The sequence below is a fragment of the Streptomyces turgidiscabies Car8 genome (genome assembly GCF_000331005.1).
Taxonomy (GTDB): domain Bacteria; phylum Actinomycetota; class Actinomycetes; order Streptomycetales; family Streptomycetaceae; genus Streptomyces; species Streptomyces turgidiscabies.
On record NZ_AEJB01000481.1, the window covers coordinates 1 to 57,671 of the forward strand.

Annotated in this window: 35 protein-coding genes and 1 pseudogene (1 of these 36 running past the window's edge); 17 read left to right on the plus strand and 19 right to left on the minus strand. The window is 71.5% G+C overall.

Annotated features, from left to right (window positions below):
- The 5 genes and pseudogenes from STRTUCAR8_RS34670 to STRTUCAR8_RS34690 all read right to left on the minus strand — a co-directional run.
- Nucleotides 1-616 (minus strand): annotated as a pseudogene (locus STRTUCAR8_RS34670) (PKD domain-containing protein); the annotation flags it as partial.
- Between the two features lie 20 nt (nt 617-636).
- Nucleotides 637-1,698, minus strand: a complete 1,062-nt coding sequence (locus STRTUCAR8_RS34675) for an iron-siderophore ABC transporter substrate-binding protein (protein ID WP_006380912.1) — start codon at nt 1,696-1,698, stop codon at nt 637-639.
- A complete protein-coding gene (locus STRTUCAR8_RS34680) occupies nt 1,698-3,527 on the minus strand; it encodes an ABC transporter ATP-binding protein (protein WP_006380915.1) in 1,830 nt (609 codons plus the stop codon). The genes STRTUCAR8_RS34675 and STRTUCAR8_RS34680 overlap by 1 nt, the downstream gene beginning before the upstream one ends.
- The gene (locus tag STRTUCAR8_RS34685; protein WP_006380938.1) at nt 3,524-5,221 is read right to left on the minus strand and encodes an ABC transporter ATP-binding protein; all 1,698 of its coding nucleotides are present in this window, start codon (nt 5,219-5,221) and stop codon (nt 3,524-3,526) included. Before STRTUCAR8_RS34685 ends, STRTUCAR8_RS34680 begins: the two co-directional genes overlap by 4 nt.
- Nucleotides 5,222-5,344: 123 nt before the next feature.
- On the minus strand, nt 5,345-6,691 hold the full coding sequence (locus STRTUCAR8_RS34690; RefSeq protein WP_006380906.1) for a lysine N(6)-hydroxylase/L-ornithine N(5)-oxygenase family protein: 1,347 nt from the start codon (nt 6,689-6,691) through the stop codon (nt 5,345-5,347).
- An 85-nt stretch (nt 6,692-6,776) separates the two neighbouring features.
- On the opposite strand from STRTUCAR8_RS34690, the gene STRTUCAR8_RS34695 reads away from it, so the two are divergent.
- Nucleotides 6,777-7,724, plus strand: coding sequence for a methionyl-tRNA formyltransferase (locus STRTUCAR8_RS34695; protein WP_006380928.1), 948 nt, complete (start codon nt 6,777-6,779; stop codon nt 7,722-7,724).
- 97 nt (nt 7,725-7,821) lie between these two features.
- Nucleotides 7,822-8,367: a GNAT family N-acetyltransferase gene (locus tag STRTUCAR8_RS34700; RefSeq protein ID WP_006380924.1), complete on the plus strand. Its 546-nt coding sequence runs from the start codon at nt 7,822-7,824 to the stop codon at nt 8,365-8,367.
- A 24-nt stretch (nt 8,368-8,391) separates the two neighbouring features.
- Here the strand turns inward: STRTUCAR8_RS34700 and STRTUCAR8_RS34705 are convergent, their stop codons facing one another.
- From STRTUCAR8_RS34705 to STRTUCAR8_RS34720, 4 genes are read right to left on the minus strand one after another with little or no spacing between them, the layout of a single operon-like run.
- Nucleotides 8,392-9,129 carry a hypothetical protein gene (locus tag STRTUCAR8_RS34705; protein ID WP_006380913.1) on the minus strand — a complete coding sequence of 246 codons (738 nt, stop codon included), beginning with the start codon at nt 9,127-9,129 and terminating at the stop codon, nt 8,392-8,394.
- Complete coding sequence (locus STRTUCAR8_RS34710) at nt 9,126-9,980, minus strand: ABC transporter ATP-binding protein (RefSeq protein ID WP_044473419.1); 855 nt, start codon at nt 9,978-9,980, stop codon at nt 9,126-9,128. The genes STRTUCAR8_RS34705 and STRTUCAR8_RS34710 overlap by 4 nt, the downstream gene beginning before the upstream one ends.
- Before the next feature lie 45 nt (nt 9,981-10,025).
- Nucleotides 10,026-11,126 carry a FecCD family ABC transporter permease gene (locus tag STRTUCAR8_RS34715; RefSeq protein WP_006380939.1) on the minus strand — a complete coding sequence of 367 codons (1,101 nt, stop codon included), beginning with the start codon at nt 11,124-11,126 and terminating at the stop codon, nt 10,026-10,028.
- A gap of 2 nt (nt 11,127-11,128) precedes the next feature.
- Nucleotides 11,129-12,154, minus strand: a complete 1,026-nt coding sequence (locus STRTUCAR8_RS34720) for a FecCD family ABC transporter permease (RefSeq protein ID WP_006380904.1) — start codon at nt 12,152-12,154, stop codon at nt 11,129-11,131.
- Between the two features lie 167 nt (nt 12,155-12,321).
- Here STRTUCAR8_RS34720 and STRTUCAR8_RS34725 point away from each other — a divergent pair, with 167 nt between their 5' ends.
- The 4 genes from STRTUCAR8_RS34725 (at nt 12,322) to STRTUCAR8_RS34740 (ending at nt 33,268) form a co-directional block, all read left to right on the plus strand.
- Nucleotides 12,322-31,086, plus strand: coding sequence for a non-ribosomal peptide synthetase (locus STRTUCAR8_RS34725; protein WP_006380937.1), 18,765 nt, complete (start codon nt 12,322-12,324; stop codon nt 31,084-31,086).
- A gap of 71 nt (nt 31,087-31,157) precedes the next feature.
- Nucleotides 31,158-31,385 (plus strand): MbtH family protein, encoded by a 228-nt coding sequence (locus tag STRTUCAR8_RS34730; protein ID WP_006380914.1) that lies wholly within the window; start codon nt 31,158-31,160, stop codon nt 31,383-31,385.
- A 75-nt stretch (nt 31,386-31,460) separates the two neighbouring features.
- The gene (locus STRTUCAR8_RS34735; RefSeq protein ID WP_006380920.1) at nt 31,461-33,035 is read left to right on the plus strand and encodes an amidohydrolase; all 1,575 of its coding nucleotides are present in this window, start codon (nt 31,461-31,463) and stop codon (nt 33,033-33,035) included.
- Nucleotides 33,032-33,268 (plus strand): hypothetical protein, encoded by a 237-nt coding sequence (locus STRTUCAR8_RS34740; protein ID WP_006380911.1) that lies wholly within the window; start codon nt 33,032-33,034, stop codon nt 33,266-33,268. The genes STRTUCAR8_RS34735 and STRTUCAR8_RS34740 overlap by 4 nt, the downstream gene beginning before the upstream one ends.
- A 46-nt stretch (nt 33,269-33,314) precedes the next feature.
- Here the strand turns inward: STRTUCAR8_RS34740 and STRTUCAR8_RS34745 are convergent, their stop codons facing one another.
- The 5 genes from STRTUCAR8_RS34745 to iolC form a co-directional block, all read right to left on the minus strand.
- Nucleotides 33,315-34,100, minus strand: coding sequence for a GntR family transcriptional regulator (locus STRTUCAR8_RS34745; RefSeq protein ID WP_006380909.1), 786 nt, complete (start codon nt 34,098-34,100; stop codon nt 33,315-33,317).
- Between the two features lie 80 nt (nt 34,101-34,180).
- A complete protein-coding gene (iolD, locus tag STRTUCAR8_RS34750) occupies nt 34,181-36,058 on the minus strand; it encodes a 3D-(3,5/4)-trihydroxycyclohexane-1,2-dione acylhydrolase (decyclizing) (protein ID WP_006380919.1) in 1,878 nt (625 codons plus the stop codon).
- Nucleotides 36,058-36,954 (minus strand): 5-deoxy-glucuronate isomerase, encoded by an 897-nt coding sequence (iolB, locus tag STRTUCAR8_RS34755; RefSeq protein WP_006380907.1) that lies wholly within the window; start codon nt 36,952-36,954, stop codon nt 36,058-36,060. The genes iolD and iolB overlap by 1 nt, the downstream gene beginning before the upstream one ends.
- Before the next feature lie 70 nt (nt 36,955-37,024).
- Nucleotides 37,025-37,912, minus strand: a complete 888-nt coding sequence (locus STRTUCAR8_RS34760; protein ID WP_006380940.1) for a Cgl0159 family (beta/alpha)8-fold protein — start codon at nt 37,910-37,912, stop codon at nt 37,025-37,027.
- Nucleotides 37,913-37,982: 70 nt separating this feature from the next.
- Nucleotides 37,983-38,963 (minus strand): 5-dehydro-2-deoxygluconokinase, encoded by a 981-nt coding sequence (gene iolC, locus STRTUCAR8_RS34765; RefSeq protein ID WP_006380936.1) that lies wholly within the window; start codon nt 38,961-38,963, stop codon nt 37,983-37,985.
- 284 nt (nt 38,964-39,247) lie between these two features.
- Here iolC and STRTUCAR8_RS34770 point away from each other — a divergent pair, with 284 nt between their 5' ends.
- The 4 genes from STRTUCAR8_RS34770 (at nt 39,248) to STRTUCAR8_RS34785 (ending at nt 43,429) form a co-directional block, all read left to right on the plus strand.
- Nucleotides 39,248-40,261: a substrate-binding domain-containing protein gene (locus STRTUCAR8_RS34770; protein WP_006380929.1), complete on the plus strand. Its 1,014-nt coding sequence runs from the start codon at nt 39,248-39,250 to the stop codon at nt 40,259-40,261.
- A gap of 5 nt (nt 40,262-40,266) precedes the next feature.
- Nucleotides 40,267-41,340, plus strand: a complete 1,074-nt coding sequence (locus STRTUCAR8_RS34775; RefSeq protein ID WP_044473421.1) for an ABC transporter permease — start codon at nt 40,267-40,269, stop codon at nt 41,338-41,340.
- 4 nt (nt 41,341-41,344) lie between these two features.
- The gene (locus tag STRTUCAR8_RS34780; RefSeq protein WP_006380925.1) at nt 41,345-42,289 is read left to right on the plus strand and encodes an ATP-binding cassette domain-containing protein; all 945 of its coding nucleotides are present in this window, start codon (nt 41,345-41,347) and stop codon (nt 42,287-42,289) included.
- A 120-nt stretch (nt 42,290-42,409) separates the two neighbouring features.
- Nucleotides 42,410-43,429, plus strand: coding sequence for a Gfo/Idh/MocA family protein (locus STRTUCAR8_RS34785; RefSeq protein ID WP_044473416.1), 1,020 nt, complete (start codon nt 42,410-42,412; stop codon nt 43,427-43,429).
- Between the two features lie 34 nt (nt 43,430-43,463).
- On the opposite strand, the gene STRTUCAR8_RS34790 is transcribed toward STRTUCAR8_RS34785, so the two are convergent.
- The 3 genes from STRTUCAR8_RS34790 to STRTUCAR8_RS34800 form a co-directional block, all read right to left on the minus strand.
- Entirely contained in the window at nt 43,464-44,468 is a 1,005-nt protein-coding gene (locus STRTUCAR8_RS34790) for a Gfo/Idh/MocA family protein (protein WP_006380934.1), read from the minus strand.
- A gap of 62 nt (nt 44,469-44,530) precedes the next feature.
- The gene (locus tag STRTUCAR8_RS34795; protein ID WP_006380926.1) at nt 44,531-45,307 is read right to left on the minus strand and encodes an SDR family oxidoreductase; all 777 of its coding nucleotides are present in this window, start codon (nt 45,305-45,307) and stop codon (nt 44,531-44,533) included.
- A 14-nt stretch (nt 45,308-45,321) separates the two neighbouring features.
- Nucleotides 45,322-46,500, minus strand: a complete 1,179-nt coding sequence (locus tag STRTUCAR8_RS34800; protein ID WP_006380918.1) for a phytanoyl-CoA dioxygenase family protein — start codon at nt 46,498-46,500, stop codon at nt 45,322-45,324.
- A gap of 114 nt (nt 46,501-46,614) precedes the next feature.
- Here STRTUCAR8_RS34800 and STRTUCAR8_RS34805 point away from each other — a divergent pair, with 114 nt between their 5' ends.
- Nucleotides 46,615-47,637, plus strand: coding sequence for a LacI family DNA-binding transcriptional regulator (locus STRTUCAR8_RS34805; RefSeq protein ID WP_006380908.1), 1,023 nt, complete (start codon nt 46,615-46,617; stop codon nt 47,635-47,637).
- A 539-nt stretch (nt 47,638-48,176) separates the two neighbouring features.
- Here STRTUCAR8_RS34805 and STRTUCAR8_RS34810 read toward each other — a convergent pair.
- Nucleotides 48,177-49,334, minus strand: coding sequence for a Gfo/Idh/MocA family protein (locus STRTUCAR8_RS34810; RefSeq protein ID WP_006380921.1), 1,158 nt, complete (start codon nt 49,332-49,334; stop codon nt 48,177-48,179).
- A gap of 132 nt (nt 49,335-49,466) precedes the next feature.
- Here STRTUCAR8_RS34810 and STRTUCAR8_RS34815 point away from each other — a divergent pair, with 132 nt between their 5' ends.
- Nucleotides 49,467-50,477, plus strand: a complete 1,011-nt coding sequence (locus tag STRTUCAR8_RS34815; protein ID WP_006380927.1) for a LacI family DNA-binding transcriptional regulator — start codon at nt 49,467-49,469, stop codon at nt 50,475-50,477.
- Between the two features lie 6 nt (nt 50,478-50,483).
- On the opposite strand, the gene STRTUCAR8_RS34820 is transcribed toward STRTUCAR8_RS34815, so the two are convergent.
- Nucleotides 50,484-52,253 (minus strand): helix-turn-helix domain-containing protein, encoded by a 1,770-nt coding sequence (locus tag STRTUCAR8_RS34820; protein WP_006380931.1) that lies wholly within the window; start codon nt 52,251-52,253, stop codon nt 50,484-50,486.
- 177 nt (nt 52,254-52,430) lie between these two features.
- Between STRTUCAR8_RS34820 and STRTUCAR8_RS34825 the strand changes: the two genes are divergently transcribed.
- From STRTUCAR8_RS34825 to STRTUCAR8_RS34845, 5 genes are all read left to right on the plus strand, one after another.
- Nucleotides 52,431-54,170, plus strand: coding sequence for an FAD-dependent oxidoreductase (locus STRTUCAR8_RS34825; RefSeq protein ID WP_044473417.1), 1,740 nt, complete (start codon nt 52,431-52,433; stop codon nt 54,168-54,170).
- Between the two features lie 44 nt (nt 54,171-54,214).
- The gene (locus tag STRTUCAR8_RS34830) at nt 54,215-55,132 is read left to right on the plus strand and encodes an intradiol ring-cleavage dioxygenase (protein WP_006380935.1); all 918 of its coding nucleotides are present in this window, start codon (nt 54,215-54,217) and stop codon (nt 55,130-55,132) included.
- Nucleotides 55,129-56,214 (plus strand): maleylacetate reductase, encoded by a 1,086-nt coding sequence (locus STRTUCAR8_RS34835; RefSeq protein WP_179200548.1) that lies wholly within the window; start codon nt 55,129-55,131, stop codon nt 56,212-56,214. Before STRTUCAR8_RS34830 ends, STRTUCAR8_RS34835 begins: the two co-directional genes overlap by 4 nt.
- Nucleotides 56,215-56,296: 82 nt before the next feature.
- Nucleotides 56,297-57,208, plus strand: a complete 912-nt coding sequence (locus tag STRTUCAR8_RS34840; protein ID WP_006380923.1) for a YceI family protein — start codon at nt 56,297-56,299, stop codon at nt 57,206-57,208.
- 122 nt (nt 57,209-57,330) lie between these two features.
- Nucleotides 57,331-57,671 carry the 5' portion of an NPP1 family protein gene (locus STRTUCAR8_RS34845; RefSeq protein ID WP_006380930.1) on the plus strand. 427 nt of this gene lie beyond the right edge of the window, so 341 of the gene's 768 nt are visible here — the first part of the coding sequence; the start codon lies at nt 57,331-57,333; its stop codon lies beyond the right edge, outside the window.

Genomic DNA, 57,671 nt, shown 5'->3' on the forward strand with positions numbered 1-57,671 from the left:
GGGTCGTACACGATCAGCTCGGGAAGCTGGCTGGTGGCCGAGGCTCGTCGTCGTCCGTCACCGTGACCGTCGGGCGGAGGATTCCCGCCTTCAGGTAGGCGTGGCTCGCCTCGCAGACGCCGCCCGTTACCTTGCCGGCCGTCGGGGTGGTGCCGTCCTTCCAGTCGATCCTGCAGGTGTGGGTGTCGGCGCTGCCCGGGTCGGTGAACTTCGCCGAGATGCGGGCCGGGGTCTGCTTGCCCGCAGCGACCGGGGTCTTCGGACCCTGGACCGAGGTGATCGCCGGAGGCGCGTTCGAGACGGTCACCGTCAGGGTGTCCTTGCTGCGACCGCCCGTCAGTGTGACCTCGTACGTGCCGTTGTCCCGGCAGGTGATGGTGGTCGGGACCGTGGTCCGGCTGGAGAACGTGCAGGGCGTTGCCGCGTCCACGCTCCAACTCGGCTTTCCTGCCCCGGAGATGCTGCCCGTGAGCGGGATCGCGCTGCCTTCCTGGCCCGTTGTGTCCGCACCGGCGTGGACGATGGTCACCGGGTCGATGCTCGACAGGGTCGGGACGACCTTCTTGATCGATCCGTCGGCGTCGAACTCCAGCTTGTCGATGGTCGTTTCGCGGTGCACCACCATGTGACGAATCGTCAGCTCGCGGGCTCGGTCACCTTCGTGGCCGTCTTGCCGTCGACGGCCGCCGACAGCTGCGGGACGAGCCGCTCCAGCATGTACGGAAGGCTCAGCACCGACACGAACGACACGGAGTTGCCGTAGTCGCTGGTCTCCTTGACGAAGACCTCGCGGTCCTCCTTGGCCACCTTCAGGTCCGCGTAGAGGGCGTTCTTGCGCAGCGCCGCCTTGTCCTTGGTGGTGTCGGAGACGATCCACACGATCGCGTCCGTGTCGAGGAGATCGGTGCGCTCCTTGCTGATGTTGGCCCCGAACTCGTCACCGATGACCTTGTCCAGGTCGGTGGGCAGCTTGAAACCGAGGTTCGTGAGGACGCGCGAGCGCGGGTCCTGGCTGCCGAAGACGAAGGTGCCCTCGTACGGGGTCGCCATCACGGCGCTGGCACCGGCGAACTCGGGGTGGTCGGCCGCCGCCTTCTTGAAGTCGGCCTCGACCCCGGTGACCAGCTCCTGCGCCTTGGCCTCCTGACCGAGGGCCTTACCGATGATCTCGGTCTGGTTCTGCCACGGCACGCCGTAGTCGTTGTACTCCTTCGGCTGGGCGACCACCGGGGCGAACTTCGACAGGGTGTCGTACTGAGCCTTCGTCAGACCGCCGTAGACGGCGAGGATCAGGTCCGGCCGGAGCGCGGCGATCTTCTCGGTCTGCGGGCCCGTGCCGGTGTCCTTCAGGACGGTCGGCGCCGCCGCGCTGCCGAGCTTGTCGGCCGCCCACGGGCCGATCGCGCCCTTGTAGCCGCCCAGCCACTCGGTCGTACCGACCGGCACCTTGCCCAGCGCGAGCACGGCGTCCTGGTCGGTCAGGCCGACCGTGACGATCCGCTCGGGCTCGGACTTGATCGTGGTGCTGCCGTATTTGTGCGAAAGGGTCACCGGGAAGGCGGAGCCCGCGGACGCGTCGGCGGCGGGGCCGGCCGCGCCGGAGTCGTCGTCGGAGCCGCAGGCGGCGGCGGTGCCGAAGAGGAGCAGTACGGAGGTGAGCGCCGCGGCGAGCCGAGTGCCTCTGGGAGAGCCGAGCATCAGTGGTCCTTCACGGTGGTGGTCGTATCGGTGCTGGGACGCGTGGGGGGCTTCTCGGCCGGCGAACGGGTGCCGGACCAGGCCTGCCAGAGCAGGGCATAGGTTCCGGCCGCCGCGCACAGCTCGTCATGGGTGCCGCTCTCCACGATCCGGCCGCCGTCCATGACGACGATCCGGTCCGCGTCGGCGGCCTGGGTGAGACGGTGGGCGACCACGAGCGCGGTGCGGTCCTCGATCGCCCGGTCGGCCGCCTTCTCCAGCAGGCGTGCGCCGGAACTGCCTGCCTCGGCCGTCGCCTCGTCCAGCACGGCGACCGGCGGATCCGCCAGCACCAGCCGGGCCAGGGCGAGTTGCTGCACCTGGGCGGCGGTGAGCCGGTGCCCGCCCTCGCCGACGACGGTGGCCAGCCCCTCGGGCAGCGCCGACACCCAGTCCAGCGCGTCCACTTCGGTCAGGGCCGCGCGCAGGGCCTCGTCCGTCGCGTCGGCGCGCGCGAGACGCAGGTCGTCGGCGAGCGGGCCGGCGAAGACATGCGTCTCCTGGGTGACGAGGGCGACCGGCAGACCGCCGGGGGACGTCGAGGCGCCGGTGAGCCGGACCGTGCCGGAGGTCGGCTCGTGCACACCCGCGATGAGCTTGGCGAGCGTCGTCTTGCCCGCGCCGCTCGACCCGACCAGCGCGACCCGCTCCCCGGCGGCCAGCGTGAGATGCACGTCCCGAAGGACGGGACGCCCGGACACGTACTCGTGGTGGACGCCGGTCACGGTGACCGTGCCGGGCTCGCGGTGCTGTGCCGTGGCCGCCGGGGGAGCGGACTCGGGGGAAGGTATGTCCGTCACGCCGACCAGCCGGGCCAGTGCCGCTGTCGCCGACTGGGCGTCGTCGAGCAGCGCGAGGGCCTGGTTGACCGGGCCGAAGAGGCTGTGGAAGTAGAGCGCGGCGGCCGTGGCGGTACCGATGGACACGGAGTCGGCGCGCACCAGCAGGAACCCGGTGACCAGGACCGCCGTGAGCCCGGTGTACTCGGCGATGTGCAGCCGGTTGTAGAAGTTCAGCACCAGCCGCACGCCCCGCATCGTCAACGCGACCGCGGCGGACGAGCGTCGGGTGACGGCCTCGGTGTGCGGCTCCTCCAGCCGGAACGCCCGTACGGTGCCGGCGCCCGCGATGGTGTCCAGCAGCTGCTGCTGCTGGGCGCCCGTGGCGATGCGCTGCTCGGCGTACAGGGGGACGGCGTTGCGGACGTACCAGCGTGCGGTTCCCGCCTGGATGGGCACCGCGAGCAGCGCGGCCAGCAGGAAGCGCCAGTCCAGGACGGCCATGGCGGCGAAGGTCAGCACGATGGCCAGCAGGGAGCGGGCCAGCTCGGGCAGCGCACCCCGGACCGCCTCACCGACCACCGAGACGTCCCTGGTGACACGGGCGTTGAGGTCGCCGGAGCCGGCCTTCTCCACCTGCTCCAGGGGCAGCCGCAGCGCCCGCTCGACGAACCGCTCGCGCAACTGGGCCAGCACGGTCTCCCCGAGCCGGGACACCAGGGACAGGCCGAGCGCGGTGGCGGCGCCCTGGGTGACGGCCACCAGGATCAGGAGGACGGCGGGGAAGGTGAGGTCGTCGGGCGGGCGGTGCTCGGCGACCAGGTCCACCATGCGGCCGAGCAGCGGCTGGACGAGCAGCCCGACCGCGGTCGCCGCGACCAGCACGGCGAAGGCGCCGACGGCCAGCCGCCGGTGCGGGCGGACCAGTTCACGGACCGCCGCACGGGTGCGGGCAGTGGTCGCGGTAGGCAACAACTCCCGCGATCCTCCGCTGTGTTCGCTGTCGCTCATGCCAGCACCGCCGCTCTGTAGGACTCATGACGGTGGATCAGGTCCGCGTGCGAGGCGGTGTCGGTGACCCGTCCGTCCTCCAGCAGTACGACCCGGTCGGTGACCGACAGCAGCGCGGGGCTGTTGGTCACCAGGACCGTCGTACGGCCCTTGCGGAGGTCCCGGACGCCGGTGGCGATGCCCGCCTCGGTGACCGCGTCGACGGCGGTGGTCGGATCGTGGACCACCAGGACCGGCCGCTCGGCCGCCAGCGCCCGTGCCAGTGCGACGCGTTGACGCTGCCCACCGGAGAGGGAGCGGCCCCGCTCACTGACCGCCGTGTCCTCGCCGCCCGGGAGGGTCTGCGCGACCTGGGTCACCCCGGCCGCGGACATCGCCTGTTCGGGGTCGGCGGAGTCGGAGGCGGCCGCCATGACGTTGCCTCGGACGGTGCCCTCGAAGAGGTCGGCGTCGTGCTCGGCCACCAGCAGGGCGGTGCGCAGTTCGGCGGGATCCAGGTCCCGCAGGGGTATGCCGTCCAGTTCGACGGTGCCCGCCTCCGGGTCGCACTGCCGGGCCAGGCAGCGCAGCAGGTCGGTGGCGTGCGCCGGGTCGGTCGCGACCACGCCGAGCAGCTCACCCGGTGCGATGTCGAGGTCGATGCCCCGGAGGCCGCCGTGGCTGACCCCGGCGAGGCGGACCGCGCCGCGCACCGGCCGGGCCAGGGTGGCGTCGCCCGGGGTGACGGCGTGCGGGGCGGCCAGTACTTCGGCGATCCGGGTCGCGGAGGCCCGGCCCTGGGCGAGCTCGGCGTTGACCCACGCGAGCACCTCCAGCGGGCCGAGGAGGAAGAGGGCGAGCCCGACCGAGGACACCAACTGGCCCAGACTGATGTCCCCTTGGGCGGCGAGCCGGCCGCCGACCAGAGCGACGGCGGCGATCAGGGCGCCGGTGAGGCCGAGCACCATGCCGCTCTGGAAGGCCTGCGCGCGGGCGGCCTTCAGGGTGGCCTGGAGGGAGTCGCGGCTGGTGGCGCGGTAGCGGGCCAGCGCGGTGGACTCGCCCCCGATGCCCTTGAGGACGCGCAGGCCGGCCACCAGGTCGGCGGCGACGGCCGAGGCGTGCGCGGCCTGTTCCTGCTCGGCCTCGCTGCGCGACTCCAGCGGCTTGCTGAGCAGATGGCCCAGCCACAGCAGCACGGGTGTGCCGAGCAGGACGACCAGGCCGAGGGTGACGGACATGCGCAACAGGACGACCGCGCCCACCAGGATGCCCACGAGGGCCGAAATCCCGCCCATGGCCGCCGTGTTGACGGCGCCGACCCGTTTGGCGTCCTCGGTGGCGATGTTGGCGAGGGCGCCGGGCAGCCTGCCCTCCTCGGCGCCGCCCCCGGGTGCCAGGATCCGGCGGACGAGGGCGATGCGGAGGGTGTGTTCGGCCTGGGCGGCGGCCCGTTCGGCCGACCAGGCGCCGAAACGCCAGCTGAGCGCGAGGCCGACGTAGATGACGGCGAGGGCGGCGAGCCAGCTCAGCAGGGCGCCGGTGTCGGAGCCGGTGACGGCGCGGTCGATGACCAGGCCGATCACCACCGGCACCAGCACCTCACCCAGTTGGTGGCCGGAGCCGAGGAGCGCGCCGAGCGCGACGTCACGCCGCTGCCCTCGGACCGATCGGCGCAGGACGTCCCGCCCCGACAGCTGTGAAGGACTACTCACCCGTACCCCTCCGGGATCGGACGACAGTGGAGGCCGGGAAGGCCCGAGTTGGGGGCTGAGGCCTGCCCGAGTGCGTGAACGTGCACACGGGCGGGCCAAAACGTAGGTGAGGCTACCCTAAGTTCACGAGGGTTGCCCAGCGCCGGTGGCGACGTCACCCGTGCGACGCGTGAGCAGGGAGTCGAGGATCTCTCCCGAACGCACGGCGGTCGTCGACAGCAGCGTCGAGGTGAGACCGTGCGTGTGCTCGGTCGCCCCCTGGAGATAGATGCCCGCCGTGACCTCCGGCGAGACCTCGACCCGGTGGTCGCGGCCCACCCGTACGGCGTCGTTGTCGTCCCGCAGGCAGAGTTTGGCCGCTCTGCCCAGCAGGGTGTCGAGGTCCCGGGGGCGGTAGCCGGTGGCGTGCACGAGCACGTCGCAGGAGAGCACCTCCCGTTCTCCGGTGGGGAGATACTCGACGGTGACGTCCAGCCGGTCGTCCAGCTGCTCGACGTCCCGGATACGGGAGATGTTGCGCATCCGGAGCCGCTCGGTGCCCTGGACCTTCTCGCGGTACATGGTGGCGTACAGCGTCTCGATCAGGTCCATGTCGACCACCGAGTAGTTGGTGCTGCGGTGGTAGTCGTGCAGGGACTGTTTCACCTCCGGCCGCGACCGGAAGTAGACGTCCACCGCCTCCGGGTCGAAGATCCGGTTGGCGAACGGGCTGTCGTCGGCGGGCGTGTAGCCGTACTTGGCGAACACCGCGCAGACCTCGGTGCCGGGGAGGGAGCGGTGCAGATAGTCGACCGCCTCGGCACCGCTCTGTCCCGCGCCGAGCACGAGAACGCGGTCCACTGAGGCGCCCTTGCTGGTCAACTCGCGGGTGCGGGGGACCAGTTCGCTGTTGTGCCAGATGCGGTCCGACAGGGCGGTGCCCGGCGGGACGTGCGGTTCGAGACCGACGGCCACCGAGATGTTGCGGGCCCGGCGGACCACCGTACGCCCCGGATCGCCCGGCACGCGGGTGGCGACGTCGAACCAGCGGACCTCGCCGTCCTCGGTCAGCACGGGCTCCACGGAGATGACCTCGGCGTCGTAAGTCACCTGGTCCGCGACCCGGGCCGCCGCCCACTCGAAGTACTCGTGGAACTCGATCCGCAGCGGGAAGAGCGTCTTCGCGTTGAGGAAGTCCACCAGTCGGCCGCGGTCCCGCAGGAAGCACAGGAAGCTGAAATCGCTGGTCGGGTTGCGCATGGTGACCAGGTCCTTGAGAAAGGACACCTGCATGGTCGCGTCGTCGATGAGCATGCCCCGGTGCCAGCCGAACCGCGGCTGGCGTTCCAGGAACTCGGCGCGAATCCGCTCCCCGGGCGCGGCTTGTGCGTTGTGTTCCGCGATGGCTATGGCCAGCGCCAGATTTGACGGGCCGAAGCCGATACCGAGGACGTCATGTATGGCGTCCGGTTCATCGTGCAGTGCGTTCACCGCAACTTCCCTTCCCCTAGGCGCCACTGATATTAAATAAGGTTAGCCTTACCTTGCAATGGTGTGTCCTACGGAAGGATCGACTATGCGGGTCGTCATGTTCGGCTATCAGACCTGGGGGCATCGCACCCTCCAGGCGCTGCTGGACTCCGATCACGAGGTGGTCATGGCGGTCACCCACCCCAAGAGCGACCACGTGTACGAGAAGATCTGGGACGACTCGGTGGCCGAACTCGCCGAGAAGCACGGCATTCCGGTGCTGCTGCGGAACCGTCCGGACGATCCCGAACTCACGGACAGGCTGCGGGAGTTGGCGCCGGATCTGATCGTCGCCAACAACTGGCGCACGGTCCTGCCCCCCGAGGTCTTCGACCTTCCGGCGCACGGCACGCTCAACATCCACGACTCGCTGCTCCCGGCGTACGCGGGCTTCTCCCCGCTGATCTGGGCGCTCATCAACGGCGAACGGGAGGTAGGGGTCACCGCTCACCGGATGAACGCCGAGCTGGACGCCGGTGACGTGCTGCTTCAGCGGGCGGTGCCGGTGGGTGCGCGCGACACGGTGACCGACCTGTTCCATCGCACTGTGGACTTGATCACACCAGTGGTCCACGAGTCCCTCGGGCTCATCGCCTCAGGGCGTGCGGAGTGGATCCCGCAGGACCGCGGCCGGGCGAGTTTCTTCCACAAGCGGTCCCTGGAGGACAGCCGTATCGACTGGACCTGGCCGGCCGAGGACCTGGAACGCCTGGTCCGCGCCCAGTCGGACCCGTATCCCAACGCGTTCACGCATCACAAGGGCCAGCGGATACGGATCGTCGAGGCCGAGGTGTCCGAGGGCTGCTACGGCGGCACACCGGGCCGGATCTTCATCCGCGAGGGCGACGGGATCGTGGTGGTCGCGGGTACGGAGGCCCGGAACGGGCGGCTGCGGGGGCTGTTGGTGAAGCGGGTGCGGACGGAGGACGGGTCGGAGTTCGCGGCGACGGAGTACTTCCGGACGATGGGCGGGTATCTGACGGCGCGGCCCTGACCGAGGGCGGCCTGGACGGTCGGGGCGTACGGGGAGGTCGGAGCGGGCGGGCTGATTTCCGTTCGACGCGGGTGCGTGATCACGTCAGGATGGCGCCATGCCGGATCTGCGAACCCAACGCCTCGTCCTCCGCTCCTGGAGCGACTCCGATCTCGCCCCCTGGGCTGCCATGAACGCCGACCCCGAGGTCCGCGAGTACCTCGGGGGCATCCTCACCCGTGAGCAGAGCGAGGCCTCCGTCGCCCGCTTCCAGGCAGGCCTCGACGAACGGGGCTGGGGCTGGTGGGCGGTGGAGGTCACCGGCACCGGGGAGTTCGTCGGCTTCGCCGGACTGGACCCGGTGGAGGACGACATGGCGTTCGACGGCGTCGAGGCGGGGTGGCGGCTCGCCCGGCGCGCGTGGGGGCACGGATACGCCACCGAGGCCGCCCGCGCGGTGATCGCTCACGCCTTCGACGAGAAGGGCCTGGGCCTCGAAGAGGTCCTGGCGATCACGACGGCCACCAACCTCCGTTCGCAGGCGGTGATGCGCCGCCTCGGCATGACCCACGACCAGGACAAGGACTTCGACGACCCGACCGTCCCGGAGGGACCGCTGCGGCGGAACGTGGTCTACAAGATCCGGGCCGGCGCCTGGCTCTGACCGGCCGGTGCTCCGGAGGTCGGGTCAGACGTGCCGCATCCAGACGTTGGGCTCCTCGTACACGCCCTCGTCGGCGTCGATGTCGACACGCAGCAGCCCAAGACCGTCCGGGACGACGTACTCACCCGACTCGGGAAGCGCGAGGCCGGTCCACTTCTCCCATTCGGCGACCGTGCCGGTCATCGTCTGGGAGACCGGGGCCGCCGCCAGGATCTCTGCGCCGAGGCGCTCATGCGTACGGATCCACGGGTCGAGGGCCGACCCGTCGGCGCGGCGCCAGCGCATGAAGGTCTCGACGGGCGTCAGCGGGTAGCGCGCCTTGGTCGTCGGGCGGACGGGCGCGACGACTCGGACCAGCCCGGACTCCAGGGCGGCCCCGCGCAGCGCCATCAGCGTCTCGCCGGCCAGCCCACGCCCCGTCAGCGCAGGTGTGACGACCGCCCCGCAGATCACCAGCGTGTCCGGTGCCACGCCCCGCTCGCGCCCTTCGACGGCTCGCACCAGCGAGTCCGTGTATCCGGACGGCAGGTCCTCGACCGATCCGTCCCAGCGGACCGGCACGCCCCAGCCCGCCGCCACCGGCACTTCACGCTCGTCCACCAGCGTGAGATTCCAGGTGGGGAACCACTCCCGGACCCGGCCGATGTACTCCGACACCAGCCGGTCGGCCGTGATGAACTCCGGGAAGCTCTCGCTGAAAAGCTCCTTCAGCTGCTCAACCGGCCAGGTGTGCGCGTCGGTTCGTTCGGTCCTCAAGGTCATGATGCCGTCTTAGCACGTACGTCCTGGTGGTGGCGGCCCATGGGGATCACCATGGGGGTGTCGCTGACCGGGTCGAGGGTGATGCGGCACGTCAGGTCGAAGACGTCCTGCACGGTCTCCGCCGTGATGACCTCCGCCGGCGGACCCTCCGCGACGATCCGGCCGGACTTCATGGCGACGATGTGATCGGCGTACCTGCAGGCCTGGTTGAGGTCGTGCAGGACCATCACGACGGTGCGGTTCTCGCGGCGGTTGAGGTCCGTGATCAGGTCCAGTACGTCGATCTGGTGGGCCAGGTCGAGATACGTCGTCGGTTCGTCGAGGAGGAGTACGGGGGTGCCCTGGGCGACCGCCATCGCGATCCACGCCCGCTGCCGCTGGCCGCCGGACAGTTCGTCCACCGGGCGGTCGGCGAGGTCGGTCATGTCGGTCGCGGCGAGCGCCTCGTGCACGGCCTGTTCGTCGGCCTTCGACCACTGACGCCACCATGTCTGGTGCGGTGACCGGCCCCGGTTGACGAGGTCGAGGACCGTCAACCCCTCGGGGGTGACCGGGCCTTGGGGCAGGATGCCCAGGCGCTGCGCCAACTCCCGCGTGGGGATCGACTGGAGGGTGCGGCCGTCCAGGTGGACGGTGCCCTCGCGGGGGGCGAGCAGCCGGGCCAGGGCACGCAACAGAGTCGACTTTCCACAGGCGTTGGCGCCGACGATGGCGGTGATCCGGCCCGGCGGCACGGCCAGGTCGAGGCCGTCCACGACCACCCGGTTGTCGTATGACAGCCGCAGTCCCGTCGCCCTCAGGTCCGGGTCCGCGGCCGGTTCCGTGGTGGTGGGCAGGGGATCGACCGGCATGGCGTCCTCGGTGGTCGTGGTGGCCTTGGGGTCCGTCGACATGGGTCAGCCTCCTGAACCCGCGCGGTTGGCGCGGACGAGCAGCCAGAGAAGGACGGGCGCGCCGAGCACGCCGGTGACGATTCCGACCGGCAGTTCCGTGCCGGAGATGACCGTACGGGCGATCAGGTCGCTGCCCAGGACCATCAGTGCCCCGGTCAGTCCCGAGGCGAGCGTGGGCGGCCAGGCGGTGCGTGCGAGGCGCTGGGCGATCTGCGGGGCGGCCAGCGCCACGAAGGCGACCGGTCCGGCGGCGGCGGTCGCGAAGGCGATCAGGCCCACACCGGAGAGCAGGACGGCGAGGCGCACGGGCTGTACGCGGGTGCCGAGGCCGGTCGCCACGTCGTCACCGAGCTGCAGCGTGCGCAGCAGCCGGCCGAGCAGAAGTGCCGTCGGCAGCAGGACCGCCAGGGCGATCGCGAGCGGGCCGACCTGCGACCACGTACGGCCGTTGAGGTTGCCGACCAGCCAGCCCAGCGCTGCCTGCGCCTGGAACCGGCCGCCCCTGGCGACCAGGTAGTCGGTGGCGCTGGTACAGATCCAGGCGACGCCGATGCCGACGAGGATGATCCGGTAGCCGGTGGTGCCGCGCCGCCAGGCCAGTGCGTACACGACGAGAGCCGTGGTCAGCGCGCCGAGCAGACCGAGCGCCTGGGTGCCGAGACCGCCGTCCCAGCCCAGGACGATGCCGGCGACGACGAAGGTGCCCGCGCCCTGGGTGAGGCCGATCATGTCGGGGCTGGCCAGCGGATTGCGGGTCATGGTCTGGAACAGTCCGCCGGACACGCCGAACGCGACCCCGGCCAGCAGCCCCACCAGGGAGCGCGGCAGCCGCAGTTCCTGGACGACGAGCACGGTTCCGGGGTCGCCGGAGCCGGCCAATGCGCGTACGACGTCGGTGAACGCGATCGGGTAGTCGCCGAGCGTCAGACTCCAGCAGAAGAGGAGGAACGTGCCCACGGCGAGCAGCGCGGCGACCGTCACCAGACGGGGCCGGAGGATCCCTGAGACCGGGAGGACGGCCAGCCGGTAGGTGCGCCGGGCGCGGAGGGAAGGGGGAGCGGGCGTCAACGTGGCCGTGTCAGCGGTGGACTCGGGGTTCGTCATCCTCACACCTCCGCCAGTTTCCGGCGCCGCACCAGGGCGATGAAGAAGGGCCCGCCGATGAAGGCGACGATCACGCCGGCCTGGACCTCGACGGGTCTGGCGACCAGGCGGCCGATGATGTCGGCGGCGAGCAGCAGGCTCGGCGCGAGGACGGCGGACATCGGCAGCAGCCACCGCTGGTCGGGGCCGATGCCCGCCAACTGGGCCAGTACGCGCGCGACATGGGGCACGACGAGTCCGATGAAGACGACCGGGCCGATGACCGCGACGGCGGCTCCGGTCAGCAGGGTGACGGCGGTGACGCCCTGGAGCCTGACCAGACCGAGCCGCCGGCCGAGGGAGGCCGCCACGTCGTCGCCCAGGGCCATGCTGTTGAGGGCGGGCGCACTGGCGAACGCCAGCAGCGCGCCCACGACGAGGAAGGGCAGGATCCTGAAAACGGTCTCGCCGTCCTGGTCGGCCATCGAACCGGCCGACCAGAAGCGGTAGCGGTTGAGTGCGTCGGCGTCGGTCAGGGCGATCGCGCTGGTCAGGGAGGACAGCAGGGAGGTCACCGCGATGCCGGAGAGTGCCAGTTTGACCGGGGTGAGCCCGGAGCGCCCGAGCCTGCCCAGGAGGTACACCAGGATGCTGGCCGCCATCGCACCCGCGAACGCGAACCACACGTATCCGTAGAACGACCCGATGCCGAGCACTCCGACAGCCAGCACGATCGCGAACGAGGCACCGGCGCTCACCCCGAGGATTCCGGGGTCCGCGAGCGGATTGCGCGTCAGTGCCTGCATCAGCGCGCCCGACAGCCCGAGCGCCGCTCCGGCCGACAGTCCGAGCGCCGTACGGGGTACCCGTGCCGACCAGATGACGTTGTCCACGAACCGGCTGGGCGCGTCACCCAGCAGGGCTCGCACCACCTGATCGGGTGGAATGCTGGCCGCGCCCAGGGCTAGTGACGCAAGACACAGTCCGAGCAGGACGGCCCCGAGTACTGCCACGAGAAGAACGGGGCGAACGCTTCTGCCCCGCGTCACCGTGCGGTCTCCAACGGATAACTCCCTTAGGTTAGGCAGGCCTTAATAGTAGGGGTGGGAAGCTGGTCTGTCGGGACTGGGGTCTTTTGGTTAGGTAATGCTTACCTTAGTATTGCGCCCGGTCCTCCGGCTGAGCCGGTCCGTACACCATGGAGGCACGGTCGCCTGTGTCCGGTTTCGAAGTACGTGTGCCCGGTATCGACGACGACGCGGAAGGCGCGCTCGCGGCCTTCTGGCTGCGGCGCCTCGACCCGCTCCCGCAGGAGACCGCTCTCCCGGTCGACTCCCCGTACCCACTGCGCCCCACCGGTGAACGGCACACCCTCCGCCGCCCGTTGACGGCGACAGCCGACGACCCGGCCCTTCTGGCCGCGTACGCCGCACTTCTCCACCGCTACAGCGGCGGCCACGACATCACCTTCGGACACGACGGTCTGCCGCTCCGGATCGCCGTGGACGGCGGCGCCTCCTTCACGGACCTCGTACGGCAGGTGACCGACGCGCACGAGAAGGCGCGGGCCCACCGGGTCGAACACGCCACGCTCGTCGACTGGTTGAGCCCGGAACCCACCCGGGGCGGCGGCCTGCTCTTCAACACGGCCTTCGGCGGCGGGCCGGCCGACGGCGGCCGGCTCGACCTCGCCCTCGAAGTCCGCGCCGGCGACCTGTGCGTGACCTACCGCCGGGACCTCTTCGAGACCGCCACCGCCGAACGCGTCGCCGACCACTACACGACCCTCCTCGCCGACGCGCTGGCCCACCCGCACGCCCCCGTAGGCGAGTTGGAGCTGCTCGGCGCCGAGGAACGCGACCGCGTCCTGCGCGAGTGGAACGACACCGACCACGACATCCCGCTGAGCACCTGGCCGGAGATGTTCGCCGAGCAGGTCCGTCTGCGCCCCGACGACATCGCGCTGGTCTTCGAGGACACCGCGCTCACCTACGCCGAACTGGACGACCGGGCGGGCCGGTTGGCAGCCGCACTGATCGCCCGGGGCGCCGGTCCCGAGCGGGTGGTCGCTCTCGCGGTGCCCCGGTCGGCGGAGCTGATCGTCGCCGAGGTCGCCGTGCTGAAGTCGGGCGCCGCCTATCTGCCCGTCGACACCGACTACCCGGCCGACCGCATCTCCTACATGCTCGCCGACGCCGGCCCCGTCTGCCTGGTCACCACCGAGGAGGTCGCCGAGGACATCCCGGCGAACGACGGCACGGCAGTCGTCGTCCTCGACTCGCCGGACGTTGTACGGGAGTTGCGGGAAGGCCGGTCGGCGGACGTCGACGCGAGCACGCTGACCGTGGCCAACGCCGCCTACGTCATCTACACCTCCGGCTCCACCGGCCGCCCCAAGGGCGTCGTCCTCACGCACGCGGGTGTGGCCAAGCTGGTCGCCACACAGACCGAGCGGTTCGGGATCGGACCGCACAGCCGGGTGCTCCAGTTCGCCTCCCCCAGCTTCGACGTGGCGTTCTGGGACCTGTGCCTCGGTCTGCTGTCCGGTGGCCGGCTCGTCGTCGTACCGGCCGAGCGCAGGGTCCCCGGCCCGGCCCTGGCCGACTACGCCCACGCACACGGCATCACCTTCATGATCCTGCCGCCCGCACTGCTCGCCGCGATGCCCGAGGACGTCGAACTCCCGCCCGCCACCCTGCTCGCGGGCACCGAACGCGTCTCGCCCGAGCTGGTCGGACGGTACGCGCGCGGCAGGATGATGTTCAACGCGTACGGCCCCACCGAGGCCACCACCAACTCCACCCTCGGCCTGTGCGACCCCGACATCCCGGCCGGCTCCGTCGTCCCCATCGGCATCGCGGACCCCGGCACACGTGCGTACGTCCTCGACGCCCGCCTGAAGCCCGTTCCGGCCGGTGTGCCGGGCGAGCTGTACCTCGGTGGCGCCGGGCTCGCCCGCGGCTACCTCGGGCGGCCCGACCTGACCGCCGAGCGGTTCGTCGCCGACCCGTTCGGCGCCCCCGGCGAACGGCTCTACCGCACCGGCGACCTCGTGCGTCGGCAGTCCGACGGCCGACTGGTGTTCCTGGGGCGGGCGGACTCCCAGGTCAAGATCTGGGGCTTCCGTATCGAACCGGGCGAGATCGAGTCGGTCCTGCGCGGACACCCGGCCGTCGACCAGGTGGCGGTCGTCGTCCGCGAGGACCGGCCAGGCGACCGGCGCCTCGCCGCCTATGTCGTCCCGGCGCTGGACGGCGAGACGGCCCCGGACGCCACCGAGCAGGTCCGGGAGTGGAAGGACCTCCACGAACTCCTCTACGCGGCTGCCGGATCAGAGGGCAGCCAGGAGCAACTGGCCGGTCTCCGCGAGAACTTCGCGGGCTGGAACAGCATGTACGACGGGCTGCCCATCCCCGTCGAGGAGATGCGCGAGTGGCGCGCGGCGACCGTCGCCCGTATCACCGACCTCGCGCCTCGCCGTGTCCTGGAGATCGGCGTCGGCAGCGGTCTGATCCTCTCCCGTATCGCGCCCCACTGCGCCGAGTACTGGGGCACCGACCTCTCCGAGGAAGCGGTACGCGCCCTGCGCACCCAGGTCGACGCGATACCGGAACTCGCCGACAAGGTCCGGCTGTCCGCCCAACCAGCCCATGACACAACGGGGTTGCCGCAGGGCCACTTCGACACCGTCGTCATCAACTCCGTCGCCCAGTACTTCCCGAGCGCCGACTATCTGACCGACGTCGTCCGCGCGGTCGGGTCGCTCCTCGCGCCCGGCGGCCGGCTGTTCATCGGCGATGTACGCAACGCCCGGCTGCTGCGCTGCCTGCGCGCGGCCGTCGAAAGCCGCCGCACCCGCGACGCGGAGGACAAGCAGGCGCTGAGGGCCGCTGTCGAGCGGTCGATCGCCTGGGAGGGCGAACTCCTCCTGGACCCCGACTACTTCGCTGCCCTCGACGGCTTCGACGCCGAGATCCACGTCAAGCGGGGCGCCCACCACAACGAACTGACGCGGTACCGGTACGACGTGGTGCTCAGCAGGCGAGCCGTCGGGCAGAACACCGCCCAGGAGCCCGTCGCCGGTGCGGAGATCGCCTGGAGCGGACCCGAGGCCCTCGAAGCCCGCCTCGCCGAGCGGCCCGGACTGCTCCGGGTCACCGGTGTACCCAACGCCCGGCTCGCCGAGGACCTGGCCGCCCTGTCCGCCCTGGACGACAGCAGCCGTACGGCGGACGCCCCGGACCCCGAGGTCTTCCACGCGCTCGGCGCACGGAACGGCCACCGGACCGCCGTCACCTGGAACGGCGCCGCCGACGACGGCAGCCTCGACGTCGTGTTCGCCCTCGGCGACACACCGGTCACCGGCCTGTACCGGCCCTCCGGCACCGCCCCGCACGCCAACCGCCCGGCGCCCTTCCGGGACGTCAACGCCCTGATGCGGGCGCTGCGTTCGTACGCGGCTGACCATCTCCCCGAGTACATGGTCCCCGCGGCTGTCGTCCCCCTCGACCGCCTGCCGGTCACCCCCAGCGGCAAGCTCGACGCCGCCGCGCTGCCGATCCCCGACCATGGCGCCCTCAGCGCCGGCCGGCCGCCCCGTGACGCCCGCGAGGAACTGCTCTGCGCGGCCTACGCCGACGTCCTCGGCCTCCGGTCGGCGACCATCGACGACGACTTCTTCGCCCTCGGCGGCGACAGCATCACCGCCATCCAGCTCCTCGTCCACGCCCGCCGCGCCGGCCTGCGCCTCAGCTCCCGGGACGTCTTCAAGCACCGCACGGTCGCCGCGCTCGCGGCAGCGGCAGGTGAAGTGGTCCAGCGGGACACCGAGCCGGGCGCCCCGCTGATCACCCTCACCGAGGCCGAACTCACCGATATCCAGGCGGAGGTCCCGGTCACCGTCGAGGAGGTGCTGCCACTGAGCCCCCTCCAGGAGGGCTTCTGGTTCCACTCCCTCGTCGACGGCGCGGACCTCGACACCTACGTCGTCCAGCAGGCCCTCGACCTGACCGGGCCCGTCGACGGTGAAGCCCTGCGCCGCGCCGCCCAGCGCGTCCTGGACCGGCACGCCCCGCTGCGCGCCTGCTTCCGCCGCCGCCCCGACGGCCGGCCCGTGCAGATCATCGCCGCCGACCTCGAACTGCCCTGGCGCGAAGTCGACCTGACCGTCCACGACGGTCCCGCCCGCGCACCGCTGGCCGACGCGGTCGCCGCCGCCGAACGCGCCCACCGCTTCGATCTCGCCGACCCGCCTCTCATGCGCTGCGCACTCGTCCGACTCGACGGACACCGCAGCCGCCTGCTGCTGACGTTCCATCACATCGTCGCCGACGGCTGGTCGTTGCCCGTCCTGCACCGCGAGCTGATGGCCTCCTACGGTGACGCCCCGGCCGCGCTGCCGCGGCCCGCGCCCTACAGCGCCCATCTGCGCCGCCTGGCCACCGCCGACCGCGAGGCCGCGCGCGCCGCCTGGCGTACGGCTCTCGCGGCGGTCGAGGAGCCCACCCGGCTCGTCGAGACGCCCACGGACGGCACACGCGTCGAGCCCGCGCAGATCCGCCTCGAACTGTCCGAGCAGGTGACCGCCCGACTCGCGGCCCGGGCGCGGGAGCACGGAGTGACCCTGGGCACGGTCGTCCAGGGGGCGTGGGGGCTGCTCGTCGGGCGGCTCACGGCACGTCAGGACGTGGTGTTCGGTACGACCGTCTCGGGGCGTGATGCCGAGGTCGAGGGCATCGAGTCCATGGTCGGCCTGTTCATCAACACCCTCCCGACACGGTTCCGTTGGGACCCCTCCGACACTCTCGCCGACCTCCTCGGCCGCCTCCAGGACGAACAGTCCCAGCTGCTGGACCACCAGCACCTCGGCCTCGCCGAACTCCAGCGCGTCGCCGGCCTCGCGGGCGCGGGCGAACTCTTCGACACACTCGTCGTCTTCGAGAACTACCCGGCCGCGACCGGCCTCGCCGACCCGGCCGGCACCCTCCGGCTGACGGGTCACGAGTTCCACGACGCCGTCCACTATCCGCTCGCCCTGATCGTCAAGCCCGGCCGGCGACTCGACATGCGGCTCAAGCACCACGCCCAGCGGCTCGACGCCGACGCCGTACGCCGGATCGCGGACCGCCTCTCCCGCATCCTGCACGCCCTCGCCGCCGACCCGGGGCAGTGCGTCGCCGACGTAGAACTCCTGTCGGCCGGTGAACTCCTCGACGCCCACCCGACCGGCGAACATCGGAACGTCCCCGGTACGACCCTCGCGGCTGCCTTCGAGGCCCAGGCGGCCCGCAGCCCGCGGGCCACGGCGGTCGTGTACGAGGGCGAGACACTCACCTATCGCGAACTCGACGACAGAGCAGCGGAGTTGGCGCGTCGACTGACGGCCCGGGGCGCGGGCCCCGGCACGGTCGTCGCCGTCGCCGTGCCGCGCTCGGCCGAGCTGATGGTCGCCCTGCTCGGTGTCCTCAAATCGGGCGCCGCCTACCTCCCGGTCGACGTGGACTACCCGGCCGACCGGGTGGCCCACATGCTCGCCGACTCCGGTGCCGCCACCGTGGTGACCACCTCGGCGACCGCCTCGCGACTCCCTGCCGGGCACGCCCTTCTGCTGCTCGACAGCCCGTCCGAGGAGACCGGTCCCGAACCGCTCCCCGCCCACCCCGACGACCCGGCCTACCTGATCTACACCTCCGGCTCCACCGGCCGCCCCAAGGGTGTCGTCGTCACCCACCGGGCCGTCCTCAACCGGCTGGCGTGGATGCAGGGAGAGTACGGGCTGACCGCCGGTGACCGGGTGCTGCAGAAGACCCCGGCCAGCTTCGACGTCAGCGTCTGGGAGTTCTTCTGGGCGCTGTGCGAGGGCGCCGCCGTGGTTCTCGCCCGCCCGGACGGACACCGCGACCCCGCCTACCTCGCCGGACTGATCCGCGAACAGGGCGTCACCACCCTGCACTTCGTGCCGTCGATGCTGGAGGCCTTCCTCCAGTCCGACGAGATCACCGCCGACCCCGCCTGGGCAGCTTCCCTGCGCAACGTCTTCAGCAGTGGCGAGGCGTTGCCCGGCGCCGCCGCCGCCCACTGGCACCAGCTGACCGGCGTACCCCTGCACAACCTGTACGGCCCCACCGAGGCCGCCGTCGACGTGACGTACCACGCCTACGACGGCGCACCCGGCGCCACCGTGCCCATCGGACGTCCGGTGTGGAACACGGGCCTGCGGGTCCTCGACTCCTGCCTGCGCGCCGTGCCCGAAGGCGTACCCGGCGAGCTGTACCTGACCGGGGTCCAGCTGGCACGCGGCTACCACGCCCGGCCGGGACTGACCGCCGAACGGTTCGTCGCCGACCCGTACGGGGAACCCGGTACACGCATGTACCGCACCGGTGACCTCGTGCGTCGCCGCGCGGACGGTGTGATCGAGTACCTCGGCCGCACCGACCGGCAGGTGAAGATCCGGGGCAACCGGATCGAACTCGGCGAGATCGAGGCCGCGTTGAGCCGTCAGCCGGCGGTCGCCCAGGCCGCCGTCACCGTGAACGCGGGCCGACTGGTCGCCTACGTCGTGCCCGCCCGCGACGCCGAAGTCCCGCCGTCCGCCGAACTCCAGGCCGCGCTGGCCCAGGAGTTGCCCGCAGCCGTCATCCCGGCCGCCTACGTCGCTCTCGACGCCCTCCCGCTCACCCCGAGCGGCAAACTCGACCGGGCCGCCCTGCCCGCCCCGCAGACGGTCCGAGCGGAGACACGTGTGCCCCGCAACGAGCGGGAACACGCCCTCACCCGGATCTTCGCCGCCGTGCTGAAGCTCGAAGACGTCGGCATCGACGACGACTTCTTCATGCTCGGCGGCGACAGCATCACCTCCATCGGCGTCTCCAGCCGCGCCCGCCGGGCAGGCCTGGACCTGGGCCCGCGTGACGTGTTCGAGCACCGCACGCCCGCCAACCTCGCCGCAGCGGCGGCGCCCGTGACCGAAGTGGCCGCTCTGCGCTCCTCGTTCGCCCTCACGGCGGAGGAGACCGAGCGCGTCCACCGGCTCAGCCCCGCCCCCGTCGAGGACATCTGGCCGCTGGCCCCGCTCCAGGAAGGCCTGTTCTTCCACTCCACGTACGACGAAAGCGCCCTGGACGTCTACACCGTCCACGAGTCCTTCGACCTCACCGAACCCCTCGACACCGGCCGGCTCCGCACCGCCGTACGGGTGCTGCTGGACCGCAACCCCAGCCTGCGCGCCGGGTTCACCAGCGAAGGCCTGCGCCAGCCGGTGCAGTTCATCGTGCGCGACCCCGAGATCCCCCTCGAAGAGGTCGACCTGTCCGGCCTGCCGGACACCGAACAGGACGCACGGCTAAGGGAGTTGACCGAGGCTGAGCGTTCCCGGCGCTTCGACCTCACCCGGCCGCTGCTCTTCCGGATGCTCCTCGTCCGCCTCGGCGCGGACCGGGGCGACCGGCTGATCGTCGGGCGCCATCTGCTCCTCTGGGACGGCTGGTCCGCCTGGATCTTCCTCGACCAGCTCTTCGCCCTGTACGAGAACGGCGGCGACGCGAGCGCCCTGCCCGCGCCCGGCAGCTACCGCGACTACCTGACCTGGCTGGAGGTCCAGGACACGGCCGTCGCCACCGACGCCTGGCGCCGGGCCCTCGCCGGACTCGACGAGCCCACCCTGCTCGCCGCCGCCGACCAGGGCCTGGAACCGGACATCCCGGAAAGCCTCGACACCCTCGTCCCGGACGAGGTGGGCGAACGGCTGCGCACCATCGGACGCCGACACGGGCTGACCCTCAACACCGTGCTCAACGCGGCCTGGGGACTCACCCTGGCCAGCGCCACCGGCCGTACCGACGTCGTCTTCGGCACGACCGTCGCCGGCCGGCCGAGCGAGGTGCCGGACATCGAGAACGTCATCGGCATGTTCCTCAACACCGTCCCCGCCCGCATCGCCTACGACCCGGCCGAGCCGGTACTCGGGCTGCTGCGCCGCGTCCAGGACGAACGGCTCGCCGTCATGCCGTACGAGTATCTCGGCCTGGGTGTGCTGCAGGCCGAGACAGGCCACCGGCGGCTCTTCGACACGCTGTTCGTGCTGCGCAACAACGACACGGAGGAGCGGCTCGCCGAGCTCAGCGACCGGCACGGCGCCACGGCCGTCGCCAACGTCGACGCGACCCACTATCCGGTCAACCTCGTCGTCACCCCCGGCCGCTCCATCCAGGTCACCCTGACCCACCGGGCCGACATCGTCGCCCGCCCCCAGGCACAGGACCTGCTCGACCGCTTCACCCTTCTCCTGGACCGGCTCATCCGCGACCTCGACGCACCCGTGGGCGGCCTCGACCCGCTACTGCCCTCAGAACACGCCGAGTTGGAGCGGGAGCGGGCCGCCGGACGGGTCACCGACCCCACGGACACGATCGCCGACCTGCTGGCAGCCCAGGCCGCCGCCACCCCCGACACCACGGCCGTCGTCTTCGGCGACCGCACCCTGACCTACGCCGAACTCGACACCCGCATCAACAAGATGGCCCGACTGCTCATCGCGCGGGGCGCCGCTCCCGAGCGGGTCGTGGCCCTCGGGCTGCCCCGCTCCCTCGACATGGTCGTCGCCCTGTTCGCCGTACTGCGCACGGGCGCCGCCTATCTGCCGCTGGAACTGGACTACCCGGACGACCGGCTCGCCGCGATGCTCGACGACGCCCGGCCGGCGATGCTGCTGTCCACGGCCGCAGTGTCCGCTCGGCTGGTGGGCGAGACGCCCCGCGTGCTGCTCGACGACCCGGCGATCGCCGCCGAACTCGACGCCCTGCCTGGTGACTTGGTGTCCGTCACCTTCAGCCTCGAACACCCGGCGTACGTCATCTACACCTCCGGCTCCACCGGCCGGCCCAAGGGCGTCGTCACGCCCTACCGGGGCCTGACCAACATGCAGCTCAACCACCAGAAGGAGATCTTCGAACCGGCGATCGCGTCGGCGGGCGGACGCCGGCTGCGTATCGCGCACACCGTCTCCTTCGCCTTCGACATGTCGTGGGAGGAACTGCTGTGGCTGGTCGAAGGGCATGAAGTCCACATCTGTGACGAGGAGTTGAGGCGCGACGCCGAGGCGCTGGTCGCCTACTGCGAGCGCCACCGCGTCGACGTCGTCAACGTGACCCCGACCTACGCCCATCTCCTCATCGAGGAAGGCCTGTTGGAGGGCCACCGGCCCCCGCTGGTGCTGCTCGGCGGCGAGGCCGTGTCGGAGACGGTGTGGAACCGGCTGCGCGACACCGAGGGCACGTACGGCTACAACCTGTACGGGCCCACCGAGTACACCATCAACACCCTGGGCGGCGGCACCCTCGACAGCGCGACCCCGACCGTCGGCCGTCCGATCCGTGGCACCCGCGCCCACATCCTGGACGCCTGGCTGCGTCCGGTCCCCGAGGGCGTGCCGGGCGAGCTGTACATCGCAGGCATCGGCCTCGCCCGCGGATACCTGAACCGCCCGGCCCTCACTGCCGAACGATTCGTCGCCGACCCGTTCGGCGAACCAGGCGAGCGCATGTACCGCACCGGTGACCTGGTCCGCCGCAACCCCGACGGCAACTTCGACTTCCTCGGCCGCACCGACGACCAGGTCAAGATCCGCGGCTACCGGGTCGAGCTGGGCGAGATCGAGACCGCCCTCGCCCAGCACGACAGGGTCGCCCACGCCGCCGTGATCGTCCGCGACGAACGCCTCGTCGGTTACGTCGTCCCCGTCCAACTCGCGGGCACGGACCGGGATTCCGCCGAGCGTGACCAGGTCGGCGAGTGGCAGGAGATCTACTCCGACGAGTACGAGGAGATCAGCACCGCCGTCTTCACCGAGGAGTACGCAGGCTGGGACTCCTCCTACGACGGGCAGCCCATCCCGTTCGACCACATGCGGGAGTGGCGCGAGGCCACCGTAGAGCGCATCCGCTCGCTGAGGCCACGCAGGATTCTCGAGATCGGTGTCGGCTCGGGCCTGCTGCTGTCCAAGCTCGCCCCGGACGCGGAGGCCTACTGGGCCACCGACTTCGCCGCTCCGGTCATTCGCAAGATCGGCCAGGAGCTGCTCCAGGACCCGGAGTTGGCCTCCAGGGTCACCCTCCGCGCCCAGCCCGCCGACGACCTGACCGGCCTGCCCTGCGACGGCTGGTTCGACACCATCGTCATCAACTCCGTCATCCAGTACTTCCCCAGCATCGACTACCTGACCTCGGTGATCCGGGGGGCGATGGAGCTGCTCGCCCCCGGCGGCGCGCTGTTCGTCGGCGACGTCCGCAACCTGCGGCTCGCCCGCACCTTCCAGACCGAGATCCAGGAGGCGAAGGGCGTCACCGGCGACGCGCTGACCCGAGCCGTCGAACGCGGTCTGCGCCTGGAGAAGGAACTGCTCGTCGACCCCGACTACTTCACCACCCTCGGCTACGGCGTCGACCTGCGCACCAAGCAGGCCCGCCACCACAACGAACTCACCCGCTACCGCTACGACGCCGTCCTGTACGCCGCCGAGCCGGGCCTGCGACTGACGGACGTTCTCGCCGTTCCCTTCGACACGATCGGACACGGCGTGGACCGCGGCGATCTGGTCGGCCCGCTGACCGAACTCCCGGTACGCCTCACCGGCATCCCCGACGCCCGTGTCGGCAGCCCCGGGGGAGTCGACCCGGAGACCCTGCGCGACCTCGCCGCCGGGCTCGGGCACCGCGTCCTGACCACCTGGTCCGGCGAAACCGGCACCTACGACGCCGTGTTCGTCCCCGGAGAGGTACCCGCGCTGACCGCCGGGCTCTATCTCCCCGGCGGTGGAGCTGCCCCCTACGCCAACGCCCCGACGGCCGCCCGGGACGCGGGCAGCCTGATCCGGCAGCTCCGCGACGACCTCAAGCAGCGGCTGCCCGACTACATGGTCCCGGCCGCCTTCGTCACCCTCGACCGGCTGCCCATGAACGACAACGGCAAGCTGGATGTACGCGCCCTGCCCGACGCCGAACCGGCCATCGCCCTCGGCACCGGCCGGGGACCGCGCACCCCGCGCGAAGAGGTGCTCTGCCGGCTCTTCGCGGAGGTGCTCGGCCTGCCCGAAGTCGGCGCCGAGGACAGCTTCTTCGACCTCGGCGGCCACTCCCTGCTCGCCACCCGCCTCATCAGCCGCGCCCGCACCGAACTCGGCGCCGAACTGGCCATCCGGGACCTGTTCGAGGCGCCCACGCCCGAGCAGCTGGCGTCCCGCGCCGACACCTCACGCCCGGCCCGCCCGGCCGTCACCGCCACCGCACGTCCCGAGCGCATCCCACTCTCGGCCGCACAGCGCCGCCTGTGGCTCGTCGAACGGATCACCGGCAGCGGCGTCGCCTACAACTTCCCCCTGGTCTTCCGCCTCCGTGGCGACCTGGACCTCGACGCGCTCAGGGCGGCAGTCCGGGACGTGGCGGGACGCCATGAGGCGCTGAGGACCCTCTTCCCCGAGCAGGACGGTGAGCCGTACCAGCTGATCGTGGCGGCGGCCGAGGCCGACCCCGAGTTCACCGTGACGGACTGCGCGGAGGAGGAGCTGGCCGACCGTGTCGAGGCCGCCCAGCGTCGGCCCTTCGACCTCACCGGCGAACTCCCGCTGCGCTGCGAGGTGTTGCGGATCGGCCCCGCTGATCACGTCGTGGCGGTCGTCCTCCATCACATCACCACCGACGAGTGGTCCGACCGCCCGTTCCTGGCCGACCTCACCACCGCCTACCGGACCCGGCGCGCGGGCCGCGCCCCCGAGTGGGCACCGCTGCCGGTCCAGTACGCCGACTACACACTCTGGCAGGACGAACTGCTCGACCAGGTCGGCGCGGGCCAACTCGCTCACTGGACCGAGACCTTGAGCGGGCTCCCCGAGGAACTGCCGCTGCCTCTCGACCGGCCCCGCCCGGCCGAGCCCACGGGACGCGGCGGCAAGGTACGCCTGGAACTCCCCGCGGACACCGGACTGGCCCTGCGCGACCTGTCCGGCGCCACCGGCACCAGCATGTTCATGCTGTTCCAGGCCGCCACGGCCGCGCTTCTGCACCGCCTCGGCGCCGGTGACGACATCCCCCTCGGCGCCCCCATCGCCGGCCGCACGGACGACGCTCTCGACGGCCTGGTCGGCTTCTTCGTGAACACGCTCGTGCTGCGGACGGATCTGTCGGGCGGTGCACTGACCTTCCGGCAACTCCTCGCGCGGGTACGGGAGTCGTCGCTCGCCGCGTTCGAGCACCAGGACCTGCCCTTCGACCAGGTCGTCGAGGCGCTCAACCCGCCCCGCGTGCCCGGCCGCAACCCGCTCTTCCAGGTCATGCTGGGCTACCACTTCCGGCCCGACGGCGACCCCGACGTGCTCGGTATGCCGACCGAGTGGTTCGACATGGACACCGGTATGGCCAAGTTCGACCTCCACTTCACCTTCGTGGACGAGCCGGACCGCCTGACCCTTCTCCTGGAGTACGCGACCGACCTCTGCGACGAACCGACGGCCACCCGGACCGCGGCCCGGATGGTGCGCTTGATGGAGCAGGTGGCGGGCGAACCTGATGTCCTCGTACGGGATTTGGAGGTGCTGGAGGAGCCTGAGCGGCGGGTAGTTCTGGGCGACTGGAACGACACCGCCCGTGAGGTGACTCCCACCAGCCTTCCGGAGTTGTTCCGGGCCCAGGTGACCCGTACGCCGGACGCGTTGGCGCTGGTGTTCGGCGAACAGCGGCTGACGTACGCGGAGTTGGACGCTCGCGTCGAGCGGACGGCTCGTGTACTGGCCGGTCTGGGCGTGGGCCCGGAACGGACGGTCGCCGTCGCTCTGCCCCGGTCCGTCGAGCTGGTGGTCGCGCTGCTGGCGGTGCATCGGGCGGGCGGAGCGTATCTGCCCCTCGACGCCGACTACCCGGAGAAGCGGCTGGCGTTCATGCTGGCGGACGCCCGTCCGGTGACGGTGATCCGGGATGTGCTTCCGGAGGGGACGGCCCAGGGTGAACTCCCCACGTCCTACGATCCGTTGAGCCCCGCGTACGTCATCTACACCTCCGGTTCGACCGGCACCCCCAAGGGGGTTGTCGTGCCGCACGAGGGCATCGTCAACCGTCTGCTGTGGATGCAGGGGGAGTACGGGCTGACCGGCGACGACCGTGTCCTGCAGAAGACTCCGTCCAGTTTCGACGTGTCGGTGTGGGAGTTCTTCTGGCCGCTGATCACCGGCGCGGCCCTCGTGGTCGCCAAGCCCGAGGGGCACAAGGACCCCGTCTACCTGGCCGAACTGATCCACGAGCAGAGCATCACCACCGTGCACTTCGTGCCGTCCATGCTCCAGCTGTTCCTGGAGGAGCCCACGGCGGCGGGCTGCCTCGGGCTGCGGCGGGTGATGTGCAGCGGCGAGGCGCTGCCCGACGAGCTGGCCCAGCGGTTCCGTGCCGTACTGCCGGCCGAGCTGCACAACCTGTACGGGCCCACGGAGGCATCGGTAGACGTCACCGCGACCCAGGTCACCGAGGCGGCCGGTCGGGTGTCGATCGGCCGACCGGTGTGGAACACGCGTGCGTATGTGTTGGACGCCGGGCTGCGACCGGTGCCGCCAGGTGTGGCGGGGGAGCTGTACCTGGCCGGTGTGCAGCTGGCGCGTGGCTATCTCGGTCGCCCGGCACTCACAGCCGAACGGTTCACAGCCGACCCGTTCGGTGAACTCGGTTCACGCATGTACCGCACGGGTGACCTGGCACGCTGGACAACCGAGGGAACGCTCGAATACCTGGGCCGGACCGACGACCAGGTGAAGATCCGAGGCTTCCGTGTCGAGCTGGGCGAGATCGAGGCCGTCCTCGCCCGCCACGACACCGTCGCCCACGTGACCGTCGTCGCCCGCGAGCAGCAACTCGTCGCCTACGTCGTGCCCGCCGCTTCCGCTTCCTCCGCCGCTTCCGCGGGCGTCGACACCGCCGCGCTGCGCCGACACACGGCCGCCGCGCTTCCCGAGCACATGGTCCCCGCGGCCTTCGTCGTCCTCGACGCGCTGCCGCTCACGCCCAACGGCAAGCTCGACCGCAAGGCCCTCCCCGCCCCCGACTTCACGGCGACGGCGGCCGGGACGGGCGAAGGCCTGCCGCGCACCCCGCGCGAGGAGATCCTCTGCGGCCTGTTCGCGGACGTCCTGGGCCTCGCACGCGTCGGCATCCACGACGACTTCTTCACCCTCGGCGGGCACTCCCTCGTCGCGATGCGGCTGGCCGCACGTGTCCGCGCCGCGTTCGCCACCGACGTCTCCCTGCGCACGGTGTTCGAGGCGCCCACGGTCGCCCGGCTCGCCGAGCGCCTCCGCGACGGCGGTCAGGAGACCGGCGCCCGGCTGCCCGTTCTCGCCCCGGTCGAGCGGCCGGAGCGGTTGCCGCTCTCCTTCGCCCAGCAGCGACTGTGGGTGCTGTACCGGGTGGAGGGCCCCAGCCCCACGTACAACATCCCGCTCGCCTGGCGGCTCACCGGACGCCTCGACGCCGGCGCCCTGCAACTGGCCGTCGACGACCTGGTGGCCCGGCACGAACCGCTGCGGACCGTCTTCCCGGAGGAGGACGGGCGGGCGTACCAGCTGATCCTGGAGCCGGGACAGTCCCGCGTCGAGATGGCGACCGAGACCGTCCGCGACGAGGAGGAACTCGCCGAGCGGCTCGCGGGTGCCGCCGGTCACGGCTTCGAGCTGGACCGGGAAGTCCCGCTGCGCGCGCACCTCTTCCGCATCGCCGAGGACGAGCACGTACTCCTGCTCCTGCTCCATCACATCGCCGGCGACGAGTGGTCCGACGCACCGCTCAACCGCGACCTGGCCGCCGCCTACGAGGCGCGCGTCGCCGGCCGGGCGCCCGAGCGGGCGCCGCTGCCGGTGCAGTACGCCGACTACAGCCTGTGGCAGCGGGCGATGCTCGGAGACGAGAAGGACCCGGACAGTTCGGCCTTCCGCCAACTCGCCCACTGGAAGCGGACCCTGGCCGGGCTGCCCGAGGAACTCGCGCTGCCCGTCGACCGGCCGCGCCCGCTGGAGGCCACCTACCGAGGTGGCAGCGCCGACATCGCCCTGGACGCGGAACTGACAGCAGAGCTGCGCGAGTTGGCCCGGTCGAGCAACGTCAGTATGTTCATGATCGTCCAGGCGGCCGTGGCGGCCCTGCTGACCCGGTTGGGCGCCGGTACGGACATCCCGCTCGGCAGCCCCATCGCCGGACGTTCCGAGGAGGTGCTCGAGGATCTGGTCGGATTCTTCCTCAACACCCTGGTGCTGCGCACCGACACCTCAGGTGATCCCGCGTTCCGCGAACTCCTCGCCCGGGTGCGGGAGACCGACCTGGCCGCCTTCGACCACCAGGACGTGCCGTTCGAGCGGGTGGTGGACGCCCTCAACCCCGCCCGTTCACTGTCCCGGCACCCGCTCTTCCAGGTCATGGTCGTGTACCTGGCCGCAGGCGTCGACGGAGCCGGCCTCGCCGGTCTGGAGTCGCGGCGGGAGGAACTCGGCGCGGACACCGCGAAGTTCGACCTCTCCTTCGACTTCGTGGAACGTGCCGGAGGAGACGGTGTCGACGGTGTGCTGGAGTACAGCGCGGACCTCTTCGACCCCGCGACCGCCGCGACGATCGCCGAGCGCCTGGTCCGCCTCCTGCGGGCGGTGGCCGTCGCCCCCGACACCCCGATCGGCCGGATCGACATCCTCGGCACCGCCGAACGCCACCGGATCCTGACCGAGTGGAACGCCCGGCCGCGCCTCGCCGACCCGACCACCGTGCCGGCCCTCTTCGAGCGGCAGGCGGCGCTGTCCCCGGACGCTCCCGCCGTCGCCTCCGACGGCATCGAGTTGACGTACGCGCAGCTCAACGCCGAGGCCAACCGGCTCGCCCGGCTGCTCGTCGCGCGGGGCGCCGGCCCGGAGCGCCTCGTGGCGCTCGCCCTGCCCCGCACCGCCCGCACACTGCTGGCGATCCTCGCCGTGCAGAAGGCCGGTGCCGCCTACCTGCCGCTCGACCCGGACGCACCGGCGGGTCACCTCCGCGACACTCTCGACGACGCCCGCCCGGTACTGACCCTCACCACGCGGGACATCGCCCGGCTGCTGCCCGCCGACGGCCCGCCGACGCTGGAACTGGACGCCCCGGCGACCATCGAACTGCTCGCCGCCCAGGACGCGGCCGACCTCCTCGACGGCGACCGCCTCACGCCCCTCACCCCGCGCCACCCGGCGTACGTCATCTACACCTCCGGCTCCACCGGCCGCCCCAAGGGTGTGGTCATCACCCACGAGACCGTCGGAAACCTCTTCCACAGCCACCGCGAGACGCTGTACGCACCGGCGAAGGCCGCCACTGGCCGCAGTCTGCTGCGGGCGGGGCATGCCTGGGCGTTCTCCTTCGACGCCTCCTGGCAGCCACAGCTGTGGCTCCTCGACGGGCACTGCGTGCACGTCGTGTCGGACGAGACCCGCCGTGACCCGGAGCTGCTCGCGGCAGCCGTCGTCGAGCACGGCTTCGACTTCCTGGAGGTCACCCCGTCGTTCTTCGCCCAGATGGCCGAGACGGGCCTCGTCCGTGACGACGGGAGCTGCCCCCTCGCGGTCGTCGGCGTCGGCGGCGAGGCCGTACCGGTGGCGCTGTGGGAGCGCCTCGGGCGGCTGACCGGCACCGAGGCGTTCAACCTGTACGGACCCACCGAGTCCACGGTCGACGCCCTGGTGGCACGGGTGCGGGACCACGACCGGCCGCTCGTCGGACGCCCCGTGGCGGGCACCCGTGCGTACGTCCTCGACGACCGCCTGCAGCCCGTGCCGCCCGGTGTGACGGGCGAGCTGTATCTGGCCGGCGGCGGCCTCGCCCGCGGCTATCTGGACCGGCCCGCGCTGACCGCGGAGCGGTTCGTCGCCGATCCGTTCGGCGCCCCTGGTTCCCGGCTCTACCGCACCGGCGACCTGGCCCGCTGGACCCCCGACGGCTACCTGGACTACCTCGGCCGGGCCGACGACCAGGTCAAGATCCGCGGGTTCCGTATCGAACCCGGCGAGATCGAGGCTGTCCTCGCGGCCGAACCCGACGTCGCCCAGGTGGTGGTGACGGTACGTCAGGAAAGCGCGCGCAAGCTGCTGGTGGCGTACGTGGTCCCCGTACCGGGACAACTGCCGGACCCGGGGCGGCTGCGCGCCCAGGTCGGGCGGCAACTGCCCGACCACATGGTGCCGGCGGCCGTCGTACTCCTCGACCGGCTGCCCGAACTCGCCAACGGCAAGCTGGACCGATCCGCCCTGCCCGCACCGGACTTCGCCGCCCTCTCCACGGGCCGGGCACCCGGCTCCGAGCTGGAGAAGGCCCTGTGCGGTGTCCTCGCCGACGTGCTCGGTCTCGACGAGATCGGCGTCGACGACGACTTCTTCGCCCTCGGCGGCGACAGCATCATGGCGATGCAACTGGTCAGCAGGGCAAGGGCGGTGGGCGTGCGGATCACTCCGCGACTCGTGCTGCGCCACCGCACGGTGGCCGGCCTCGCCGAGGTCGCGACCACGACCGGCTCCGCCGCCGTCCGTCCCGCGGACGACGGAACCGGCACCGTGCCGCTCACGCCGGTCATGCACTGGCTGCGCGAACTCGGCGGCCCCTTCAAGAGCTACCACCAGTCGGCCCTCGTCCAGACGCCCGCGGCCCTGGACCGGCCGAAGCTCGCCGCCGTGCTCCTTGCGCTCGCCGACCGGCACGCCATGCTGCGGAGCACCCTTGTCCGTACGGAAGCCGGTCACTGGACCCTTGAGGTACCGGCGGTTGGAGCGGTGGACACCGGGTCGTGGATCGAGCGCGTGGACGTCGCCGGACTCGACGCGGCGGAGTTGCGGGCGACCGTCGGAGACCGGGCGCACGCCGCTCGCGCGGCACTTGACCCGGACACGGGCGCCATGGTGCGGGCCGTCTGGTTCGACGCGGGCGCGGAGCCCGGGCGGCTCCTTCTGATGGCCCACCACCTCGTCACCGACGGTGTGTCCTGGCGGATCCTGCTGCCCGACCTGGCCGCCGCCTGGGCCGACGTCGAAGCCGGCCGTCCGGCGGACCTCGCGCCCGTCGACACCTCCTTCCGCACCTGGTCCCGCAGGCTCGAAGAGCTGGCCCAGGACCCGGCCCGGGAGGCGGAACTGCCGTTCTGGACCGGCGTACTCGAAGGAGCCGCGCCCCTTCCGCTCGACCGGCCGCTCGACCCGGCCCGCGACACGGCCGGCACGGTACGGAACCTGGAGCTGCGACTGCCCGCCGAGATCACCGGGCCGCTGCTGTCCGCCGTGCCGTCCGCCTTCACCGCGAACGTCAACGACGTGCTGCTCACCGGCCTCGGCCTCGCTGTCGCCGACTGGCGGCGGCGCCACGGGGACACCGAGGGCGGCCCGGCCCTGGTCGACCTCGAAAGCCACGGCCGCGACGAGGAACTTGCGGGAGACGCCGATCTCTCCCGTACCGTCGGCTGGTTCACCAGCGTCTTCCCGGTCCTGCTCGACCCCGGTCCCGTCGACCTGGACGCGGCCCTCGCGGGCGGCCCGGAGATCGAGGAGACGCTCGCCCGGGTGCGCGCCCATCTCGCCTCGCTCCCCGCGAACGGCGCCGGCTACGGCATGCTCCGCCACCTCAACCCCCGTACGGCACCGGTCCTGGCGGGCTTCGCGGCGCCGCCGATCGAGTTCAACTACCTCGGCCGCTTCGGCATCCCCGAGGCCACCGACTGGTCGTACGCCCCGGAGGAGGACGTGTCGGACATCGGCGCCGAGCCGGAGATGCGGGAGGGCCACGCCCTCGGCATCAACGTCGTCACCGAGGACCGCGCCGACGGACCCGTCCTGGCCGCTCACTGGTCCTGGCCCGCCGCCGTCCTGTCCGAGGAGGCGGTACGGGACCTGGCGGAGACCTGGTTCCGGGCACTCAGGGCCCTGGTCGCTCGCGCCGAAACCCCCGACCGGCACTGACCCGACCCCACTCGACCACCCCGGCACCCATCCAAACCGGCACTCATCCACCCCGACCGAGGAGAACCCCCATGAGCGGCAGCAGCACCAACCCCTTCGAGAACCCCGACGGCGTCTACTCCGTGCTCGTCAACGACGAGGGCCAGCACAGCCTGTGGCCCGACTTCGTCGACGTACCGGCCGGCTGGACCGTCGCCCACGGCCCCGCGCCCCGCCAGGAGTGCCTGGACCACATCGAGACCAACTGGACGGACATGCGGCCCAAGAGCCTCGCCGAGCGCATGGAGCGGAGCGGCTGAGTCCATGATCGGAACTACCCGGTCGATCGGAACCGTCGGATCGGCGCAGGACCCGGAACGAGGAACTGACTCCCCATGCTCACCACGCGACTGACCAACGCCCGCGTCCTCACCATGGATCCCGGCCACCCCGTCGCCCACGACGTGGGCATCTGGCGGGGCCGGATCGTGGGCCTGGACGAGGCGGTGACCGGGCTGCCCGCGCAGCGGGTGATCGACCTCCAGGGTGCGACCGTGCTGCCCGGCTTCATCGACAGCCATGTCCACCTGGCCTGGACGGGGTTCAAGGCGGCCACGCCCACGGTGGCGCCGTGCGTCCGGGTCGAGGACGTGCTCGCGGTCATCGCGGAGGCGGCGGCACAGGTGCCGCCGGGGGCCTGGGTCGACGTCGCGGGGTACGACCAGCGGGGCCTCGGCCGGCATCTGACCCTCGCCGAGCTGGACCGGGCCGCCGACGGGCGCAAGGTGCTCCTCATGCACGACTCCGGGCACGGCTGCGCGGTCAGTGGCCCGGTGCTGGAACTGCTGCCCGGCGTGGTCCCGCACGAGGGCGCCTTCCTCGCCGAGGGGGCCATGGGGGCGGCCCGTGCGCTTCGACTGCCGCACTCCCAGGACGAGTTGGCGGAAGCGATCGGACGGGCCGCCCGGGCCTGCCTTGCCGAAGGCGTCACGGCGTGCGCCGAGGCGGGCATCGGCGGCGCCCTGCTCGGCAACAGCCCGGTCGAGCTGGGCGCCTACCAACTCGCCCGGGAACGCGGTCTGTTGCCGCTGCGGGTCCAGCTGATGGTGGCCGCCGACCGGCTGCACCCCGTCACCGCCCACGAGGCCGACGGCATCCCGCGCGCCCTCGACCTCGGGCTGCGTACCGGCTTAGGCGACGACTGGCTGTCCGTCGGCGCGCTGAAGGTGTACACCGACGGCGGCATGATGGCCCGCACCGCCGCCCTCAGCAGCCCCTACCAAGGGCTGGACACCGCAGGGCAGTTGCAGGAGGCCCCGGAGTTCCTCAGGCAGACGATCGTGGACGGGCATCTCGCGGGCTGGCAGCTCGCCGTGCACGCCATCGGTGACCGCGCCGCCGACGTCGCGCTGGACGCGCTGGAGGAGGCGCAGCGGCTGCGTCCCCGGCCGGACGCCCGGCACCGGATCGAGCACGCCGGACTGATCCGGCCCGACCAACTGCCCAGGATGGCGCGGCTCGGTGCGGCGGCTGTCGTACAGCCCAACTTCCTGCGGTACTTCGGCGACGACTACGCGTCGATCATGAGGGAAGAGCGGGCGCCCTGGTTGTACCGGGGGCGAGGGTTCCTGGAGCACGGCATCCGGCTGGTGGGGAGTTCCGACCGGCCGGTGGCGGACGGGTCGCCGTTGCGGGCCGTGCAGTTCATGGTCGAACGGGCCTCGCTGTCGGGGCAGTTGATCGGGCCGGACGAGGGCGTCACCGTCGACGAGGCGCTGCGCGCGTACACCGTCGAAGGCGCCCACGCCTGCCACTGGGAGGACAGCGCGGGCAGTGTCGCGCCCGGCAAGCGGGCCGATCTGGTCGTGCTGGGAGACGACCCCCGGAGCGTCGACACGTCACGCATCGGGGACATCGAGGTCGTGGCGACACTCGTCGACGGCCGGGAGACCGAGGAGGGAAAGCTGTGAACGCTCCGACGACGGACGCCATCGGCGAATACACCCCGCTCTGGCAGGACTCGCCCCACGCACCCCGGTGGGTCCTCTGGGACACAGCCGGAGACGTGCTGGTGTTCGACCGGGACGTCAACTGCCCCCTCTACATCGACGACGAGGCGATCCGGGGCGAGGTACTGCGCCGGATGCGCGCGGCGGGCGTACCGGAGAGCGCGGAGTACCCGGGACGGCCTTGTTCGCGATAGCCGCCCCGGGTAAGGGGGTTGAGGTGCCGCACGCCACGCGACCGGCTCAGGAACGCATCAGCAGCTGGAAGTCGAAGGCGTAGCGCGACGCGCGGTAGATGTGCGTGCCGAACTCCACGGCCCGTCCGGTGTCGTCGTACGCCGTGCGCTGCATGGTGAGCAGGGCCGCACCCTCCGGCTCCTCCAGGCGTTTGGCCTCCGCCTCGGTGGCCGAGCGGGCGCCGACCGTCTGGCGGGCGCTGTGCAGGGTGATGCCCGCGTTCCGCATCATCCGGTACAGGCCCGTCGACTCCAGCCGGCCGGCGTCGAGTTCGAGGAGCCCCGAGGGCAGGTAGTTGCAGAGGAACGCCACCGGCTCGCCGTGCGTGCAGCGCAGCCGCTCCAGCACGACGACCTCGCTGCCCTCCTTCACCCCGAGGGCGGCGGCGACCTCGGCGGACGCCGGCTGCCGCTCGTCACGCAGGACCTGGGTGGTGGGCCCCTGTCCGGCGGCCTCCAGGTCGTCGTAGAGACTGCTCAGTTCGAGCGGGCGCTTGACCTGGCTGTGCACCACCTGCGTGCCGACGCCTCGCCGGCGTACCAGCAGGCCCTTGTCCACCAGGGACTGGATCGCCTGGCGGACCGTGGGCCTCGACAGGCCCAGGCGGACCGAGAGGTCGATCTCGTTGCCCAGAAGATTGCCCGGCGCCAGGACGCCGTGCTCGATCGCCGCCTCCAGCTGCTGAGCCAGCTGGTAGTAGAGCGGGACCGGGCTGGAGCGGTCCAGCGTGAAGTCCAGGGTGTCGAGCGGGGAGCCGGACACCGCACGGGCGCGATCACCGGGTGTCGCCACGGGGACACCTCCCTTCATTTGGTGACGGAGTGTCAGGAGTGGCTGGGGAAAACGAGGTTGGGCCGCCGCTGATCCGGGGGTCAGAGGTGCCTGCGGCGGTCGCCGACCTGGCGGTCGTACTCCTCCCGGGCCCTTACGGCGGACTCGCGGGTGGCGGTCTCGGCGACCGGCACGTCCCACCAGGCCTCCGCCGGGGGAGCGGTCGGCGCCGGATCGGTCTCCACGTACACGCAGGTCGGCCGGTCCGAGGCGCGGGCCGTTGCCAGGGCCGTGCGCAGTTCGCCCACGGTCTTGGCGCGCAGGACGTCCATGCCGAGGCTGGCCGCGTTCGCCGCGAGGTCGACGGGCAGCGGGGCGCCGGTGAAGGTGCCGTCGGTGGCCCGGTAGCGGTAGGGGGTGCCGAAGCGCTCGCCGCCGACCGACTCGGAGAGGCCGCCGATGGAGGCGTACCCGTGGTTCTGGATGAGGACCAGGTTGACCGGCAGGCTCTCCTGGACGGCGGTGACGATCTCGGTCGGCATCATCAGATAGGTGCCGTCGCCGACCAGCGACCAGACCGGGGTGTCCGGCGCCGCCTGCTGGACACCGATGCCGGCCGGGATCTCGTAGCCCATGCAGGAGTAGCCGTACTCCAGGTGGTACTGGCGGGGGCTGCGGGCCCGCCACAGCTTGTGCAGGTCCCCGGGGAGCGAACCGGCGGCGTTGATGATCACGTCGTCGTCGCCGACGACCGAGTCCAGGGCGCCCAGCACCTGCGTCTGGGTGGGCACGGCGGAGTCGTCGGCAGCGGCGAAGGCGGCGTCAACAACCTGCTCCCAGCGGTCCTTGCCGACACCGTACTCAGCCTTGTAAGCCGAGTTCACACGGTGATCGGACAACGCCTCCGTCAACGCCGTGAGCCCGGCACGCGCGTCGCAGACCAGCGTCCGCGCGGCCAGCTTGTGGGCGTCGAAGGCGGCGATGTTCAGGTTGAGGAACCGCACGCCGGGGTTCTGGAACAGGGTGTTCGAGGCGGTCGTGAAGTCCGTGTAGCGCGTGCCGACGCCGATGATCAGATCGGCGGTGCGGGCGAGATCGTCACTGACGGCCGTACCGGTGTGGCCGATGCCGCCCAGGTCTGCGGGGTGGTCGTAACGCAGGGAGCCCTTGCCGGCCTGCGTGGAGGCCACGGGGATGCCGGTGGCGTCCACCAGGGCCTTCAGCGCCTCCTCGGCCTGGCTGTGGTGGATCCCGCCGCCCGCGACGATCAGCGGGCGCTCGGCGGCCCTGACGGCCTGTACGGCCTCGGCCAGCTCGTACGGGTCGGGCGCGGGGCGCCGGACGTGCCAGACCCGCTCGGCGAAGAACTCCTCCGGCCAGTCGTACGCTTCCGCCTGCACGTCCTGCGGCAGGCAGAGGGTGACGGCACCGGTCTCCACCGGGTCCGTGAGGACGCGTACGGCGTTCAGCGCGGACGGGATCAGCGCCTCGGGGCGCGTCACCCGGTCGAAGTAACGGGAGACCGGACGCAGGGTGTCGTTGACCGACAGGTCGGCCTCGACCGGGTGCTCCAGCTGCTGCAGCAGCGGGTCGGCACTGCGCGTCGCGAAGTAGTCGCCGGGGAGCAGCAGCACCGGGAGACGGTTGATCGTGGCGAGGGCGGCGCCGGTGACGAGGTTGGTGGCGCCCGGGCCGATGGACGTGGTGACGGCCTGCGTCGAGAGCCGGTTCAGCTGGCGGGCGTAACCGACGGCCGCGTGGACCATCGACTGCTCGTTGCGGCCCTGGTGGAACGGCATCGCGTCCTCACCGGCCTCAAGGAGCGCCTGACCGAGGCCGGCCACGTTGCCGTGGCCGAAGATGCCCCACGTGCCGGCGATCAGCCGGTGGCGGACGCCGTCACGCTCGGTGTACTGGACGGACAGGAACCGCACCAGCGCCTGGGCGACGGTCAGACGGCGGACAGGGGTGGTGCTCATCAGGACTTCTCCGGGGCCGTGTAGAGGGGCAGACGGGGGTCGACGGGCTGCTCGGGCCAGGTGCCGCGGACCCAGGCGTGATCGGGGTGGTCGCAGATCAGCCAGGCACGGTCGGCCTCGGGGCCCGCCATGACGTTCAGGTAGTACATGTGATGGCCGGGAACGGCCATGGAGGGACCGTGCCAGCCGTCGGGGATGAGGACGACGTCCCCGCCGCGCACCTCGGCCAGCACGTCCGTGTTGCGGCCCTGACCGGACGGGGACACCCGCTGGTAGCCGAGGCCGGGCGTGCCCTCGTGGTCGGCGAACTCGAAGTAGTAGATCTCCTCGAGGACGGACTCCTCGCCGGGCCGGTGCTCGTCGTGCTTGTGCGGCGGGAAGGACGACCAGTTGCCGCCGGGGGTGATCACCTCGACGGCGATGAGCTTGTCGCACTCGAAGACGCCGGCCGCGCCGAAGTTGTTGACCTGCCGGGAGGAGTTCCCGGTGCCGCGCAGTTCCACCGGAACGGAGGAGGCGGGCCCGTAGCGGGCGGGCAGCCGCCGGGTGCAGCGGGCGCCGGTGAGCGCGAAGCGCCCGCCCGCGGCCGACGTGATGGTCGTACTGGCGTCGCGGGGCATGTACACGAAGTCGCTGACGCCGTCGAACACGCTGTCGCGGCCCTGCACCTCGAACGTGGCATGGCCGAAATCGTCTGTCGTGTCGACTGTGCAGGCGCCGTTCAGGGACAGCGCGATCCACTCGCTGTCGCCGGTGGAGAAGGTGTGCGAGCCGCCCGGGGGCAGCTCCAGCACCCGGAGGCTGGAGTAGCCCCAGCCGGCCTTCTCGGGGTTGACGTCGACGACGTACGGGCCGCCGAGAGCCTTGCCGGCCGGGAGGTGGTAGGCGGTGGTCATGATCTGTCGCTCCTGTTCACAGCGGGTCCCGTGTTGACCCTGTTCACGGCCGTCTCTGGGATGTCTCGGTTCACAGCAGCCCCACCGCCGTGTCCACGGCCGCCTCCACACTGCCCGAAGACGGGTAGAGCAGCGACCGGCCGACGACCAGCCCCTGCACGGTCGGCAGCCGCAGCGCCTTGCGCCAGCGCTCGTACGCGCCCTCCTGTGCCTCGGGGGAGTCGCCGACCTCGCCGCCCAGCAGTACGGCCGGAAGTGTCGACGTCTCCAGCACCTCGGCCATGTCGTCCGGGTCGGCGGTGACGGGGAGCTTCAGCCAGGTGTAGGCGGAGGTGCCGCCGAGGCCCGACGCTATGGCGATCGAGCGGGTGACCGCCTCGGCGGACAGATCGTTGCGCACCCGGCCGTCGACCCGGCGTGAGATGAACGGCTCGACGAACAAAGGCAGTTGGCGCTCCGCCATGTCGTTCACGGCCCTGGCGGCGGACTCCAGGGTGGTGAGCGAGCCCGGGTCGTCGTAGTTGACGCGCAGCAGCAGTTTGCCCGCGTCGAACCGCAGCCGGGCGATGTCCTGGGCACGGTGCCCGGTGAAGCGGTCGTCCATCTCGAAGACCGAGCCGGCCAGCCCGCCGCGGTTCATCGACCCCATGACGACCTTGCCGTCCAGCACCCCGAGCAGCAGCAGGTCGTCCAGGATGTCGGAGGTGGCCAGCACCCCGTCCACACCCGGCCGTGACAGCGCCACGCACAGACGTTCGAGCAGCTCGGCGCGGTCGGCCATGGCGAGCCTTCGGTTGCCGACGCCCAGGGCGCCGCGCGCCGGATGGTCGGCGGCCACGATCATGAGCCGCCCGCTGTCGCCGATCAGCGGTCGCCTGACCCGGCGGGCGGCGGCCTCCGCGACGGCCTCCGGGTGCCGGGCCCTGACCGTGGCGAGGTCGGCGATGCTGAGGGTCAAGAGGAGCTCCGTTCAGGGGTTCGGGACGCCCGTTCGGCCGCCCCCGGGGTCGTCGTGGTCCGGCGTCGGCTCAACGGGGCGATCCGCTCGCCAGGAGAGCGTCGACCTCGGACTCGGTCGGCATCGCGGACGAGCAGGCGAGACGGGACGCGACGAGGGCGCCGGCCGCGTTGGCGTAACGCATCGTCCGCTCCAACTCCCAGCCGGACAGCAGCCCGTGGCACAGGGCGCCGCCGAACGCGTCACCCGCGCCCAGGCCGTTGACCACCTCGACGGGGACCGGCGCGACCTCGGCGGTGGTGCCGTCGCGGTGCAGCGCCAGTACGCCCTTGGGGCCCTGCTTGACGACGGCCAGCTCGACCCCGGCCGCCAGCAACGCCTCGGCGCAGGCCCGCGGTTCGCGTACGCCGGTGGCGATCTCGCACTCGTCGAGGTTGCCCACCGCCACGGTCGCGTGGCGCAGGGCCTCGGCGTAGTACGGGCGGGCATCTTCCGGGTTCTGCCAGGCTGTGTCGCTCCAAAGCGCCGGCCGCCAGTCCAGGTCGAACACGGTGATGCCCGCCCGGTCGCGCGCCTTGAGGGCGGCGAGGGTGGCCGAGCGGCTCGGTTCCTCGCTCAGGCCGGTGCCGGTGATCCAGAACACGCGGGCGGCCCGGATGCCGAAGAAATCCAGCTCGTCGGTGCGTATCCGCAGGTCAGGTGCCGTTGGTTGGCGGTAGAAGTACAGCGGGAAGTCGTCCGGCGGAAAGAGTTCGCAGAATGTGACCGGAGTGGGCAGGCCGTCGACAGGCGTCACCCAGCGGTCGTCGACCCCGAACTCCCCGAGCGCCAGGTGCAGATAGTCGCCGAAGGCATCCGCGCCGGTACGGGTGATGACGGCAGTGGAACGGCCCAGACGGGCCGCCGCGACCGCGACGTTGGCTGCCGACCCGCCGAGAAATTTTCCGAACGTCTGCACTAGGGTCAGCGGTACTCCGGACTGCAGCGGATAAAGATCCACTCCGATGCGGCCCAGGGTGACCAGGTCGAAGGGCGGGGCTGACTCGGTCATGCGATGCTCCTTCGAGCTGCGGAGGATGCGGGTCCCGAGGGGCCTGTCGTCCCCCCAGGTGTAGGACTCGGAGGGCAACGCTGTCAAGGGTTTGTTCTTACATTCTGACCTGCTTGTGAATTAATGTCTTAACAAAGTATTGACAGCGGACAGGTCCAAGGAATTGGATTCGGTCCCAACACGACTGCCGTGTTCGCGGCACACGGCCCGGAGCTCCGGGACCCGGGCCCGGGATCACCCCGATCCCCACCCTCTCCCCGGTCGCACAGTGAGGTGCAGGAAAGATGGCTCGCTCTTCTCGCTCCCGCAGAATCGCCCCCGTTGTTGCCGCTGCCGCGGCAGCAGCCTTGGTCCTCGCGGGCTGCTCCAGCAGTTCCGGCGGCAAGAAGTCCGAGGACGGTGGCACCGACGCTTCTGCGGGCAAGGCCACCACCCCTCGGATGACCGTCGCCCTGGTCACCCACCAGGCGCCGGGTGACGCCTTCTGGGACATCGTCCGCAAGGGCGCTCAGGCCGCCGCGGACAAGGACAACATCAAGCTCGTCTACTCGGCCGACCCGGACGCGGGCAACCAGGCCAACCTCGTCCAGAACGCGATCGACCAGAAGGTCGACGGCATCGCCATCACGCTGGCGAAGCCGGACGCCATGAAGGACGTCGTAGCCAAGGCGACCGCGGCGGGCATCCCCGTGGTCGGCCTCAACTCCGGCCTGAGTGACTGGAAGAAGCTCGGTCTTCAGCAGTTCTTCGGCCAGGACGAGTCCGTCGCGGGCGAGGCGTTCGGCAAGAAGCTGAACGAGGTCGGCTCCAAGAAGGCCGTCTGTGTGATCCAGGAGCAGGGCAACGTCGGCCTCACCCAGCGCTGTGACGGTGTGAAGAAGACGTTCACCGGCAAGCTGGAGATCCTCAACGTCAACGGCACCGACATGCCGTCCGTGAAGTCGACGATCACCGCGAAGCTCAACCAGGACAAGGCCATCGACTACGTGGTCGCGCTCGGCGCCAGCTACGCGCTGACCGCGGTGCAGTCGGTCTCCGACGCCGGCAGCAAGGCGAAGGTCGCGACCTTCGACCTCAACAAGGAGATGACCGACGCCATCACGAAGGGCGACGTCCAGTTCGCGGTCGACCAGCAGCCCTACCTCCAGGGCTACCTGGCCGTCGACTCGATGTGGCTCTTCAAGAACAACGGCAACTACAGCGGTGGCGGTGAGCAGCCCGTGCTGACCGGTCCCGCCTTCGTCGACAAGTCCAACGTCGAGAAGATCGCCGCGTTCGCGGCGAAGGGCACTCGGTGATGTCGATGAGTCAGACCACGGTTCCGGCGGCGAGTTCCTCGCCGCCGGCTCCGCCGGCCATTCAGAAGGACGGTCGCACCAACCAGCGTTCCCTGGGACGCCGGCTGCTCGGCCGCCCCGAGGTCGGCGCTCTCATCGCCGCCATCCTCGTGTACGTGTTCTTCTTCGCCGTGGCGCCTTCGTTCCGTGAGACCAGCGCCCTGGCGACAGTGCTCTACCAGGCGTCCGTCATGGGCATCATGGCGTTGCCGGTGGCCCTGCTGATGATCGGCGGGGAGTTCGACCTGTCCGCCGGTGTCGCGGTCACCACCTCGGCGCTGACCGCCGCGATCCTCAGCTTCCAGCTGTCGATGAACGTGTGGACCGGCGTGTTCGTCGCCCTGGTCGTGTCGTTGGCCGTAGGGGCGTTCAACGGCTGGCTCCTGATCAAGACTGGGCTGCCGAGCTTCCTGGTCACCCTGGGCTCGTTCCTGATCCTCCAGGGCGCCAACCTCGCCGTCACGAAGATCTTCACCGGTAACGTGGCGTCCGACTCGATCGCCGACATGGACGGCTTCGACCAGGCCAAGAAGGTCTTCGCCTCCGAGTTCACCATCGGCGACGTCAGCTTCAAGATCACGATCGTGTACTGGCTGGTGTTCGCCGCGATCGCCACCTGGATCCTGCTGCGCACCAAGTTCGGCAACTGGATCTTCGCGGTCGGCGGCAGCAACGACAGCGCCCGCGCGGTCGGTGTCCCGGTCGGCTTCACGAAGATCGCCCTGTTCATGGGTGTGGGCGCGGGTGCCTGGTTCGTGGGCATGCACCTGCTGTTCTCGTTCAACACCGTCCAGTCCGGCCAGGGCGTGGGCAACGAGTTCCTCTACATCATCGCGGCCGTCATCGGCGGCTGCCTGCTGACCGGCGGCTACGGCTCGGCGATCGGCCCGGTCATCGGCGCCTTCATCTTCGGCATGGTCTCCCAGGGCATCGTCTACGCCAACTGGAACCCGGACTGGTTCAAGGCGTTCCTCGGCGTGATGCTCCTGGTCGCCGCCCTCGTCAATCTGTGGGTCCGCCGCCAGGCGACCCGGAGGTGAACTGATGACAACCAACGAAACCTCCCCCGAGGACGTCTCGCCCAACGACACGCTCACCGACGAGAGTTCGCCCCAGGGCGACTCACCGAAGGACGGGCGGCCGATCGTCGAACTGCGCGGCACGGGCAAGTCGTACGGCAACGTCCGTGCCCTGCACGGCGTGAACCTCGCGGTCCGCTCCGGTCAGGTCACCTGTGTGCTGGGCGACAACGGCGCCGGCAAGTCCACGCTGATCAAAATCATCTCCGGGCTGCACGGACACACCGAGGGTGAACTCCTCATCGACGGCAGCCCCGTCCACTTCGCCACACCCCGCGAAGCCCTGGACGCCGGGATCGCCACCGTCTACCAGGACCTGGCGACGGTCCCGCTGATGCCGGTGTGGCGCAACTTCTTCCTCGGCTCCGAGATGACCAAGGGCCCCTGGCCCGTACGCCGCCTCGACATCCAGAAGATGAAGCAGACGGCGGACGCGGAACTGCGCAACATGGGCATCGTCCTGGACGACCTCGACCAGCCCATCGGCACCCTCTCCGGCGGCCAGCGCCAGTCCGTCGCCATCGCCCGCGCCGTTTACTTCGGCGCGCGGGTCCTGATCCTCGACGAGCCCACCGCCGCCCTCGGCGTCAAGCAGTCCGGTGTCGTGCTGAAGTACATCGCCGCGGCCCGTGACAAGGGCCTGGGCGTCATCTTCATCACCCACAACCCGCACCACGCCTACATGGTCGGCGACCACTTCAGCGTCCTGCGCCTGGGCACCATGGAACTGTCCGCCGCCCGCAGCGACGTCAGCCTCGAAGAGCTCACCAACCACATGGCGGGCGGTGCGGAACTCGCGGCGCTCAAGCATGAGTTGGCGCAGGTTCGGGGTGTGGATGTGGACGAGCTTCCCGAGGCGAAGGATCTCAAGGCTCCGGTCGCGACGTCCTCGCAGGGGAAGTCGGCGTAGCGCGTAGCGTGGGGGACGCGCGGTTGTTCGGCGGGTGCGGGTCCACTGTGGCTGGTCGCGCAGTTCCCCGCGCCCCTGGGTAAGTCCACGCGCCGCCTGTTGAAGGGGCACGGCATCTCCATGAAAGACCGTGACACGCTCGGCGTTCTCGTGATCGGTACCGGCAAGATGGGTGCCGATCACGTTCGTCGTATCGAGGAAGTCACCAGTGGGGCCCGGGTGGCCGCCGTCGTGGACGTCGACCGGGAGCGGGCCGAATCGGTCGCGGCCGGCGTCGACGGCTGTACGGCCTACACGGACCCCGTCGCCGCCATGGCATCCGCCGATGTCGACGCCGTGCTCATCGCCTCGCCCGGGGCCGCTCACGAGGCGGCCCTGCTCGCGGCGTTCTCGTACGACCTGCCAGTGCTGTGCGAGAAACCGCTCACGCCCGACGCGGCGTCCGCGCTGCGGGTGCTGGAGGCCGAGCTGAGGCTCGGGCACCGGCGGGTGCAGGTCGGGTTCATGCGGCGGTACGACGCCGAGTACCTGAAGCTCAAGTCCCTGCTCGACACAGGGCGGTTGGGGCGGCCCCTCATGCTGCACAACCGGCATCGCAACGTGGCCTCCCCGCCCTGGTGGACCAGCGCGATGCACATCAACGACTCCGTGGTGCACGAGATGGACGTGACCCGGTGGCTCCTGGAGCAGGAGATCACCGCGGTCACCGTGCTGTGTCCGAGCCCGTCCGGAAGCGCGCCGGACGGACTTCAGGACCCGCAGTTCGTCGTGATGGAGACCGACGGCGGCGCGATCGTCGACGTCGAGATCAACGTCAACTGCGGCTTCGGATACCAGGTGCAGGCCGAGGCGGTCTGTGAGCGCGGGACCGCGCGGATCGGCGACGGGCACGGCATGGTCGTCAACTCGGCCGGTCACTGGGGCGGGAGCATCGCCCAGGACTTCATCGAGCGGTTCGAGGACGCCTACGACCGTGAGGTCCAGGCATGGGTCGACGCCACCCGGCGCGGCGAGGTCACCGGGCCCGGTGTCTGGGACGGTTACGCGGTGGCCGCCGTCTGCGAGGCCGGCGTACGGGCGCGGACCGAGGGCCGGCGCGTAGAGGTGGAACTCGTGGAACGGCCCGCGCTGTACCGCTGAGGGCAGCGCGGGCCGGACTTTCAACAGGGTCTGCTCAGACCGTGCGTACGTCCTCGATGCGCACCGGGCGGTGCTCCTGGAGCGAGAGCGTGCACGCGTCCGCGATCCAGCCCGCCTCCAGCGCGTCGGCGACCGTGCACGGGGACGTGCGGTTGCCCGCGACGACCTCCGTGAACTCTGTCAGTTCGGCGCGGTAGGCGGGGATGAAGCGGTCCATGAAGAAGTCGTGCGGAACGCCCGCCGGGAACGTGACGCCCGGCTCCACGGAACGCAGCGGGAGCTTGTCCTCCAGGCCGACGGCGATGCTGTCCTGGAAGCCGTGGATCTCCATGCGGACGTCGTAACCCCGGGCGTTGTGCCGGGAGTTGGAGACCACGGCGATCGTGCCGTCGTCCAGGGTGAGGATGGCGCCGGTGGTGTCGGCGTCGCCCGCCTCCTTGATGTAGGCGGCGCCGTTGTTGGCGCCCACCGCGTACACCTCGGTGACCTCACGGCCCGTCACCCAGCGGATGATGTCGAAGTCGTGCACCGAACAGTCCCGGAAGATGCCACCGGAGGAGGCGATGTACGCGGCCGGCGGCGGCGCCGGGTCGAGCGTGGTCGACCGGACGGTGTGCAGTTGGCCCAGCTCACCGCTGCGTACGGCGGCGCGTGCGGCGACGAAGCCCGCGTCGAAGCGGCGGTTGTAGCCGATCTGGATCTCGACGCCGCTGTCCTTGACGGCGTTGAGCACCGCGACACCCTCGGCCATCGTGCGGGCCACCGGCTTCTCGCAGAACACCGGGACACCCGCCTCGACGGCGGCGAGGATCAGGGCCGGGTGGGCGTCTGTCGCGGCGGCGATCACGATGCCGTCGACACCGGCGGCCAGAAGGGCCTCGGGGGAGTCCGCCACCTGGGCGCCGAAGCGCTCCGCGGCGGTCTTGGCGGCGTCCCCGAACGGGTCGCTGAAGACGAGGGAGTCGACGGCGTCGAGACCGGAGAGGGTCTCGGCGTGGAAGGCGCCGATGCGGCCGAGGCCGAGGATTCCGATACGCATGGGCTGTGCTGCTCCTTGGATGTGGTGCGGGTGACTTTTGTGCGGTAGGGGAGGCGCGGGGGTCAGTCGAGTCCGCCCAGGACGTTCTGGTCCCAGTCGATCACCGAACCGGTGACCACGCCCGACCGCTCGGACAGCAGGAGGACCACGAAGTCGGCGATCTCGTCCGGCTGGCCCAGCTTGCCCATGGGGAGGCGTTCGGCGGCTTGGTCGAGCCAGTCGTCGCCCGCTCCGTGGAAGGCCCGCTGGGTGGCGTCCTCGCCCTCCGTCGCGGTCCAGCCGATGTTCAGGCCGTTGATCCGGACCCGGTCCCAGCGGTGCGCGTGCGCCGCGTTGCGGGTCAGCCCGATGAGTCCGGCCTTGGCGGCGACGTACGGGGCCAGGAAGGGCTGCCCGCCGTGCGCCGAGGACGTGATGATGTTGACGACCGTGCCGGGCGCCTTACGGGCCACCATGTCCGCCACCGCCGCCTGCATGGCGAAGAACGGGCCCTTGAGGTTGATCGCGATGTGCGCGTCGAACAGCTCGGGCGTGGTGTCGAGCAGCGTGCCGCGCGAGGTCAGGCCCGCCGAGTTGACCAGGCAGTCGATCCGGCCGTGCGCGGCGATCACCTCGGCCACGGACGCCTTCGCCTGCTCGGCGTCCGAGAGGTCGGCGCGTACGTACATGGCCTTGCCGCCCGCCGCCGTCAGCTCCGCGACCAGCGCCTCGCCCGGCTCGGGGCGCCGCCCGGTGACCGCGACGACGGCGCCCTCGCGGACCGCGGCCCGGGCGATGGCCGCCCCGACGCCCTGGCTGCCGCCGTTGACGAGGACGACCTTGTCCTGAAGAAGTCCCATGCTGTTCTCGTTCCTCAGCTCATCTGTCGTTCGGCGCCGGCCCGCAGTGACTCGCGGAGCGCCTCGGGGGTCCACTCCTCGCGCAGCGCACGCCGTACGAGGTCCGCCTGCGAGGGCGGGGCCAGGCCGTCGACCGGCGGATCCCGGTCGAGGTTGGTGGGAAAGGGGTAGCCCTCGGCCGAGGCCGCGACGACCGCCTCCAGCCATGCGTCGTCCGCTCCCTCGGCCTTGCGGGCGAGCAGCACCGGATAGACCGCGTTCACGATCGCCTCCCGGTCCACGGTCTCCATGGCCCGCCCGAACGCGGAGGACACCTGGAGGAGGTTCGCCATCCGGCGGATGTCCGCGGAGCGGTTGGTGCCGGCCGCGTGGAAGAGCGCCGGGTTGAAGAACGCGGCGTCGCCTTTCGCCAGGGGCAGTTGCACATGGTGGGCGTCGAAGTACGCCGCGAACTCAGGGAGCCGCCAGGCCAGGTATCCGGGCTCGTACGTGTGCGAGTACGGCAGGTACAGCGTCGGGCCGGACTCGACGGGCATGTCGCAGTGGGCGACCGCGCCCTGCAGCGTCAGTACGGGGGACAGCCGGTGGACGTGCGCGGGGTACGCGGCGGCCGCCCCGTTGGACAGGAAGCCCAGGTGGTAGTCGCGGTGCGGGCTCTGCGCGGCGCCACCGGGGTTGACCACGTTGATCTGCGAGGTGACCTGGTAGCCGGGGCCGAGCCAGGCCGTCGAGATGAGGGCGATCATGTCGTTGGCGTAGTAGTCGGCGAACGCCTCCGGCGCGCGCAGGGCCGCCTTCTCCAGGGCGTTCCACACCCGGTCGTTGGCACCCGGCTTGGCGAAGTGGTCGCCCGCCACCGTGCCCGCGGCGCGCTGGTCGGCGATGAGCGCCTCGAAGGCGGCGGTCGCCCGGTCCACGACCGACAGGTCGGCGAAGGCCCGCTGGAGGACGACGACGCCGGGGCCGTCGGTGAGCGCCCGGACCAGCTCCGTCAGGGCCTCCCGGCGTCCGCCCGGTGAGGTGGCGGCGGCGCGCAGCCGCTCACTGTCGTAGACGAGGACGTTGTCGCGGACGGTGGTCGCGTACGGGTAGTCGGCGGCGTCGGTCGTCCGTTCGACCTCGGCGCGGAAGGCGTCGAGATCGCAGTCCTGTTCGGACAGCCACGCGGGGCGCTGTGCGGCGCTGAGGGACATCGTCGTCCTTCTCTCGACTCTCGGTGTTGCTGTCATTGTTGTCATGACAAACTCGTCAAACAACCAGCAGACAGCCATCAAAAACCCCTCAAGCGGAAGCCGAGGAACCTCCCCATGGGCCACCCCTTTCCGATCCGGGAGATCGCACGACAGGCGGGCCTCAGCGAGGCCACCGTCGACCGCGTCCTCAACGGCAGGGGTGGCGTGCGCGAGAGCACCCGGCGGGAGGTGCGCCAGGCCATCGCCGACCTGGACCGACAGCGCACCCAGGTCCGGCTGGTCGGCCGTACGTTCATGATCGACATCGTGATGCAGGCGCCCGAGCGGTTCTCCACCGCCGTCCGGGCGGCCCTGGAGGCCGAGCTGCCCGCCCTCCACCCGGCCGTCGTGCGCTCCCGCTTCCACTTCCGGGAGACCGGCCCGGTGGCGGACCTGGCGGCGGACCTCGACCGCATCGCCCGGCGCGGCTCGCAGGGCGTCATCCTCAAGGCGCCGGACGTGCCCGAGATCTCCGCCGCCGTCGGCCGGCTCGTCGCCGCCGGCATCCCGGTCGTCACCCTGGTGACCGACCTGCCCTCCAGCGCCCGCCTCGCCTATGTGGGCATCGACAACCGGGCCGCCGGCGCCACCGCCGCATACCTGATGGGCCAGTGGCTCGGCGAACGCCCCGGCAACGTACTCACCAGCCTCAGCAGTGGCTTCTTCCGCAACGAGGAGGAGCGTGAGATGGGCTTCCGGGGCGCGATGCGGGCCCGGCACCCCGAGCGGGCCCTCGTCGAGATCACGGAGGGGCAGGGCCTGGACGCCACCCAGTACGACCTGGTCCGGGACGCCCTGAAACGCGACCCGGACATCCGCGCCGTGTACTCGATCGGCGGCGGCAACATCGCGACGCTACGGGCCTTCGAGGACCTCGGCCGAGAATGCGCCGTCTTCGTCGCCCACGACCTGGACCACGACAACACCCGCCTGCTGCGCGAGCACCACCTGTCCTGCGTCCTCCACCACGACCTCCGCCAGGACATGCACGAGGCCTGCCGCACCATCATGCGCACCCACGGCGCCCTCCCACCCGCAGCCCCAACCCTCCCGTCCCCGATCCAGGTGGTCACCCCGTACAACATGCCCCCACACTGACCCCGGTCAGGGGCGCGAGCCTGTACCGACCCGCGCCCCCGTCAGGGGCGCGGGGAACTGCGCGACGAGCCTCAGCGGTCCCGCGGCCGACGATCCGCCCGCCACCCCTTCCCCGGCGAGCGCCGGACGTACGCGGACTCACCCCCGTGAGGGGCGCGGGGAACTGCGCGACGAGCCTCTGCGGTCCCGCGGCCGACGATCCGCCCGCCACCCCTTCCCCGGCGAGCGCCGGACGTAGGCGGACTCACCCCCGTGAGGGGCGCGGGGAACTGCGCGACGAGCCTCTGCGGTCCCGCGGCCGACGATCCGCCCGCCACCCCTTCCCCGGCGAGCGCCGGACGTAGGCGGACTCACCCCCGTGAGGGGCGCGGGGAACTGCGCGACGAGCCTCTGCGGTCCCGCGGCCGACGATCCGCCCGCCACCCCTTCCCCGGCGAGCGCCGGACGTACGCGGACTCACCCCCGTGAGGGGCGCGGGGAACTGCGCGACCAGCCCCAGCGGACCCGCAGCGCCCACACCCACCCAAGCCACGGCAGCCTCACGCCCCCACCGACACCCACGCCCCCGACTCCACCGACCGACTCATCGCATCCAACGCGGCAGCGCTCCGCACCGCATCCTCCAACGTCGCCCCGTACGACCTCCCCTCAGCCACCGACCGCACAAACCGGTGCGCCTCGATCACCTTCAGATCGTCGTACCCCATCGCGTTCGCCGCCCCCGGCTGAAACGCCCCGAACTCCCCGTCGCCCGGCCCGACGAACACCGTACTGACCGGCTGGTCCTGGTACGACGTACCGGTGCTCACGCCCAGCTCGTTCATCCGGCGGAAGTCCCAGAACACCGCGCCCTTCGTACCGTGCACCTCGAAGCCGTAGTTGTTCTGCTCGCCGACCGACACCCGGCACGCCTCCAGGACACCCCGGGCGCCGGAGGCGAACCGCAGCAGGCAGGAGACGTAGTCCTCGTTCTCCACCGGACCGCGCTCACCGCCCGCCGCAAGCGTGTGCCCGGCCGTGGCGCCCGTCGGACGGGACCGCTCGGGCACGAAGACGGCCGTGTCGGCGGTGAGCGCGGCGATGTCGCCGAGCAGGAAACGGGCCAGGTCCGCGCCGTGCGACGCGAGGTCGCCCAGCACTCCGCTGCCGCCGCGCTGCCGCTCGTACCGCCAGGTCAGGGCGCCGTCCGGGTGGGCGGCGTAGTCAGAGAAGAGGCGGACGCGGACATGCGTGACCGTGCCGATGTCGCCGGCCGCGATGAGCTGCCGGGCGCGCTCCACGGCAGGCGCGTTGCGGTAGTTGAAGCCGACCGCGCCCTGGACGCCGGCCTCGGCGACCGCGTCGGCGACCGCGCCCGCGTCGGCCGCCGACAGGCCGACCGGCTTCTCGATCCAGATGTGCTTGCCCGCCTCGGCCATCGCGACGCCGATCTCCCGGTGCAGGAAGTTGGGCGCGGTGATGCTCACGGCCTGTACCCGAGGGTCCTTGGCGATGTCACGCCAGTCCCGGGTGGTCGAGGCGAACCCGAACTGCGCGGCGGCCTCCTCGGCCCGGCCCGGCACCTCCTCGGCGACCATGACCAGTTCGGGCCGCAGGCCCAGTTGGGGGAAGTGGTGCGCCAGACGGACGTACGCCTGCGTGTGCACCCGTCCCATCCAGCCGAACCCCACGACGGCGACACCGAGCGTACTTGCCATGACAGCCCCTCTTTGGACCGGTCCAGAACATTTACCGCTCACCCTCGGTGCCGACAACCGCCGCTGTCAAGCCTCGCAGGATGTCGGCCGGAGCCTTTGACAGGCTCCAGCGGGCTGTGGAACGGTCCAACCATGAGACCGCCGACCATCCGAGACGTCGCCGAACGAGCCGGGGTGTCGAAATCCCTGGTCTCGCTCGTGCTGCGCGGTTCCGACCAGGTGCGGTCCGAGAAGCGGGAGGCCGTCCTGCTCGCCGTACGCGAACTGGGTTACCGGCCGAACGCCGCCGCGCGCAGCCTCAGCGAGCAGCGCACCCGGACCGTCGGTGTCCTCCTCAACGACCTGCGCAACCCCTGGTTCGTCGACCTGCTCGACGGCCTGGGCTCCCTCCTCCACGACAACGGCCTGCACATGCTGCTCGCCGACGCCCGCCTCAACCGGCGCAGTGGCCAGGACCTCACCGGCCCCTTCCGTGACCTCGGCGTCGACGGCCTGGTCGTCGTCGGCACCCTGCCCGACCCGGCGGTCCTGGGCACCCTCGCCGAGCGTGTCCCGGTCGTCGTCGCGGGCGCCCGCGAGCCGGCGCTGCCCGGCGTCGACGTGGTCGCCAACGACGACGAACACGGCGCCCGGATCGCCACCGAGTACCTCCTCGGGCTCGGGCACCGCCGGATCGCCCACATCGCCGGGTACGGCGCCGTCGGTGAGCTGCGCCGGCGCGGCTTCGAGGCGACGATGCGCGCGCACGGCTTTGCGGACAGCGCCCTCGTCGAGGCCGGCGACCTGACCGAGGAAGGCGGCTACCGGAGCGCTGTCCGACTGCTCGGCTACCCCGCCGACCGGCCCACCGCCGTCTTCGCCGTCAACGACATGACCGCCGTCGGCGCGATCTCCGCCGCCGAGGAACTGGGGATGGGCGTCCCTCGCGACCTGTCCGTCATCGGCTACGACAACACGAACATCTCCCGGCTGCGCCACGTCTGGCTCACCACCGTGGACAGCGCCAGCCACGAGGTCGGCCGCCGCGCCGCCCGCTGCCTCCTCGACCGGCTCGACGCGCCCCGCGCCCCCGGCAGCGTCCACCTGTCCGCCCCGGCACTGGAGATCCGGGGGACGACGGCGAAACCCTCCGGCAACCCGTAGACCCTCTCAGGCCCCGTACTCGCGCAGCTTCCGGTACAGCGTGGCGCGCGCGATACCCAGGGCCGTCGCCGTGCGGGCCTTGTTGCCGCCGTTGCGGCGCAGCGTCTCCAGGATCGCGGTCCGCTCGGCGTGCTCCATCGGGCTGAGCGGGCGCACGGCCGGCCCTTCCCGTACCGGGTCCGGGAGTTCGGCCCGCCCGACCGGCCCCGACGCCCGCCGGTTGTCCGCCAACGTTCTCACCAGGTGGGCGAGTTCGGTGACATTCCCCGGCCACGGATACCGCTCCAGCGCCCGCAGCGCGTCCAGCGTCCAGGTGAGCGGCGGTGTGCCGTCGGCCGGCCTCGGCGCCAGGGCCGGGAGCAACTCGCGGATGTCCTCCGGGCGTTCACGCAACGCGGGCAGGACGACCGAGCGGGCGGCCAGCGTGTCCAGGAGCCGCTGGAAGCACGGTCCCGGGGGAGTGCCGGGCGTGTACGTGACCAGCAGATGGACGTCCGGACGCTCGTCGAGGAGCCCGTTCAGCGCGGCCACGTCCGACTGGGCGAGACGCTCGGCATGCCGGAGCAGAATCGACCGGTCACCTGTCAACTCGCAGCCTCCCAGCCCGAGTTCCGGTTCCTCGGCGGCGTCCAGGACCAGCGGCTCGGCGTCGCCCAGCAGTTCGCGGGCCAGCGCGGTCTTGCCCGATCCACGCTCCCCGGTCAGCAGGAGCGGTTCGCTGCCGCCCGCCAACTCCACGGCCCGGCCCACCGCGTGGAGCCACGGCACCGAACTCCCTGCCAGCCGCCCCGCCGCCGGCCGAGGCACCGCCCGTACAGCCGGCCGTGTCACCGCCATCTCCGTGTCCGCCTCCAGCACGGCGACGATCCCGACCACCCGCCCGCCGCCCCGCTCCCGCACCGGACGGAACTCAGCGCTGCAGCCCGCCCCTTCGGGCAGTTCGATGTCGTACGACGAGACGGGCGCCGACGACTGCAACAGCGCCCGAGCGGCCCGCTCCAGCGACTCCAGCACCTGCGGCGACACCAGCCGCACGGCCGCCTCGCTGACCAGCCGGCCGCGCCCGTCCAGCGCCACCACCGCGCGCTCCCGCCCGCCACCGCTGCCGCCTCCGTGCTCCCCTTCCGGGACGCGCGCCGCACGCGCGTAGGCGTCGACGAGGGCCCGCTCGGCCGAGCGGGAACCGGCCAGCAACTCCGCCTCCACCGCTGCCGCAGCCGCCTCCGCGAGGGCGGCGCCGGGATGCGGACCCGGGCCGGCGCACAGTTCGGAGGCGACCGTGATCGTGCCGAGGGGCCGGCCGGACTCCGGGGCGAACACCGGCACGCTGACCGCCGACACGTCCTGCCACACGTCGAGGAAGTGCTCGGGGCCGTGCACCTCGGCGCGCCGCCGGAGACGCAGGGCGAGCGCCGCACTGTTGTGTCCGACCTCCCGCTCGGCCAGATCGCGGCGCAACCCGACCCCGGGCGCGCCACCTTCCGCCCACAGCACCCGCAGCCGTTCGTCGGTGAGCAGCAGCGCCGTCCCGACGCCCAGAGCCGGGGCGAGCCGTTCGAGGACCGGCCGGGCCGCCGCCAGCAGGGCCGACCCGAAGGCCCGGCCGTCGAAGGAGCCGGCCTGACGCACGTCGTGCCGTACACCGAGGAAACGGGCGCGCCGCCAGGCGGCGACCGTCTCGTCGGGGACGTCGTCGGGCAGCGGGCGCCCGCTCAGGAACCGCTGGCGTGCCCGACTGAGCAGGAGGAGGGCGGGAGATTCTTCGGCTGTGGTCATGGCTCCACTCACCGTATCGGGCGGGGTTCGGAGACCACCGTGGTGGTGCGGTGAGATTTTGGGAAGTACCGGGTGTCTCGTATTGAGACACCCACGCACGGCTCTGCCGCTCCACGATCATGGTTGGCCGCCCGGCTGTTCCCGGACGGGGCCTGTCCACCGTTTGGAGTGCTTGCCGTGCATACCGTTGTCGACACCGACGTCCTGATCGTGGGCAGCGGCCCGGCCGGGGCGTCGGCCGCCCTCGCGCTGAGCACCTACGGCGTACCCAACATCGTCGTCACCCGGTACGCGAGCCTCGCCGACACGCCCCGCGCGCACATCACCAACCAGCGCACGATGGAGGTCCTGCGCGACCTCGGCGTCGAGCAGGACGTGGTCGCCAGGGCGACACCCCAGCACCTGATGGGCAACACCACGTTCTGCACCAGCCTGGCCGGCGAGGAGTTGGGACGGGTCCGCTCCTGGGGCAACGACCCGCTGGTCCAGGCCGCGCACGAACTGGCCAGCCCCACCCGGATGTGCGACATGCCGCAGCATCTGATGGAACCGGTCCTGGTCGACGCCGCCGTCGCACGCGGCACCCAACTCCGCTTCCAGACCGAGTACCTGACACACACTCAGGACGAGTCCGGCGTCACGGCCACCGTCCGCGACCGGCTGCGCGGCGACACGTACGAGATCCGCGCCCGCTATCTGATCGGCGCCGACGGCGGCCGGTCCAAGGTCGCCGAGGACGCCGGACTACCCATGGGCGGTCAGATGGGCGTCGCCGGCAGCATCAACATCGTCTTCGACGCGGACCTCACTCGGTACACGGCCCACCGCCCCTCCACCCTCTACTGGGTCCTCGCCCCCGGCGCCACCGTCGGCGGTATCGGCGCGGGCCTCGTCCGCAACGTCCGCCCCTGGAACGAGTGGATGATCGTCTGGGGCTACGACGTGACCGCAGGCGCCCCCGACCTCACCACCGAGTACGCCGAGGGAATCGTCCGCAGGCTCGTCGGCGACGACGACATCCCCGTGACGATCAAGTCGTCCTCGGCCTGGACGGTCAACGAGATGTACGCCGAGACCTACGCCAACGGGCGCGTCCTGTGCGCCGGCGACGCCGTCCACCGGCACCCGCCGTCCAACGGGCTCGGCTCGAACACCTCCATCCAGGACGCCTACAACCTGGCCTGGAAGCTGAAGCTGGTCCTCGACGGCGTCGCCGCCCCCTCGCTGCTCGACAGCTACACCGCCGAACGGGCCCCCGTGGGCAGGCAGATCGTCACCCGCGCCAACAAGTCCATCGCCGAGACCGCCCCGATCTTCGCGGCGCTCGACGGGCTCTCCCCGCAGACCCCGGAGGAGCTGTGGGCCAACATCGCCGCCCGCAAGGACGCCACCGAGGCCGCCGCAGGGCAGCGCGCCCGGCTGCGCGAGGCGATCGCCGCCAAGGTGTACGAGTTCAACGCCCACGGAGTCGACCTCAACCAGCGTTACGAGTCCGCCGCGATCGTCCCCGACGGCACCCCCGACCCCGGCTTCGCCCGCGACCCAGAGCTGTACCACCGGCCCACCACCCGCCCCGGTGCCCGGCTACCGCACGCCTGGCTCACCTCCGGCACCCGCACGCTGTCCACCCTCGACACCGTGGGCCGGGGCCGCTTCACCCTCCTCACCGGCATCGGCGGCGACGCCTGGGTGCGCGCGGCGAAGGCACAGCCCCTGGACATCGCCACGGTCGTCGTCGGCCCCGGCCAGGAGTACGAGGACCCCTACGGCGACTGGGCCGGCCTCAGCGAGGTGTCCGACGCGGGCGTGCTCCTCGTACGCCCGGACGGGTTCGTCGCGTTCCGACACGCCGAAGCCGCCGAGAACGCCGAACAGTTGCTGACGGACGCGCTGCGGCAGATCCTCGGACATGCCTGACGGGACAGGTGACAGGACAGGACGGACGGGACGAGGAGCGCGGCATGACCACTGAACCCAGCCCACATGACGGCGGTGAGGACGCCAAATTCACCACAGCCGTCACCGAAGCGGTCGTCGACAGCATGAGCGGGACCGCCGACCCCCGCCTGCGCGAGCTGCTCACCGCCCTCACCCGCCACCTCCACGCCTTCGTGCGGGAGACCGAGCCGACCATGGAGGAGTGGGAGCGGGCCGTCGGCTTCCTGACGGCGACCGGGCAGACCTGCACCGACACCCGGCAGGAGTTCATCCTCCTGTCGGACGTCCTCGGCGTCTCGATGCTGGTGGAGACCCTCAACGGCCACGGGGACCCGGGCGCCACCGAGTCGACCGTCCTCGGGCCCTTCCATATGACGGAGTCGCCGGTACGTGAACTGGGCGCCGACATCGACCTGGTGGGCTCCGGCGAGCCGTGCGTGGTCAGCGGGCGGGTGGTCGACCGGGACGGAACTCCGTTGCCCGGAGCGGTACTTGACGTCTGGCAGGCCGACGCCGAGGGCTACTACGACGTCCAGCAGCCGGACGTCCAGCCGCCGGGCAACGGCCGCGGGCTCTTCACCGCGGACGCGGAGGGCCGCTTCTGGTTCCGCACCTGTGTGCCGAGCCCGTACCCCATCCCGACGGACGGCCCGGTCGGCGCACTGCTCCACGCCACCGGCCGACACCCCTACCGCCCCGCCCACATCCACTTCATCGCCACCGCCGAGGGCCACGAGCCCGTCACCACCCACATCTTCGTCGCGGGCAGCGAATACCTCGACTCGGACGCCGTGTTCGCGGTGAAGGAGAGCCTGGTCCAGGACTTCACCGAGACCGACGACCCGTCCCTGGCAGGGGAGTTCGGCGTACCGAACCCCTTCCGCCACGCACGCTTCGACCTCGTACTGGAAAAGCTGGAGAAGTCGGAGAACAAGTCGTGACCGGAGGCTTGGACTTCGTCTACGAGGCCCAGCCGATGCGGGTCGTGCTGCGGACCGGGGCCGCCGTGACCGCGACGGCCGGCGAGGCCGAACGGCTCGGTCTGCGAAGGCTGTTGGTGGTATGCGGCGGACGCGGAAGGGACACCGCGCAGGCGGTCGCCGACTCGCTCGGACCGGCCCTGGCGGGTCTGCACGCCGAGGCGCGGATGCACGTGCCCGTCGAAGTCGCCGACCGGGCCGTCGAGGTGGCGCTCGCGGCGGGCGCCGACGGCTGTGTGGCGGTCGGCGGCGGCTCCGCGATCGGCCTGGGAAAGGCGATCGCGCTGCGCACCGGGCTGCCGCTGATCGCCGTACCCTCCACCTACTCCGGCTCGGAGATGACCCCCGTCTGGGGCCTGACCGAGCAGGGCGTGAAAAACACCGGCCGCGACCCGTCGGTCCTCCCGCGCAGCGTGGTGTACGACCCCGAGCTGACCCTCTCCCTGCCGGTCCCGCTCTCGGTCACCAGTGGCATCAACGCCATCGCCCACGCCGTCGAGGCCCTCTACGCCCCCGACGCCTCACCCCTCGTCTCCCTGATGGCGCGGGAGGGCGTACGGGCGATGGCCGAGGCCCTCCCTGCCGTGGCCGCCGACCCGGCGTCCCTCGACGCGCGCGGCCGGGCCCTGTACGGGGCGTGGCTGTGCGGCTCCTGCCTCGGCGCCACCACCATGGGCCTGCACCACAAGCTGTGCCATGTCCTCGGCGGTACCTTCGGCCTGCCGCACGCCGAGACCCACACGGTCGTCCTGCCGCACGCCCTGGCCTACAACGCGCCCGCCGCACCCGACGCGGCCGGTGCCGTCGCCCGCGCGCTGGGCGGCGCGGCCGACGCCCCAACCGCCCTGTGGGAGCTGGCCGGACGCCTCGGCGCCCCGCGCTCCCTCGCCGAACTGGGCCTCACCGAGGCCGATGTGGCGGTGGCGGCGGCCCAGGTCGCCGGGCAGCGGCCGTACGCCAACCCGCGCGAGGTCACGCCCGAGGGCGTGCTCGGTCTGCTGCGGGCGGCGTACCGGGGCGCGGCGCCCGGCACGGCGGACTGAGGCCCCGGTACCTCAACCGCCCCCTGTCCTTCGGGGCAAAGACCCTCATGGCAAAGAGAAGAACGACAGAAAGGCAACCCCGATGGCCCTCGCACTGCTCAGACGCCTGCGGTCCAAAGGCGCCCCCGACCGCGAGGGCCTCTCACTCTCCCTGCCGTCCGGCGCGGGCGCCCTCGGCTGCGAGGTCCTCGACCCGCTGGGCCAGCCCATGGGCGGCGCCGATGTGACGGTGAGCGCGACCGACGCCCACCAGGTGATGGCACGCGGTACGACGGACCCGTACGGCTACTTCCTCGCCGTGCTGCCCGCGGGCCGCTACAGCCTGATGGTGATGGCCGAGGGGCTGACGCCATTGCGTGAGACGGTCGACCTCGTCGACGGGGTGATGCTCCCGACGCGGCGTGTCCAGCTGGAGCCGGCCCGGCCGCTGGACCTCCCGGTTTCCGGCACCTGGCTCTTCGATCCGCCGCACACGGCGATCCGGTTCATCGCCAAGCATGTCGGAATGGGCCATGTGCACGGCCGCTTCGAGCGGTTCGAGGGCGGCATCCAGGTGGCGCAGTCGATGGCCGAGTCCCGCGTGCAGGTCCGTATCGACGCGTCGAGCATCACCACCGGAAACCGGACCCGCGACGACCACCTGCGGTCGGCGGACTTCCTGGACGTCGAGCGCTATCCGTACATCGACTTCGTGAGCTCGCGCTTCTCCTACCGGGCCGGTGCGAAGTGGTCGGTGCAGGGCTCGCTGTCGATGCACGGGGTGAGCCGCTCGATGTCGCTGGACACGACCTACCTGGGGTCCGTCAACGGCGGCTACGGCGAGGAGTTGCGCTGCGCCGCCCATGCCCGCGCGGAGCTGCACCGGGAGGACTACACGCTCAACTGGCGTTCCATGCTGGCCAGGGGCATCGCGGTGGTCGGGCCGACCGTCCAACTGGAGCTGGACATACAGGCGATGTACCGGACGCACGACACACCGACGCCCCCGGAGTAGCCGGCACGTCCGCCGTCCGCCGTGCGCGCTCGAACCTTTCCTTCCGAGTGACCGATCCGTGATATGGGCATGCCAATCTGACCGAACCGCCGTACCCGCGCGGCATCGATCAGGAGGCACCCGTGAAGAGACCTGTGCGCACCCGCAGAGCCTCGCTCGTCCTCGGCAGCGCGGTCGCGCTGGTCATCGCCTTTCCCGGCACCGCCCTCGCCGCCCCGCCCGGAGCCCTCCCGGCCAACGCGGACGGCACCGAGCAGACGTACCAGCCGGCGTACGACTACGACACGGACGGCTGTTACTCCACTCCCGCCATCGGCCCCACGGGCACGCTCAACGGCGGCCTCAAGCCGACCGGCTCCCTCAACGGGCAGTGCAGGGACGCCTTCGACCTCGACAACACCAACGGCTACTCCCGCTACAAGTGCAACAACGGCTGGTGCGCGATCATCTACGGCCTCTACTT

Bases quoted from the DNA above. Each gene is read 5' to 3' on its own strand.
- STRTUCAR8_RS34675 (WP_006380912.1), bottom strand. From the start codon at position 1,698: ATGCTCGGCTCTCCCAGAGGCACTCGGCTCGCCGCGGCGCTCACCTCC.
- STRTUCAR8_RS34680 (WP_006380915.1), bottom strand. From the start codon at position 3,527: ATGAGCGACAGCGAACACAGCGGAGGATCGCGGGAGTTGTTGCCTACC.
- STRTUCAR8_RS34695 (WP_006380928.1), top strand. From the start codon at position 6,777: ATGCGGGTCGTCATGTTCGGCTATCAGACCTGGGGGCATCGCACCCTC.
- STRTUCAR8_RS34700 (WP_006380924.1), top strand. From the start codon at position 7,822: ATGCCGGATCTGCGAACCCAACGCCTCGTCCTCCGCTCCTGGAGCGAC.
- STRTUCAR8_RS34705 (WP_006380913.1), bottom strand. From the start codon at position 9,129: ATGACCTTGAGGACCGAACGAACCGACGCGCACACCTGGCCGGTTGAG.
- STRTUCAR8_RS34710 (WP_044473419.1), bottom strand. From the start codon at position 9,980: ATGCCGGTCGATCCCCTGCCCACCACCACGGAACCGGCCGCGGACCCG.
- STRTUCAR8_RS34715 (WP_006380939.1), bottom strand. From the start codon at position 11,126: ATGACGAACCCCGAGTCCACCGCTGACACGGCCACGTTGACGCCCGCT.
- STRTUCAR8_RS34730 (WP_006380914.1), top strand. From the start codon at position 31,158: ATGAGCGGCAGCAGCACCAACCCCTTCGAGAACCCCGACGGCGTCTAC.
- STRTUCAR8_RS34735 (WP_006380920.1), top strand. From the start codon at position 31,461: ATGCTCACCACGCGACTGACCAACGCCCGCGTCCTCACCATGGATCCC.
- iolD (WP_006380919.1), bottom strand. From the start codon at position 36,058: ATGAGCACCACCCCTGTCCGCCGTCTGACCGTCGCCCAGGCGCTGGTG.
- iolB (WP_006380907.1), bottom strand. From the start codon at position 36,954: ATGACCACCGCCTACCACCTCCCGGCCGGCAAGGCTCTCGGCGGCCCG.
- iolC (WP_006380936.1), bottom strand. From the start codon at position 38,963: ATGACCGAGTCAGCCCCGCCCTTCGACCTGGTCACCCTGGGCCGCATC.
- STRTUCAR8_RS34770 (WP_006380929.1), top strand. From the start codon at position 39,248: ATGGCTCGCTCTTCTCGCTCCCGCAGAATCGCCCCCGTTGTTGCCGCT.
- STRTUCAR8_RS34775 (WP_044473421.1), top strand. From the start codon at position 40,267: ATGAGTCAGACCACGGTTCCGGCGGCGAGTTCCTCGCCGCCGGCTCCG.
- STRTUCAR8_RS34780 (WP_006380925.1), top strand. From the start codon at position 41,345: ATGACAACCAACGAAACCTCCCCCGAGGACGTCTCGCCCAACGACACG.
- STRTUCAR8_RS34785 (WP_044473416.1), top strand. From the start codon at position 42,410: ATGAAAGACCGTGACACGCTCGGCGTTCTCGTGATCGGTACCGGCAAG.
- STRTUCAR8_RS34790 (WP_006380934.1), bottom strand. From the start codon at position 44,468: ATGCGTATCGGAATCCTCGGCCTCGGCCGCATCGGCGCCTTCCACGCC.
- STRTUCAR8_RS34795 (WP_006380926.1), bottom strand. From the start codon at position 45,307: ATGGGACTTCTTCAGGACAAGGTCGTCCTCGTCAACGGCGGCAGCCAG.
- STRTUCAR8_RS34800 (WP_006380918.1), bottom strand. From the start codon at position 46,500: ATGTCCCTCAGCGCCGCACAGCGCCCCGCGTGGCTGTCCGAACAGGAC.
- STRTUCAR8_RS34805 (WP_006380908.1), top strand. From the start codon at position 46,615: ATGGGCCACCCCTTTCCGATCCGGGAGATCGCACGACAGGCGGGCCTC.
- STRTUCAR8_RS34810 (WP_006380921.1), bottom strand. From the start codon at position 49,334: ATGGCAAGTACGCTCGGTGTCGCCGTCGTGGGGTTCGGCTGGATGGGA.
- STRTUCAR8_RS34815 (WP_006380927.1), top strand. From the start codon at position 49,467: ATGAGACCGCCGACCATCCGAGACGTCGCCGAACGAGCCGGGGTGTCG.
- STRTUCAR8_RS34820 (WP_006380931.1), bottom strand. From the start codon at position 52,253: ATGACCACAGCCGAAGAATCTCCCGCCCTCCTCCTGCTCAGTCGGGCA.
- STRTUCAR8_RS34830 (WP_006380935.1), top strand. From the start codon at position 54,215: ATGACCACTGAACCCAGCCCACATGACGGCGGTGAGGACGCCAAATTC.
- STRTUCAR8_RS34840 (WP_006380923.1), top strand. From the start codon at position 56,297: ATGGCCCTCGCACTGCTCAGACGCCTGCGGTCCAAAGGCGCCCCCGAC.